We start from the raw sequence: 57,671 nt of genomic DNA, 5'->3' as shown, positions 1-57,671 counted from the left end.
GGCTCAGCGGGCGGGCGCGGGCTCAGCGGTCGGGCGCGGTGCTCGCGCGCACGACGAGCCGGGTCGGCACCGTCTCGAACCCGGCGGGGGTCGCCCCCTCGATGCCGTCCACCAGGGCCGCGACCGCCCAGGATCCGAGGGCGTCGAAGTCCTGGTGCACGGTGGTGAGGGGCGGACGATAGTCCGCAGCATCCGCCACATCATCGAATCCGACGACGCTCACGTCGCCCGGCACATCGCGACCCGCCTCCGCGAACGCGCGCAGAAGCCCGAGCGCCATCTGGTCGTTGGCGGCGAAGACGGCGGTCGTAGCGTCATCGAGCAGAGCGGATGCCGCGGCGAAGCCCGACGCGGATCCCCAGTCACCCCGCACCACCGGTGGCACCGGCGCCTGAGCGGCGGCGAGCGCCTCACGCCAACCCCGCTCGCGCTCGGCGGCAGCGAACGAGCCGAAGGGGCCGGCGAGGTGGTGCACGGACTTGTGCCCCAGCTCCAGGAGATGCGTCACCGCCAGTCGCGCACCGCCGGCGTGGTCGGTCTCGATGACTCCGAAGCGGTCGTCGCGCGGTGAGTCGACGACGATCAGGGTCAGTCCCGCCGCGCGGAGGTCGGCCTCGCGCACGCGTTCGGTCGCCTCGTTCAGCACGATCGCGCCGTCGACCCCCTGGTCGGACAGCCGCTCGAAGGCGGCCGACACGTCGCCGTCGGGGCCGAGCGTCACGACCGTGAGGGCGTAGCCGCGCGAGGAGGCGGCATCCGCTACCGCCTGCAGCATGCGCGAGTTGCCGACCGACGCGAGCGTCGAAACGACGAGGCCGATGGTCTGGGTGCGACCGGTGCGCAGGGCGCGGGCGGCGCGGTGCGGTCGATAACCGAGGTCGGCCATCGCCGCCTCGACCCGCGCGCGTGTCGCCGGGTCGACTCGGGGGCTGGCGTTGACGACGCGCGAGACGGTCTGCCCCGAGACACCGGCGCGCTCGGCGACGTCGGCCATCGACACGCGCCTCGCAGTCATCTCGGACCTCCCCCGCCCGAACGCCCCGCGGTTCTGCGGCGGCAGCTCGTCACAACCCCGCAGAACCGGAGCCATGTTGACGCTAACATAGCGGAGTTGCTACCGTGTTGACGTGAACACACCTGAGTTTCGGTCGGACGGCGCCGTCCGCGCCGCCGACATCACGGCCCAGACCCTCGGCGCCGGTGTCGTCAAACGCACCACTCGGCTCGCCGACGGGCGGGAGCTCATCTACTACGACGACCCCGGAACCGCGCTCGGCCCCGACCGCGCGGTCGATGCGCGGGAGCTCGGCCCCCGCCCCGAGACCGCCACCATGCGTCGCGACGTGCTCACCGGCGACTGGGTGTCGATCGCTGCGGCGCGGCAGAACCGTGCGTTCCTGCCGCCGGCCGAACTCGATCCGCTCGCGCCGCAGACGCCGACGAACCCGTCCGAGATCCCGTCGCGCTACGACGTGGCAGTGTTCGAGAACAAGTCGCCGTCGTTCGGTCCCGCGCTCGCCGTCGCGCACGGCGACGCGCCCGCAGGTATCGACGCCCCCCGCGATCTGGACGACCTCGTCGCGCCCGGCCTCGGCCGCACCCGCACGAGCGTCGGACGCTGCGAGGTCGTGTGCTTCAGCCCCGAGCACTCCGGATCGTTCGGCTCTCTCAGCCCCACTCGCGCGCGCACCGTCATCGAGGCATGGGCGGATCGCACCGCCGCACTGTCGGCGCTGCCCGGCATCGAGCAGGTCTTCCCGTTCGAGAACCGCGGCGAGTCGATCGGCGTCACCCTCCCCCACCCGCACGGGCAGATCTACGCGTACCCGTACATCACGCCGCGCACGACAAGCCTCCTCGCCTCCATCGACCGCGAGGGCCCCGACCTGTTCGAGCGCATCCTCGCCTCCGAGCGCGCCGGCGACCGCGTGATCCTCCAGGGCGAGCACTGGACCGCCTTCGTGCCGTTCGCGGCGCGCTGGCCGATCGAGATCCACCTGCTCCCGCACCGCCACGTCGCGGACTTCGCCGAGACGACCGAGCCTGAGCGCGACGAGCTCGCGCCGCTCTACCTCCGCCTGCTGCGCGGAGTCGACGCTCTCTACGACTCGCCGACGCCGTACATCGCGGCCTGGCACCAGGCGCCCGTGCACCGGGGACGCGATACGGCGCGGCTGCATCTGCAGCTCACGTCGCCGCGCCGTGCGGCCGACAAGCTCAAGTTCCTCGCCGGATCCGAGGCCGCCATGGGCGCCTGGATCGGCGACATCCCGCCCGAGACGGCCGCCGCAAGGCTGCGCGAGGCCGTCGAATCCATCCCCGAGGAGACCCCGTGACCACCGCCGACACCCGCACCCCTGCCGCGCACGACACCGCTGATGCCGCGCGCGCCCTCTTCGCCGACCGGTTCGGCGCCGAGCCGCTCGGCACCTGGTCCGCACCCGGCCGCGTGAACCTCATCGGCGAGCACACCGACTACAACGACGGCTTCGTGCTGCCGTTCGCGATCCAGCACCGCACGCACGTCGCCCTCGCGCCGCGCACCGACGGCCTCTTCCGCGTGCGCGTCGCGTCCACCTTCGATGACACGACCGCCGAGGCCGCGCTCGGCGACCTCGAGACGCTGTTCCCCGATCGGCGCGACGAAGTGCCGGAGTGGGCCCGCTACCCCCTGGGCGTCGCATGGGCGCTGCTCGCGGCATCCGGAACCGACCCAGCGTCCGTCACCGGCGCCGACCTCGCCTTCGCGTCCGACGTGCCCGTCGGCGCAGGGCTGTCGTCGTCGGCGGCGATCGAAGGCGCGACCGCCGTCGCCCTCGCCGACACGTGGGGAATCGACCTCGACCGCGTCGCGCTGGCGAAGGTCGGCCGCCGCGCCGAGAACGAGGCCGTCGGCGCCCCCACCGGCATCATGGACCAGATGGCGTCGCTCCTCGGCCGCGCCGACGCGGCGATCTTCCTCGATTGCCGCTCGCTCGAGGCGGAGGTCGTCGACCTCGGCTTCGCGGCGGCCGGCCTGGAGCTGCTCGTCATCGACACCGGCGTGAAGCACTCGCACGCGACCGGGGGCTACGGCGAGCGTCGAGCCGCCTGCGAGCGGGGGGCCGCCGCCCTCGGCGTGCCCGCGCTGCGCGACGTGACCCCCGACGACCTTCCGCGCCTGGCGGGGCTCGTCGACGACGTCACGTTCCGCCGCGTGCGCCACGTCGTGACCGAGAACCAGCGCGTGCTCGACACGGTCCGGACGCTCCGCGAGCAGGGCCCGACCGCGATCGGCGACCTCCTCGTCGCGTCCCACGCGTCCATGCGCGACGACTTCGAGATCTCGGTCCCCGAGCTCGACACGGCGGTCGAGGCCGCGCTGTCGGCCGGAGCCGTGGGCGCCCGCATGACCGGCGGCGGCTTCGGCGGGGCTGCGATCGCGCTGGTCTCGCACGACCGCGTGCAAGCGGTGACGGATGCTGCGACCGCCGCCTTCGCGTCGGCCGGCTTCGTCGCCCCGACGATCTTCACGGTGACCCCGTCCGCCGGCGCCGCCCGCGACTGAGCCTCTTCCGCCCGAGATCCTCGAAGGTCCGGGGGCGTTTCGTCTCGCTCGTTCCTCGCTCGCTCAACGACCGGGTCTCTCGCTCGCTCAACGACCGGGTCTTTCTCTCGCTCAACGACCGGATCTCTCGCTCGCTCAACGACCGGGTCTCCCGCTCGCTCCACGACAGCGCTCTCGCTCCGACGGCCGGGCTCGTGGCTCCAGCGACCGAGACGGAACGCCCCGAGGAAGCGTCGACGCTCCCCGACTGAACGCGGTGCGAACGCTCGCGACGCACGGCGGAAGAGACTGGCGATGACGGATGCCGCGGCCTAGCGTCGAACCTGGCGCGCGGGCATCCGATCCGTGCCCCGTAAGGAGCGAACGTGGCGTACATCACCGTCGGAACCGAGAACTCGGTCGACATCGACCTCTACTACACCGACCAGGGACCGGCCGAGGCGCAGCCGGTCGTGCTGATCCACGGGTTCCCGCTGAACGGCGAGTCGTGGGGCAAGCAGCAGGCCGCGCTGCTTGATGTCGGGTACCGCGTGATCGCGTACGACCGTCGCGGGTTCGGCGCGTCGACGAAGGCCGGCTCGGGTTACGACTACGACACGTTCGCCGCGGACCTGCACGCCCTGGTCGAGGACCTCGATCTGCGTGACGCGGTGCTCGTCGGCTTCTCGATGGGCACCGGCGAGATCGCCCGGTACCTCGCGCGCTACGGAAGCGGTCGCGTGGCCAAAGCCGCATTCCTCGGCTCGCTCGAGCCGTTCCTGCTCAAGACCGACGACAACCCGGGCGGCGCCGGCCCGCAGGAGTTCTTCGACGGCATCGCGCAGTCCGTGCGCGAGGACCGGTACGCATTCATCAGCGGATTCCTGAAGGACTTCTACAACCTCGACGACAACCTGGGCTCGCGCATCTCGCAGGAGGCCGTGGACGCCAGTGCGCAGGTCGCGAACCTCGCCGGCAACACGGCGATCGCCGCGGCGCCGCTCACCTGGCCGACGGATTTCCGCGCCGACATCCCCGCCATCGACGTGCCGACGCTCATCCTCCACGGCTCGGCCGACAACATCCTGCCGATCGACGCCACCGGCCGCGTGTTCAAGGACCTCGTGCCCGACGCGACCTACGTCGAACTCGAGGGCGCCCCGCACGGTCTGCTGTGGACCCACGCCGCAGAGGTCAACGAGGCGCTGCTCGCCTTCCTCAGCAGCTGAAGCCCGCCTGCGATTCAGACGACGGATGCCGCGGCGCCGCGCCCTGCGAGGGACTCTGCGCCGCGGCATCCGTCCACCTGCGTCAGGCCTGCTGCGGCACCACGCCGGCGTTCGCCATCGCGATGAGCCCGTCGATCATCTCCGGACTCACGCCCGCGCCGTCGCCGCCGAGCGCCGCCACCATGCCGATGCGCCCGATCGGGAACGACTCCATCATCTTCGACATGTCGACGCCCTCGGGCATGATCGACGCCGCACCCTGATCGAGACCACCCATCATCTGGGCCATCGCGGCCTGCACCACCGGGCCTGCGACGGGGTGGCGCAGCACCTCGCCCAGCGACGATGTGCGCGACAGCGGCAGCGTGAACGCGTCGCCCTCGACGGCCACCGACACGGAGGAGCGGATGTCGCGGCTCGACGCCCCGACCTCCACACGGTAGTCGCCGCCCTCGACGACCCAGCGGTCGGCGCGGATGTCCCAGTACGCGAGATCGGTGCGCCGCACGGTGAGGGTGACCACCTGGCTCTCGCCCGGTTCGAGGGCGACCGAGGCGAACGCCTTGAGCTCGCGCGGAGCGCGCTGCACCGAGGAGCCGGGCAGCGACGTGTAGACCTGCACGACCTCGCGACCGGCGCGGTCGCCCGTATTCGTCACTTCGACCGTCAGCTCGACGTCGCCGTTCGCGTCGACGGCGGCTGCGGCATCCGCGTACGAGAAGGTCGTGTACGACAGGCCATGGCCGAACGGGAACGCGACCTCGAGACGGCGCGCGTCATACCAGCGGTAGCCGACGAACAGCCCCTCGCCGTAGCGGACGTGCGAGAACTCACCCGGGAAGTCGAGGTACGCGGGGGTGTCCTCGAGCCGCACCGGGATGGTCTCGGTGAGCTTGGCCGACGGGTTGACCTCGCCGAACAGCACGTCGGCGGTCGCGCCGCCACCGGCCTGTCCGAGCAGCCAGCCCTCGAGGATCGCCGGCACGCGGTCGGCGAACGGCAGCGCGACGACGCCGCCGTTCGAGAGCACCACGACGGTGTTCGGGTTCGCCGCGAGCACCGCGTCCAGCAGCTCGAGCTGAGCCGCCGGCAGGTCGATGTCGTCGCGGTCGTAGCCCTCGGACTCGAGACGGGCCGGCAGTCCCAGGAACACGACGGCCACGTCGGCAGCGGATGCCGCAGCCACCGCCTCGTCGCGCAGCGCCTGCCTCTCGTCGTCTGCGACCACGAGCGCGTTGCTGAAGCCCTGTGCGTAGGAGACCTCGCCGCCGGCGAGCGCACGGATCTCGTCCAGCGCGGTGTCGAGGCGGGTCGGGTTGATCATCGACGAGCCGGCACCCTGGTAGCGCGGCTTCTCCGCGAACTCGCCGATGACCGCGAGCTTCGCGTCCTTGGCCAGCGGCAGCAGGGGTCCCTGAGCCCGATCCGGTCCCGGTCCCTGAGCCCGATCCGGTCCCGGTCCCTGAGCCCGATCCGGTCCCGGTCCCTGAGCCTGTCGAAGGGCGTTCTTCAGCAGCACGATCGAGCGACCGGCGGCCTCGCGCGCGAGCGCGTGGTGAGCGTCGACATCGAGCGGTCCCTCGACCGCACCCGCGCCCTCGGTCGCCTTGCGCACGAGGTCGAGCACCCGGCCGGCCGCAGCATCCACCACCGACTCTTCCAGCGAGCCGTCCTGCACCGCGGCGACGATCTGCGCGTCGGTCCTGCCGCCGGAGGACGGCATCTCCAGATCCATGCCGGCGGCGAGACCCGGCACCCGCTCGTTGACGGCGCCCCAGTCCGAGACCACGAGGCCCTCGAAGCCCCACTCGTCACGCAGCACCTGGGTGAGCAGCCACGCGTCCTCCGAGGCGTAGACCCCGTTGATCCGGTTGTACGAGCACATGACGGTCCACGGCTGGGCGTCTTCGACGACGCGCTGGAAGCCGCGCAGGTAGATCTCGCGGAGCGGTCGCGGGTCCACGTCGGACGACGCGCGCATGCGGTCGTTCTCCTGGTTGTTCGCCGCGAAGTGCTTGAGCGAAGTGCCCACGCCCTTCGACTGGATGCCCTTCGCGATCGCCGCGCCCAGCACGCCCGAGACGATCGGGTCCTCCGAGAGGTACTCGAAGTTGCGGCCGCACAGCGGCGAGCGCTTGATGTTGATGCCGGGGCCGAGCAGCACCGCGACGTTCTCGATCGAGGTCTCGGTGCCGAGGGCCTCGCCGACGCGGTGGATCAGCTCCACGTCCCAGGATGAGCCGAGGCCCACGGCCGGGGGGAAGCAGGTCGCCGGCACGCTGTCGCCGATGCCGAGGTGGTCACCGCCCTCGCGCTGCTTGCGCAGACCGTGCGGGCCGTCGGTGACCATGATCGCGGGCACGCCCACGCGCTCGATCGACTTGGTGTTCCAGAAGCTCGCGCCGCTGGTCAGCGACGCCTTCTCTTCGAGGGTGAGGTCCGAGACATCGGGGATGCTCATGGAGTTCCTTTCGTGTGGAGGTCGATGTTCGAGAGCGAGGTCAGCGAACGGCCTTGATCGGCCAGATCGCGAACGCTCCCAGGATGCCGAGAACGATCGCCACCGGGAACAGGCCCTGGTAGCCGAACGCCAGCACGATGACGCCGGCGACGCCGGGAGCGAGAGTCTGCGGGAGGGTCGCGGCGATGTTGACGACGCCGAGGTCCTTTGCGAACGACTTCGCCGAGGGCAGCACCTCGCTGATGAGCGCGGTGTCGACGGCCTGGAACATCCCGAAGCCGAAGCCGGCGATGAAGGTCATGATCATCCAGGCGTTGAGATCCTGCCAGATCCAGGGCAGCAGGAACGCCAGGCTCACGAAGGCCGCCGACGCGAACACGAAGGGCTTCCGCCGTCCGACCCTGTCGGACAGCGGGCCGGAGACCACGGTCGAGATGATGATGCCCACCAGACTCAGCAGCCCGAGGAGCGGGATCACCGTCTCGGGGTGCTCGACGCCGAAGTAGTACTGCAGCAGGTACAGCTGGTAGCCCGTGACGGCGAAGTAGCCGGTGTACAGCAGCAGGCGGCCGGTGAAGGCCCAGAAGAAGTCGGGGTGCTTGACCGGGTTGACCCAGAAGGTCTTGAGGAAGTCGACGAAGTCGAACCGCTCGGGCTGCAGCCGCGTGCTCGGGTAGTCGGGGTTGAAGACGACGAACAGCACCAGCACGGCCACCGACAGCACGGCGAAGGTGATGTACCCGGCGACGATGCTGTTGAAGAACAGCGAGCCGACGATCTGGCCGCCGATGGCACCGAGCATCAGCCCGATGCCGGTCAGCGCGGCGAAGGTGCCGCGCCGCTTCACCGGCACGCGGTCGGGCATGATCGCCGACAGGGGGCCCTGCGCGAAGTTGAAGCACACCTGTACCAGCACCCAGGCCACGATGAACCCGACGAGCGAGTCGGCGAGGGCGAGCCCGATGAGCGAGAGCGATCCCGCCAGTCCGCCGGTCACGATCCACGGCGCCCGGCGGCCGAAGCGCGACCGCGTGCGGTCGGAGATCTGCCCGGCGATCGGCTGGGCGAGCATGGCGGCGAACGCGCCGATCGTCGACACGATCGCGAGGTTGGCGACGTTGATCTGGTTCTCCTCGCCGAAGGCGAGGGTGATCTGCTGCGGCAGAAGGATGCCGGGCACGGCGCCCCACACCATGAAGATGGCGATGTTGGCCGGGACGATCGACCACATCAACCGCCGCAGTCCCTTGACGGGAGGCGGCGGATCGTCGATGCCCGAAGCGGTGGCGACGAAGGTGTTCGTGGTCGCGGGGGCCGGTGCGGGGGCGGGCGTGGCTTCAGACGGCACTGTCATGGGCGGGTCCTCGATCTCGGGTGGTGAGGCTCGACGGTGAGACACTCGAGAAAACCTTACGTCATTTGGTTTTGAAAAATCTAGCAGTATTCGGGTTTACTTCTTCTATGACTGACAGCGGCGGGACGCGGCGCGGCTCCTACGCCAAGGGCGTCGCCAAGCGGGAGGAGATCCTCACGCGGGCGCTCGACGTCATCGCCCGAGAGGGCTACCGCGGGGCGTCGATCAAGGAACTCGCGGATGCCGTAGGCCTCAGCCAGGCCGGACTCCTCCACTATTTCGACAGCAAGGAGGAGCTCTTCACAGAGATCCTCCGCAAGCGCGACGAGCTCGACTCGATCGATCAGGGTCTCGCCGGCAACCCGGAGCACGGACTCATAGCCCCGGAAGCCGAGCTCGCCGACATCCGCGCCGGCTACCTCAGCGTCATCCGCCACAACGCCGAGGTTCCCGGCCTCGTGCATCTGTTCGCCCGGCTGTCGGTCGACGCGGCCGACCCGAGCCATCCTGCCCACGAGTTCTTCCTCACGCGAGGCGAGAGCCTGCGCGGGTTCTTCGCCGCAGCCATCGCGACCCAGCAGGAGTCCGGCGCGATCACCGACCAGATCGACGCCGACACGCTGGCGCGGATCTTCCAGGCCGTCGCGGACGGCCTGCAGGTGCAGTGGATGCTGGAGCCCGAGGTCGACATGGCCGCCACCGTCGATGCCCTCTTCGACGTGCTCACCCCGGAGAAGTCATGACACCCACGCCCCCGCCCGCGGCCACCGGCACGTCGCATGCCATCACCGGGCCAGAAAGTCCCGACACGCCGCCGACGGCGCGCTACGTCGAAGCCGACACCGTCGCCGGGCGGGTGCGCGGTCTCTGGCGGGGAGAGCCCGGAGCCGGCGGTTCGGCGGCGTTCCTCGGCATCCCGTTCGCCGAGCCGCCCGTCGGCGCGCTGCGTTTCGCCGCACCCGTGCCCGTGGAACCGTGGGCGGGCGTGCGCGACGCGCTGGACTTCGGCGCGACGGCGCAGCGCGGCGATCCCGGGATCACGCTCATCCCCGAGCCGTCGGTGCCCGGCGACGCGACGCTCAACGTCAACGTGTTCACGCCGGTCGTCGGACCGACGGATGCCGCGCTGCCGGTGGTCGTCTGGATCCACGGCGGCGGCTACGTCTCCGGTTCACCGGCGAGCCCCTGGTACGACGGCCGCGCGTTCAACCGCGACGGTGTCGTGACCGTGACGATCTCGTACCGGCTCGGCTTCGACGGGTTCGGACACATCGACGGCGCCCCCTCCAACCGCGGTGCGCGGGACTGGCTCGCCGCTCTGCAGTGGGTGCAGGACAACATCGCGAACTTCGGGGGCGATCCGTCGCGCGTCACGATCGCGGGCCAGTCGGCCGGGGGCGGCGCCGTGCTCCGGCTGCTCGCGCTGCCCGCCGCGCAGCCGCTGTTCCACTCGGTATGGGCGCTCTCAGCCGCCCTCGCCGATGTCTCTCCCGAGCGCGCTCGCTCCGCGTCGATAAGGCTCGCTGGCCTCGCGGGCGTCGCGCCCACGCGCGAAGGCTTCGCCTCCGCGTCCGAGGAGACGCTGCATGCGCTGCAGTCGAAGGCGACCGAGCCGGAGTCGGGCGACCGCCTCGCCGGCGTGCGGGGACTGCTCGAGGACGGCCTCTCGTGGGGGCCGATGGTCGACGGCGACCTCGTCCCCGAACCGACGATCGCCGCCCTGCGCTCTGGCGTCGGGGCTGACAAGCCGCTCGTGCTCGGCGCGACAGACGACGAGTTCACGATGGTGCTCGACTCGGCAGCGGGGAAGCTCCGCTTCATCCCCGCGGCACTCGCCTTCGCGAAGCTCGACGTGCCGCGCGAGCGCCGGCGTGCCTACCTCGCCGACAACAAGGCGCAGCGTCGCAAGGGAACGGCGGCCGTCCTCGGCCGCTACGTCACCGACGTGGTCTTCCGCTCGACCGTGGTGAAGGTCGCCGACGCGCGAGGAGCCGCATCCACCTGGGTGTATCGCTTCTCCTGGCCCTCGCCGACGCGACGGTGGGCCCTCCACTGCCTGGACGTGCCCTTCTGGTTCGACTGCCTGGAGGATCCGCACGTGGCCGCGATCGCTGGCGACGCTCCCCCGCGACGACTGGCCGCCGCGATCCACGGTGCCGCGGTCGCGCTCGTCCGCGGCGATGACCCGGGCTGGCGCCCCTGGTCGGACGCCCCGGGGACCACGCGCGTGTTCGGCGGCGCGGCATCCGTTCCCGATGTCGTCGCCGACGGCTACCGCAGCGTCCGCGCCCTCCTCTGACCGCCTGACTAGTCGTTTGACGGCGACCTGCCCCCGCCACGGCGTGCGCGTGTGAACGTTCCGGGCAGAACTGGGCGCCGGCCGCACTAAGAGCCCGGCTCACCCCGGTTGTGCCCGGAAATTTCACGCTCGCCGTCGTCCGCCGATCTGGAGGAGCCCGGCGAGCGCCGTCTGAACCGCCTCGGGACTCCACATGATGTCTTCCGCGATCGGCCGGTAGGTCGCGTAGCCGCGCGCCGCGGCCTGCTGGTCCCGGCTGCGGTCGCGTCGCTGGTCATCCCAACTCGAGTGGAACGCCTTGCTGTCGCACTCCACGATCAACCAGCCATCGACGACGAAATCGACGCGACCGACCCCCGGAATGTCGACCTGGATGTCGAATGTCGCACCGAGTGTCCGCAGCATCAGTCGGACCAGCGTCTCGGGGCCGGACTCAGCGCGGCTGTCGATCAGCTTGCGGAGCACCCGGTGACGACGCGGCAGCACGCGGAACAGCTCGTCGAGGTCGTCATGCCGCAAGACAGCGAGGTGAAGCGCAGAGTCCAGCGTCGCCAGGGCGGCTCGCGCCGGCTGGCACCTGACCGCTTGCAGCACGGCGTCGAAAGCCTCCACCGAGATCGACCGGGGATGCGGCTCCCGGCGCAGCCGCGACCAGTGGCGACGGACAGAACGGCCCGCCACTTTCCTCTGCGCAGCATGCTCATGAACGTGGAGGTGGAGATCCACGTGCTCGAGCACGAACACTCCCAGCCGGGCGAGCTCCGACACGCACGCCAGACGCCCGCCGAGCCTGCAGGCGTCGACCACATCGGCCGGCGCATCCGGCCGAAGATACGCGCCGGCACGCGGTCTGAGCAGCCGACCCTCGACGACAGCTCGGGCAAGGTCTCTATCGGTCCAACCCCGGCGGCGCAGATCGCTTCGGCGGGAGAAGGACGCGGCCGAGAGTGCAGTCGGCATATCGGGCGTGGTCCGCAACGGCATGGTGTCGAGCGTGTCCGACGCCGCAACGCGGCCGTCGAACCTCGAGCCGGACTGTGGATACCTCCACCGAGGCCACGCGCTGGGGAGGAAAGGCGAGCTGCGCCGGAGCAGCATGTGTGAACAACCCGGGCAGAATCAGCAGGGCACCGCGTTTCCGGGCGCGAAACCGGCGATTCTGCCCGGGTTCTTCACGGCATCAGGACAGCGCGGGCACGACCTCGCGCTCGAACAGCTCGATGCCCGACAGGTCGTAGGCGGCCTCGGGGAAGTAGTGGATGGCGTAGCCCAGTCCGTGCCGCTCACGCTCGGCGAGACGCTCGACCACCTGGTCCACCGCGCCGAAGGCCGGCGAGCTCACGAAGTCGCGCTCGATCTGGTCGGCGCGTTCCTGACCGACGTGCGGCAGCAGGCGGTCCTTCACGACGGCGAGGCGCTCGTGCGCCTCAGCCTCGGTCGACCCGACGATGGTGTTGAAGTTCGAGCTGCGGGTGATGTCCGAGAAGTCACGGCCGAGAGCGTCGCAGTGGCCGCGCAGCACGTCGCTCTTGTGGTCGAACTCCTCCAGCGAGCCGGCGAAGTTCGTGTACGACGCGTACTTCGCCGCGACCTTCAGCGTCACCTTCTCTCCGCCGCCCGCGACCCAGAGCGGGATGCCGCCGTCCTGCAGCGGCAGCGGCTGCACGATGGCGCCGTCGACCTGGTAGTGCGTGCCGTCGAGGGTGGCACGGCCGGTGATCCAGGCCTGCTGCATGATGTCGACGCCTTCGCGCAGCATCCGCAGCCGTTCCGGAACCGGCGGGAAGCCGTAGCCGTACGCCTTCCACTCGTGCTCGTACCAGCCGCCGCCGATGCCCATCTCGGTGCGTCCGCCCGAGACGATGTCGACGGTCGCCGCGACCTTCGCGAGGTAGGCCGGGTTGCGGTAGCCCATGCACGTGCACATCTGGCCGAGCCGGATGCGGCTCGTCGTCGCGGCGAACGCCGCCATCAGCGTCCATGCCTCGTGCGTCGCCTCCTCGCTCGGCACAGGCGTCGTGTGGAAGTGGTCATAGACCCACAGCGACTCCCACGCTCCCGCGTCGGCCCGCTGTGCCAGCCCCTTCATCACCTCCCACTGCTCGGAGGGGTCGATGCCGACCAGATCGAATCGCCAGCCTTGGGGAATGAAGGTACCGAAGCGCATGCGCATCAGCCTATGGGGAGGACGGATGCCCCGACCCGACGCCGCGGCCCTCTCGTCGCCGGAGCCGCGAAAGGGTATATTGCGCCCTCCGCTCGCGCACGGCCCGGCCGCGACAGTGCCCTCTCGCAGCTCCCGGAGCTTCAGCCGACGGGGACCACGCGGGCATGCGGCATCCGCTCCCGCATCACGGCGATCGCCTCGGGGTTGTGGTCGACGAGGACGGCGTCGCGTCCGAGCGCGGAGGCCACCGCGCCCGTCGTGCCGCTGCCGGCGAAGAAGTCCAGCACCCGGTCGCCCGGGCGCGATGAGGCCTGCACGATCCGCCGCAGGACCCCCTCGGGCTTCTGCGTCGGGTAACCGGTCTTCTCGCGGCCGGTGGTCGGAACGATCGTGTGCCACCACACGTCGGTGGGCAGCTTGCCGCGCTCGGCCTTTTCGGGCGTGACCAGCCCCGGGGCCATGTAGGGCTCGCGGTCCACGGCATCCGAGTCGAACCAGTACGCCTTCGGATCCTTGACGTAGACGAGGATCGTGTCGTGCTTCGTCGGCCAGCGCTTGCGCGTCTTGGCGCCGTAGTCGTAGGCCCAGATGAGCTCGTTGAGGAACCGCTCGCGCCCGACGAGCGCGTCCATGAGCACCTTGGCGTAGTGCGCCTCGCGGTAGTCGAGGTGCAGGTAGAGCGTGCCGTCGTCGGCGAGCAGGCGCCACGCCTCGAGCAACCGCGGCTCGAGGAAGCCCCAGTAGTCGTCGAACCGGTCGTCGTAGGCGCGCAGGTCGCCGCGGATGCGCTCGTACTCGCGACCGTGGAAGCCCCGCCGCAACACCCCGACCCCGGCAGCGTCCGAGATGCCCCCGTCCTCGGCGACGGGTGCGGGGGACGGATGCCGCGACCGGGCGGTCTCGATGGCACGCTCCTGCGAGCGGCCGGTGTTGAACGGCGGGTCGAGGTAGATCAGGGTGAACGAGGCGTCGGGCAGTCGCCGGATCACCTCGAGGTTGTCGCCCTCGAGGATCTCGACCGAACCTCGGGCGGGCTGGGGGGACGGCGTGGGTTGCGTCACGGCACCCGACGCAGCCACGCGTCGGTCGCGAACTTGGACTCGACGAGCGCCTCGGCCTCCGCGTACTCGTCCTCGGTGATGTGGCCGGGGACGGCGCCGTAGAGGTGGGCGAAGGTCTCCTCGAGCTTGGCGATGATCGCCTCGCGTGGAAGGCCGGTCTGGCGGCGGAGCGGGTCCACGCGCTTGGCCGCCGACGTCGTGCCCTTGTCGCTGAGCTTCTCGCGGCCGATGCGCAGCACCTCGGTCATGACTTCGCCGTCCATGTCGTAGCTCAGGGTCGCGTGGTGCAGCACTCCCCCGTTGGCGAGCCGTTTCTGCGCCGCGCCGCCGATCTTGCCCTGCGGCGAGGCGATGTCGTTGAGCGGCTGGTAGGTGGCGTCGACGCCGAGGGCCCGCAGCGCCTGCAGCACCCAGTCGTCGAGGAACGCGTAGGAGTCCGCGAACGTCAGGCCGGCGACGAGGGATGCCGGCACGTAGAGCGAGTAGGTGACGATGGAGTTGGCGCCCATCATCATGGCGCCGCCGCCCGAGATCCGGCGGACCACGTCGAAGCCGTGCTTGGCGGCGCCGTCGGGGTCGACCTCGTTGCGCAGGGACTGGAACGAGCCGATCACGACGGCGTTCTCGTCCCACTCCCAGATCCGCAGTGTCGGCCGCCGTCGGCCGTCGCCGACGCGACCGGTCAGCACCTCGTCGAGTGCGAGGTTCATGCGCGGCGAGACGGGCTTGTCGTGCACGATCTCCCAGTCGAAGTCGCGCCAGCCCGGGGCGGTGACGAGCGCACGGCGCACGGCGGTGCCGACCGCTTCGGGGGTGAACCCCAGCAACTGCGCGCCGCTCGGAAGGGCCGACCGCACGGCGGCGGCGATGGCCGCGACGTCCGCCTCGATCGGCAGCCCGTTCACGGCTGCGTCGATGTCGTCGAGCGCGTCGTCGGGCTCGAGGAAGAAGTCGCCCGCGAGGCGGAAGTCCGCGATGCGGCCGTCGCGCTCCTCGAGGTCGACGACGACGAGCTTTCCGCCGGGCACCTTGTATTCGCCGTGCATGCGTTCAGCCTATTGCCGGGGCGCCGCGCCCCGGGTCCGGAGCCGATCGCAGCGCCGGGCCGCGTTTCGTCTCGCTCGTTCCTCGCTCGCTCAACGACCGAGAGGGTGTCCCGATCGTTGAGCGAGCGAGCGCTTGCGACCGAGGCGGGCCCCGGTCATCGAGCGAGGGAGCGGCAGCGACCGAGACGAGACGCCCCGGACCGGCGCCCGGCGGCCGGCGGGTCAGTTGATCCCGGGGATGACGAGCCAGCGGTTGACGAGCACGATCCACAAGGCGATGACGACGAGGGCCGCGATGGCGATGCCGATGCCCTGGCGGCCACGGAGGAGCAGCCCGACGACGATGACGATGAGCGTCGCGATCGCGAGCACGAGCGACCCGAACGGGATGCCGGGCAGGAACAGCGACAGGATGAACAGTGCGGCGACGACGATCTCGATGATGCCGACGATGGTGTTGCCCTTGCCGCGGACACGCAGGATGCCGTCGAAGAGGGCGAGTGCGCCGCCGATGAGCGCGATGAGCAGGAGCCAGCTGAGGGTGATCAAGGTGGGGGGAACCTTTCGCGAGGGATGCCGGGGCGTGTGCCGCGGCGCCGGTCAGCCTATCCACGCGCGTGCCCCCGACCGCGAAACGGCCGGGGTCTGGACGCGGCGCCCGCTCGACTGATAAGAGGCGGCGGCGACGGGGCGAGACATCCGTCACCGCCGCCCCTTCAGGAACAGGCGCGCCGCACTACAAGGTGCAGGCCTTTCCGTTGAGGCGGAATTGCCACGGCTCCTCGGCGGGGCCGGTGCCGGTCACCACGAAGGCGGTCGTCTTGCCGGGCCGCAGGACGGCATGCACGCGCGGACCGGTCACAACGACGTCGGCGCCGTCCTGGGTGAACGACCCTCCCACGACCCGCTTCACCTTCTGACCCTCGACCGACGTCCATTCCACCACCCATGGAGCGAGCGTGTCCGAGCCGTTGTTGCGAACAACGATCGACGCGAGGAATCCCTTGCCGACCTTTGCGCCCGCCACTTTCACGTGGCAGTCCAGCGGCGCGATGGGCGGGTTCGCGAGAGCGATGAGCTCGCGCGCCTGCTCGGCGAACCACTGGCCGGCCGCGGGATCCTCGATGCCGCGCTCCGGATCGAGCCGGCCGGCCGTGCCGCGGTAGCACTTGCCGTCGGACTCGCCGGGAACCTTGATCCACAGGTACGCGTCCACGAGGGGCGTACCCGTCGTGGTGTCGGGTCGGGCGCCCAGGCCGCGGTCCGGCGGGTTGCACCAGTCCTCATGCGTGTCGCCGTAGCGCCCTTCGTGGTCCCAGGGCCCGATGCCGTTGCGGCTGGTGTCGATGACGAAATGCGTGCGAGGCTCGACGCCGCCCAGGATCGCCGCGTAGCGCGAATCGACGCCGCTCGTGTTCAGCGCGGGGTCGGCGGCATCCGCAACCCATTCGCCGTACGGCGACATGCCCACGCCCTGCCAGTCGGTCGCCGGGCCGCCGTTCCAGTACTGGTTGCCGCAGGAGCCGAAGTCGCCCGGGTTCACCTCGGTGGCGTAGGCGAGGCACTGCGAGATCCAGGTGCCGAAGGCGGTGTTGTTCGCGGTGAACTGGTAGTTCGACGCGTTGAGGAAGAACCCGTCCGCGTGCTGCACGCCGGCCTTGATCAGACGGTCCGAGATCTCGCCGACGTTCAGCCACGCCGAGCTGGTGCCGTCGAGATAGACGGATGCCGCGGGCAGCGCGCCGATCGCATCCACCGCGTGGTTCAGCTGAGCGAAGCGATCGCTCGCGGCGGTCTCGGCGGGCACCTCTGCGGGCTGACACCATTCATGCTCGCCGCTGAGGGTGACGTAGTGGGGGATGATGCCGAGTCCGTCGGGCTCGAGGATCACGGTGGCCGCCCGGTCGCCGATGCCGGCCACGAACCCGTCGATCCAGGCCGTGTACGCCGTGGTGTCGGCCGCCCCTCCCGCGGAGTACTGTGCGCAGTCGCGGAACGGCAGATTGTACGCCACCAGCACCGGCATCCTTCCCTGTGCGGCCGCGGCCGTCACGACGTCGTCCACCGCGGCCTCGACCTCGGCCGGAGTGCCCGAGGTGAACCAGTCGGCGGAGGCGATCGATCCCAGCAGCTGTGCGTCGTCGCGCGCCTGGCCGGTGAGCGACTGCGCCGCCTCGAGCGTCGTGCTCCACGGGTCGACGTAGAGCTCGGAACCGGCGAGCCCTGGATCCGCGTCGGGTTCCTCCGCGCCGGCGGCGCTCGTGCTCAAGGGAACGGCCAGGCCGATCGCCAGGACCGCGGCGGTGCCGAGAGCCCAGGTGCGGCCCCGAGAGCGGGGGTGAAGGCGGGCGGGGAGATGAGTCATCGGATTCTCCTGGGTCGTCATCGACCGCCGGGCGTCGTCGCCCGGGGAGCGGCACGGCAGGAACGGCGGCCTCGGCGGCATCGGCGCCGCGTCCGACCGTGGGAGCGCTCCCACCGGTATCACTGCGGCCAGGATGACCCATCGCACCCCCGGCCGTCAACGGGAAGCGCGCCCACCGCTGCCCCGTCAGGCGCGGGCGGGCACGTGCCGGTCGAGCCAGGCGAGGAGGTCCGCGCGGACGTCCTGCTGCACGACCTCGTTGAAGATCTCGTGGCGTGCGCCCGGATAGACCAGCGTCGTCACGTCGGTGAACCCCGAGCGCGTGCGGTAGGCGTCGGCCAGCCGGTGCACGCTGCGCGGGCCGCCCACCGTGTCATCCCTGCCGACCATGAGGAGCGTCGGGATGTCGTGGCCGAGGTTCTTGCGCGGCAGCCCGTACATGCGAAGGGAGTCGAGGACGCCGATCAGCTTGATGGGGTCTTCACTGGTGGTGAGCGGATCGTCCAGGAAGGCCCGGCCCACCGAGAGATCGCTCGAGAGCCACTCGGTCCCCATCGCATCGGGACCGTCCCAGGGCTTGTTCAGCCCACCTGTGTGGATCGAACCCGGCATGCGCAGTGCCGAGCCGGTCAGAATGACTCCGTCGTAGGCCTCCGGATGCCGGTTCACCAGCATCTGAGCGAGGACGGAGCCGCCCGAGTGCCCGAGCAGGATGAGGGGGAGGTCGGCGTTCTCGGCGCGGATCTGCTCGGTGAACTGCCACATCGCGGCGAGCGCTCCCCGCAGGCCGCCGGGACCGAGGTGGCCGAGAAGGGCGACGTCGCCGCCGTGCTGCGTCATGCCGGTGCGACCGTGACCCCGGTGGTCGGCCGCCCACACCGTGTAACCGTGCGCGGTGAGCGCTTCGATCAGCAGGGCGTACCGCCCCGCGTGCTCGCCGACGCCGTGCAGCAGCTGCACGACCGCCCGCGGTTCGGTCTTCGCCGGATGGACGTCGAAGAAGATCGTGATGCCGTGCGCATCGATGAACTCGGGCATGCGCAGAAGTCTAGGTGCGGGATGCCCGTGCCCCGCGCACGACCGCATGCCGCGGCATCCGTCGACTTTCTTTAGCAAGGCTAATGAGCTAGGCTAAGTAATCGCATGAGCAGCAACGTGATCCCCATCCCAGAGACCGGCACCGACCCGGGCGAGCAGCCCGACCTCTCCTCCGCGGCTTCGCGGCTGCGGATCGCGACGTTCCGTCTCGCCCGCCGCATGCGCACGCAACGCGCTGTCGACTCGATGAGCGACGGGCAGTTCGCTGTTCTCGCGGCGCTCCGCATACACGGCGCCCACACGCTCGGCGATCTCGCCGAGCGTGAACGTGTTTCGGCACCGTCGATGAACCGCACCGTCAACTGCCTGCAGGAATCGGGCTACATCGTGCGCGCCTCCGACGAGACCGACGGTCGCAAAGTCGTCATCTCGCTCACGCCCGAGGGTGAAGCCGTGGTCGAGGAGACAGCGCGGCGTCGCGACGCGTGGGTCGAGGCGTCGCTTGCCGAGCTGACGCCGGCCGAGCGCGAGACCCTCGCCGCCGCCGCCGAGATCATGGCCCGGATGGTCGCCCGATGAGCGCGATGTTCCGGTCGTTCTCGGCCTTCAACTACCGCGTCTGGTTCATCGGCGCACTCGTGTCGAACATCGGCGCGTGGATGCAGTCGACGGCGATCAGCTGGGTCGTGCTGACGGAGCTCACCGACAACGACGCCGCCGCCATGGGCGTGACGATGGCGCTGCAGTTCGCCCCGCCGCTGCTCCTGGTGGGCGTCACCGGCATGGTCGCCGACCGCTTCGACCGGCGCAAGCTGCTCCTCATCACGCAGAGCCTTCTGCTGGTGCTCGGCGTCGCCATCGGCGTCCTCATCTTCGCGGGCGCGATGACGCTGCCGATCATGTACGCCTTCGCGCTCGCGCTCGGTGTCGTGGCGGCGTTCGACAACCCGGCGCGACAGGCCTTCGTCTCCGATCTCGTCGCCCGCGAGAACGCCTCCAACGCGGTCGCCCTCAACGCGGCGTCGTTCAACGGCGCCCGCATGATCGGCCCCGCCGTGGCCGGCATCGTCATCGTGGCCATCGGCACCGGATGGGTGTTCGTGGCGAACGCCGTGACCTTCCTCGCGATGCTCGCCGCGCTGGTGCTCATCCGCACGAACGAGCTCGTGCCGCGCGTCAAGGCGCCGCAGTCGTCGCGCCTCGCCGACGGCGTTCGCTACGTCGCGCGGCGCCCGGACTTCATCGTGACGTTCGCCATGGTCTTCCTCATCGGCGCGTTCGGCATGAACTTCCCGATCCTCGCCTCGACGATGGCGGTGGAGTTCGGCAGGGGGGCAGACGGCTTCGGCCTGCTCAGCTCGATCCTCGCGATCGGCTCGGTCGCGGGTGCGCTCCTCGCCGCTCGGCGCGATCGCGCCCGGCTGCGCGTGCTGATCGTGGGCACGGCGATGTTCGGCGTCGCCGCGCTGGTCTCGGCGTTCATGCCGACCTACTGGCTGTACGCGATCACGCTGATGTTCACGGGCTTCTCCGTCGTCACGATGATGACGACCGCGAACGGCTACGTGCAGACCACGACCGACCCCGTGCTGCGCGGCCGCGTGCTGGCGCTCTACATGGCGATCCTCATGGGCGGAACGCCGATCGGCGCGCCGATCGTCGGCTGGGTCGCCGCCGAGTTCGGTCCGCGGGCCGCGATCCTGGTCGGCGCCGTCGCCGCGTTCGTCGCCTTCGCGATCGGTGCGACGTGGCTGCTGGTCTCGGGCCGTCTGCATCGCCACGAGCAGAAGCGATTCCGCCTGACCCTCGACGAGACGCGGCCGCTGGCCATCGTGGTGCCCGAGGAGTTCAGCGATGAGGTTGCCGGCACGACGCCGATCCCCCTCCCCCGCGACGACGACGACGAGCTGCCCGCGCGCACCCGCGCCGCGAGCTGACCCCGCAAGGCGCCCACCCGGCGCTCGAGGATGCGCGAAAGGGGAGATCTCGCACGCTCCAGCGTGCGGAGATCTCCCTTTTCGCGGTTCCCGGCGGGCGGGGAACTCAGGGGGACGCGGGACGTGCGATCGTGAGGGACGCGACGGCGGGAGCGAGTCCGTCGGCGGTCACCGTGACGGTGGCCTCGCCCGGACCCGTGGGCCGGACGATCGCGAGGGCCCGACCGTTCCAGGTGGTCACCGACGGGCCGGCGAAGGACTCCTCGGTGCGGATGCGGCCGGTGCCGAGGCCGATCAGTTCGGCGTCGCCCTCGACCGTCACGGTGACCGCCCGATCGGCGTCGGAGGGCACGACGCCGTCGGGATCGGCGAGTGCGATGGCGACGAATCCGAGCCCGTCGGCGGTGATCTCGGACTTCTCGACGGATGCCGTGAGCCCCGGCTCCCCCGCGGTGCGCAAGGCCGTCCGGCCGATCTCCCGGCCACCGCTGCGAGCGATCGCGACGAGTTCGCCCGGGCGGTATTCGGTCTCGAACCGCGCACGGAACGCCTTCTCGGCCCCGACCGTCGCCACGCCCAGAGACACGCCGTCGCGGACCAGCTCGACCTCTTCGGCCGGTGCGTACACGTCGACCGTGACGGGGGCACCGGGCTCGGCATCCCACGTCCACGACGACACCGAGTCGTCCCACGACCACGGCGTCGTCGCGGTGGGGCGGCCGTGGTATCGCGGCGGGTGCACGGTCAGATACGGCTCGGAGCGCAGCCCGAAGACGGTCTCGCGGTAGTACGAGACCGGGCGGCGGTGCCCGGTGATGTCGATGTCGCCGCAGCCGGCGAGCAGGTACGGGTACGGGCCCGCCGTACCGGTCGGCTGGTAGCCCGGCTCGTCGGAGTAGTCGACCCGACCGATGCCCGCCTCGCCGAGATAGTCCCAGCCGGTCCACGTGAAGTCGCCGATGACGTGGTCGAGGCCCTCCACGAGCTCCCACATCTTCTCGATCCGCGACGGGAAGGTCTCGGAGCCCACGATGACCCGGTTCGGGAACAGCTCGCGGTCGAGCTCGTAGCGCGACTCCGCGTAGTTGAAGCCCACGACATCGAGCACCGACGCCGACTCCTCGGTCGAGCGCGTGACGAGCTCCGACGCGTTGGCCGCGGCCATCATGTCGCCCATCGCCGCCATCATCGTGTTCGGATCGGATGCCTCGGGCTCGCCGCCGTCGCCGGGCGCGGCATCCGTCTGCATGCCGTCCAGGTTCGCGATGATGCCGTTGATGCCGTTCGTCACCAGGCGGGTGTCGTCGCGCTCCCGGATGGCCTCGGCCAGGCGCCTGCTCCACGCCGAGCCGGCCGGCGTGGCGAGCTCGAGGATCTCATTCCCGATCGAGTACATGATGACGCTCGGGTGGTTGACGTCCTTCGCGACGAGAGCGTCGACGTCGTGACGCCAGCGCGCGGCGAACCCCGGAGCGGCGTCGAAGGCGACCTTCGAGCGCGTCCAGGTGTCGGTCAGCTCGTCCATCACGAACACGCCGTGCCGATCGCACGCGTCGAGCATCGCGCGGCTCATCGGGTTGTGGGCGCTCCGCAGCGCGTTGAATCCGGCCTCCTTGAGCAGCCGCACGCGGCGGTCCTCGGCGTCGGCGAACGTCGCGGCCCCGAGCGGACCGCTGTCGTGGTGCACGCAGGCCCCCCGCAGCTTCACGGTCTCGCCGTTGATCCGCAGTCCACGCGTCGCGTCGACCTGCAGGCGACGGATGCCGAAGGCCGCGGCATCCGTATCGATCACGTCGCCGTCGTCCGCGGCGAGCGTCGTGCGCACCCGGTAGAGCGAGGGGGCGGTGTCGCTCCAGAGCTTCGGGAGGTCGATCGCGAGGCGCACGCGCGCCACGGCGTCGGAGCCCGGGAGCACCGTCACCGGCGCCGTGCCCGACGCGGCCTCGGAGCCGTCCGGCGCCGACACCGTCCACGTGAGGCGCAGCGTGCGGGTGTGCCGCGAGCCGTTGCGCACCGTCGTCGCGACGCTCGCGATGGCGCGATCGGCGTCGATGTCGGGCGACGTCACGCGCGTGCCGTCGAGGGGGATGTGCAGCGGATCGCCGACCGCGAGGTGCACCGGCCGATAGATGCCCGCTCCGGAATACCACCGGCTGTCGCGGTGCGCGCGCGCCTCGACGGTGATCCGATTCGGCTGCCCGTAGCGCAGGTAAGGATCGAGCACCGCCTCGAACCCGTTGTAGCCGTTCGGCTCGTGCACGACCGCGTCGCCGTTGAGGAAGACGACGGCATCGCGGTAGACGCCCTCGAAGTCGAGCCTCACCGTCTTGTCGCGCCACGCGTCCGGGACGTCGAACGTCTTCGCGTACTCGAACACCCCGCCGGGGACGTAGCCGGTGTGCACGCCCTGGTCGCTGTCGGCCGAGCGGGGCAGGTCGCGGACCGCGTCATGCGGCAGGCGCACCGCTCGAGGCGCCGACTCCGGAGTCGGCGCCTCGAAGGCACCGAGCTTCGGGCCGACCGTCCAGCCGTCGAGAAAGGGTTCGCGGATCATGCGTCGTCCTCCGTGCGCGCTGCGGCCGTCGTGCCTGCGTCGAGGAAAGCCGCATCCGCCGAGCGGGCGTCGAGCACCTGCTCGAGCCCGGCGAGGTCGTAGCCGATGATCATGCTGCGGAACGCCTCGGCGAGCGCCTCCGCCATGTCGGTGGATCCGGGATCGAGCAGCCACTGCACCTGCAGACCGTCCATCAGGGCGATCGTCGCGACAGCGGCACGGCCCGGATCGACTCCCGGGCTGAGGCGACCCGCTTCGGCGACGCGACGGAAGGATGCGGAGACGCTCTCGCGCACGGACTCATACCGGTTCACGAAGTAGGCGTGGGCCGGATGCGCCGGGGATGTCGCCTCGGCGGACAGCGTGCAGTACAGCTCGACAACCCCCGGGATCGACGCGTTGTGCTCGGCGAGCTTGACGAGCCCGCGGAGGGCCTCGATGCCATCCGGCAGGTCGAAATCGACGAGCGCGCGGGCCAGTGCATCACGATGATCGAGCACGGCCATCAGCAGCGCGCTCTTGCTCCGGAAGTGATGCAGCAGCCCGGCCTCGCTCATGCCGACCCGCTCGGCCACCTCGCGCAGCGAGCCGGCGCGATAGCCGGACTCGGCGAACACCTCGAGAGCCGCGTCCAGGATCGCCGTGCGGGTCGCGGCGGATTTCGCGTACTCGCCGCGGGGCTTGCGCATCCTCGTGGGAGCGGTCCCCTCGCGCTTCGCCGCGGAGGTCGTCTCGGTCATCGTCTCACCGTAGCCCCGGGTCGTCTCGCGCACCTCCATCAGTGCCCGCCGGGGTCCTTCCCCTCCGTTGTATAACGAATTCCGAGTCATCGCTAGTTTTTTGATCCAAAAACCTAGCGCTCACTCGATATTGCTGTTAGCGTCTCCCGGCAGTAGGCGATCCGCAGGGGCATCGCCACAGATGAAGGGACCAAGGATGTTCCGTTGGAAGGCCACAGCAGCCACCATCGCGATCGCCGCGATCGCCCTCACCGGCTGTGCCGGTGGCGGGGGCGGTTCCGGGACGAGCGATTCGGGCCGAGCCGACCGGCTCACCCTCACCGCCATCATCGGCCCGACGAGCTACGACATCGGTCAGGGCGCCGAGTATGGCAACCGCAGCCCGTTCTTCCAGGCGGTGTTCGACACGCTGCTGCAGAAGAACGGCGAGGGCGAGATCGAGCCCTGGCTCGCCACCGACTGGGAGTACAACGAAGACAACACGGTGCTCACGCTGACGCTCCGCGACGACGTCGAGTTCACCGACGGCACCCCGCTCGATGCGGAGGCCGTGGTCGGCAGCCTCGAGCGCTTCCGCGACGGCACCGCCCCCCAGGCGGCGACCCTCGTCGGCAAGGAGTTCGCGGCCGTCGACGCCACCACCGTCACGATCACCCAGCCCGCACCCGACCCGTCGCTGGTCAACCTCCTCTCGATCGCACCGGGACTGATCCAGGCACCCTCGACGTTCGACGACCCCGACTCGGCGACCGAGCCGATCGGCTCCGGCCCCTACGTGCTGGACACGGCCGCCAGCGTCACCGGCACCACGTACGTCTACACGGCCAACCCGGACTACTGGAACCCCGATGTGGTCAAGTACGACAACCTGACGATCAACGTCATCGAAGACCCGACCGCCACCCTGAACGCCCTCAAGGCGGGCGAGGCCAACGGCGCGAAGATCGTGAACAACGACACGATCCCCGAGATCGAGGCGTCGGGCTGGACGATCGAGGCCAATGAGCTCGACTTCCAGGGTCTGCTGCTGTTCGACCGCGCCGGCACGATGGCGCCCGAGCTGGCCGACGTCAACGTCCGCAAGGCGATCAACATGGCGTTCGACCGCGAAGCGCTCCTCGAGGCGCTGCAGGCCGGCTACGGCACGGTGACCGAGCAGGTCTTCCCGACTACGTCGGTCGGCTACGACGAGGCGCTCGACAGCACCTACGAGTACGACCCCGAAGGGGCCAAGGAGCTTCTCGCCGACGCCGGGTACCCGGACGGGTTCACGCTGAACATGATGTCGACGCCCGCGTTCCAGACCACGTTCGACCTCGTCGCGCAGCAGCTCGCCGACATCGGGATCACGGTGAACTTCACCGACCCCGGCTCCGGCAATTTCATCACCGACATGCTCGCGCCGAAGTACCCGGCGACGTGGATGGCGCTGGAGCAGAACCCCGACTGGCAGCTGATCAACTTCATGATCGCGCCCGAGGCGACGTTCAACCCGTTCCACTCGCAGGACCCGCAGGTGGACGAGTACATCAGCACCATCCAGAACGGCACGCAGGAAGAAGCCGACCAGGCGACGAAGGACCTCAACGCCTGGATCGTCGACAACGCCTGGTTCGCCCCGTTCTTCCGGGTGCAGGGCACCTACGCGGTCGACGCCGACACGGACCTCGAGTTCTGGCCGTCGAACGCCTACCCGTCGATCTTCGGGTTCTCGCCGAAGAACTGAGTCCTCGCCCCGCCCGCGCGTCGCGCGCGGGCGGGGCGACACCACCCACGGGAAGCGACAGACATGCTTGCATTCATCCTCAGACGTCTGCTGTCCGGCGTCATCCTCATCGCGGTGATCTCCTTCCTCGCGTTCGTGCTCCTCTATGCGGCCGGAGGCGACATCCCCCGCCGCATCCTCGGGGAGAACGCGACAGCCGAGACCGTCGCCAAGAAGGCCGAAGAGCTGGGCCTCAACCGGTCGCTGCTCACCCAGTACTTCGACTGGCTGACCTCCGCCTTCACCGGCGATCTCGGTCGCAGCTGGTTCACGGGAGAGCTGGTCACGACGAGCGTCACCAATCGCGTCGTGGTGACCCTGTCGATCGTGATCGGCGCGACGGTCGTCTCGGCGATCATCTCTGTCGTCGTGGGTGTTCTCGCAGCCCGGCGCGGCGGGGCCATCGACGGCACCGTCCAGGTGTTCTCGCTCATCGGCTTCGCGATCCCCGGCTTCCTCATCGCCCTCTTCCTGGTCCTCGTCTTCGCGATCAATCTCGGCTGGTTCAAGGCGACCGGGTACGTCCCCATCGCGACATCCGTGTCGGGTTGGCTGTCATCGGTCACGCTGCCGATCATCGCCCTGTCGATCGGCGCGATCGCGACCGTCACCCAGCAGGTGCGCGGCTCCGTCATCGACGCCATGTCGCGCGACTACGTGCGGACGCTCCGCTCCCGCGGGCTGAGCACGAACTCGGTGGTCTACCGCCACGTGCTCCGCAACGCCGGCGGGCCGGCCCTCGCCGTGCTGGCCGTGCAGTTCATCGGCCTTCTCGGCGGCGCGGTGATCGTGGAGCAGGTCTTCGCCATCCCCGGCATGGGCCAGCTCACCGTCCGCGCGACGACGCTCGGCGACATCCCCGTCGTCATGGCCCTGGTGATCGTCTTCGCGATCATCGTCATCGTCGTGAACCTCCTCATCGACCTCGCCCAAGCGGCGCTGAACCCGAAGGTGCGACTGTCATGACCGCTGTCGACGTTCCCCTCGATGTCCCCGTCGCCCCGGTGCGCGTGGCGCTCTGGCGGCGACTCGTGCGGCGCCCCCTCGGGCTCGCCTCGCTCCTCTTCCTCGCGTTCGTCGCCGTCATCGCGATCATCGGACCGTGGATCGCCCCGCAGGACCCCAACTACGCCGACATCCGCAACGTGCTGTCGCCGCCCAGTGCCGAGCACCTCCTCGGCACGGACGGCAGCGGCCGCGACGTGCTGTCGCGGCTGCTGGTGGCGACGCAGATCAGCGTCTCCGCGGCCCTGCTCGCCCTCGTCGTCGCCGTCGTCCTCGGCGTGACCAGCGGTCTCATCGCGGGCTATTACCAGGGATGGTTCAACAGCGCGGCGACGTGGGTCACCGAGCTGAACATGGCGCTTCCCGGCATCGTCGTGCTGCTGGCGGCCCGGGCGGTGCTCGGACCGTCCGTGTGGATCTCGATGTTCATCTTCGGCATCCTGCTCGCCCCGGCGTTCTACCGCCTCGTGTACGCCTCGGTCACGGCGGTGCGCTCAGAGCTGTACGTCGACGCCGCACGCGTCTCCGGTCTCAGCGACACCCGCATCATCGGTCGACACGTGCTGTCGGTCGTCCGTGCGCCGATCATCATCCAGGGCGCGATCATCGCCGGCATCGCCATCGCGATCCAGTCCGGGCTGGAGTTCCTGGGCCTCGGCGACATCGGCGTCCCCACGTGGGGCCAGATGCTCAACGACGGGTTCAAGAACATCTACAAGGAGCCCATCCTGATGCTGTGGCCGTCGCTCGCGATCGGGCTCACGTGCGTCGCGCTGACGCTCCTGGCCAACGTGATGCGCGACGAGCTCGAGCGGACGGTGTCGGTCCGGCGCAAGCGCCGCCGCGCCGTCGCCACCGCGACCGGTTCGATCGCGGCCGTCACCACCTCCCTCTCGACCGGCGGCGGAGACGCCGTCGACCTCGACGAACCGCCGATCTTCGAGAGCTCGGGCGTCATCGTCCACCAGGACGACGTCCGCAGCAAGGCGACCGAGAAGGTGCTCGAGGTCCGCGATCTTCGCGTCGGCTACGACCAGCCGGACGGTTCGCACATCGAGGTCGTCCACGGAGTCTCACTCGACATCCGCAAGGGTGAGGTGCACGGCCTGATCGGCGAGTCGGGCTCGGGCAAGACGCAGACGGCGTTCGCTGTGCTGGGCCTGCTCCCCCGCGGCGGTCACGTCACCGCCGGCTCGATCCTGTACGAGGGCACCGAGCTCGCCGATGGCGACGAGCGCGCGTACGCCGGAGTCCGCGGCCAGCGCATCGGATACATCCCGCAGGAGCCGATGTCGAACCTCGACCCCGCGTTCACGATCGGCAGCCAGCTGGTCGAGCCGCTGCGCAAGAACCTCGGGCTCTCGAAGAAGGCTGCGACCGACCGCTCACTGGAGCTGCTGGCGCGTGTGGGCATCCCGAACCCGAAGCGCACGTTCGACGCATACCCGTTCGAGGTCTCGGGCGGCATGGCGCAGCGCGTGCTCATCGCCGGCGCGGTCTCGACCGACCCCGACCTGATCATCGCCGACGAGCCGACCACGGCCCTCGACGTGACCGTGCAGGCCGAGGTGCTCGAGCTGCTGCGCGACCTGCAGGCCGAGCGGCACATGGCCATGCTCCTCGTGACCCACAACTTCGGCGTCGTCGCCGACCTCTGCGACCGCGTCACCGTCATGCAGAGCGGCCTGTTCGTCGAACAGGGGCCTGTGCGCGCGATCTTCAACGACGCGCAGCACCCGTACACGCGGGCGCTGCTGGACGCGATCCTCGACGAGGGTCCCGCCCGCGGCCCGCTCGTCGCAGCGTCGGGCACAGCAACGTCCACAGAGAAGGGAGCACGGGCATGAGCACTCCGACGCCGCAGACGCCGCTGCTCGACATCAACGATCTCGTCGTCGAGTACCCGGGCAAGGGCTTCCGGGCGCAGCCGTTCCGGGCGCTCAAGGGCGTCTCGCTCGACATCCTGCCCGGCGAGACCGTGGGGCTGGTCGGCGAGTCGGGATCGGGCAAGACGACGCTGGGCCGGGCAGCGCTCGGCCTCGCACCCGTCACCGAAGGCTCGATCCGCTACGAGGGCAAGGAGATCGCGCACCTCAAGCGGCAGGAGCGCCGCGCGCTCAGCTCCGAGATCCAGGTGGTCTTCCAGGACCCCTACTCGTCCCTGAACCCGTCGATGACGATCGAGCAGATCCTCACCGAGCCGCTGACGGCGGCCGGCGTCGCCGGCAAGGAGGCGAAGACCCGCGTGCACGACCTGCTCGACCAGGTGGGCCTGCCCGCCGATGCCCGCGGACGCTTGCCGCGCGAGTTCTCCGGCGGCCAGCGCCAGCGCGTCGCGATCGCCCGGGCTCTCGCCCTGCGGCCGCGCCTCATTGTGTGCGACGAGCCGGTGTCGGCGCTGGACCTCTCGACCCAGGCGCGCGTGCTCGACCTGTTCGTCGACATCCAGGACCGCACCGGCGTCGCCTACCTGTTCGTGACGCACGACCTCGCGGTGGTGCGCCACGTCAGCCATCGGGTCGCCGTGATGTACCGCGGCGAGATCGTCGAGTCGGGCGACGGCGAGCGCGTCACTTCCCAGCCCGAGCACCCGTACACGCAGCGCCTGTTCATGGCCGCGCCGGTGCCCGATCCCGACAAGCAGGAGGAGCGCCGCATCGCCCGGCGCGCCCTGCTCGCGTCCGAGGCGGCCGCCGGCGCCGTCTGACGACTCGGATGCCGCAGCCCGGCCCGGCCCGTGGGTGGCGGGCTGCGGCATCCGTCCTCTTGATCCTTCTCTGAGAAAGAACCTTCCCCATGCCCGACATCGCCACGCACCCCGACACGGTGCGCCACCTCGTACCGCTGCTCGATCGCCTGACGCTCGAGCAGAAGGCGGCGCTCGTGCAGGGCGCCGACTTCTGGACCACCGTCCCGCTTCCCGAGATCGGGCTGCGCGCGATGACGCTGTCGGACGGCCCCGCGGGCGTCCGCGGACCGCGGTGGGACGAGCGCGAGCCGTCGCTCAACCTGCCGTCGGGGTCGGCGCTGGCCGCGTCGTGGGACATCGACCTGGCGTACCGGTACGGGGCGGCCGCGGCATCCGAAGCCCGACGCAAGGGCGTCGACGTGGTGCTGGGCCCGACGATCAACCTCCACCGCTCGCCGCTCGGCGGCCGCCACTTCGAGTGCTTCAGCGAAGATCCCGAGCTCAGCGCCGAACTCGCCGCCGCGTATGTGCGCGGCCTGCAGGACAACGGGGTCGCGGCCACGCCGAAGCACTACGTCGCCAACGACTCCGAGACCGACCGCTTCACCGTCGACGTCCGCGTGGACGAGCGGGCGCTGCGGGAGCTCTACCTCCTGCCGTTCGAGCGCGCCGTCGAGGCCGGCGCCTGGACCCTCATGAGCGCCTACAACGCGGTCGACGGCGTCACGATGACCGAGAACGACCTGCTCGAGACGCCGCTCAACTCGGAGTGGGGGTTCGACGGCGTCGTGATCAGCGACTGGACCGCCGTGCGATCGCTCGACGCGGTGCCCGCCGCTCAGGACCTCGCGATGCCCGGTCCCGCCCCCGCGTGGGCCGACCTGGTCACGGCGATCCGTGACGGGCGTCGGAGCGAGGCCGACCTCGATCGCAAGGTGCTGCGTCTGCTGCTGCTCGCCGAGCGGGTCGGCGCGCTCGGCGACGCCGCCCCCGTGGAGCCCGCGCCGCTCGATGGGCCGGCATTCGCGCGCGCCGCCGCCATCGAGGGCACCGTGCTGCTGCACAACGCGGGGGTTCTTCCGGTGGATGCCGCCTCGCTCGGTCGCCTCGCCGTCATCGGGCAGAACGCGCGCGAGGCGCGGACGCAGGGCGGCGGCAGCGCCACGGTGATCCCCGAGGCCGTCGTCTCGCCGCTCGACGCGATCCGCACCGCGGTGCCGGGCGCCGACGTGCGGTACGAGATCGGCGCCGTGGTGCAGGAGGGCGTCGCCGAGATCCCACTGGCACAGCTGCGCAACCCGGCAACGGGCGAGGCCGGCATGCGCGTCGCGTTCTTCGACGCCGAGGGCACCGAGCTCTTCGCCGAGAACCGCCGCTCGACCGCGCTCGTCTGGTTCGGCGGCGACGCGCCCATCGCGGCGAGCGCGACGGTGGTCTTCGAGACGCTGTACACCCCCGCCGAAACCGGCGAGATCGAGCTCGGCTTCGCGGGCGCCAACCCCGGCCGGCTGTTCGTCGACGAGGGCCTCGTGCTCGACGACGCGCCCGTCATCGAGGGGTCCGACCTCGGCGCGGCGTTCCTCAACCCGCCGTCGATCACCGCGACGGTCGCCGTCGAAGCCGGCCGTGAGACGGCGGTGCGCGTCGAGTTCACCCGCGCCGCCGCCGGCGCGCTGTCGGGCGCGCTCAGCGCGACGCTCGGCATCGCCCCCGAGCGCACCGACCCCGCGGAGCTCATCGCCCGCGCAGTGGCGGAGGCCGCGGCATCCGATGTCGCCATCGTGGTCGTCGGCACCAACGCGAAGGTCGAGTCGGAGGGCTACGACCGCACCAGCCTCGACCTGCCGGGTCACCAGGACGACCTGGTGCGCGCGGTGGCGGCGACCGGCACACCCACCGTGGTCGTGGTCAACGCGGGCTCGCCGGTCGTGCTGCCGTGGGCCGGGGAGGTCGCCGCGATCGTGCAGGGCTACTTCGGCGGGCAGGAGTTCGGACACGCGATCGCCGACGTGCTCACCGGCACCGCCGAGCCCGGCGGGCGGCTGCCCACCACGTGGCCGGCAGCGCTCGCCGATGTGCCGGTCACCGAGGTGGTGCCCACCGACGGTCGACTCGAGTACCGCGAGGGTCTGCACATCGGTTACCGCGCCTGGCTGAAGGCGGATGCCGAGCCGGCGTTCCCGTTCGGCCACGGCCTCGGCTACACGACCTGGACGTGGGATGCCGCGCAGCGCGTGGGCGACACCGTCGAGGTGACGCTCGTCAACACCGGAGAGCGCGCCGGCAAGCACGTCGTGCAGGTGTACGCCGAGCGCGCCGACTCGACCGTGGAGCGTCCGGCGCGCTGGCTCGTGGGATTCGCGACGGTGCAGGCGGCTCCCGGCGAAACCGTCACCGCCGCGATCCCGGTGCCGTCGCGACGCCTCGCGCACTGGGCCGGCGAGTGGGTCGTCGAGCCCGGCGAGTACACGCTGCGCGCCGGCGCCTCGGTCGCCGACCTGCCGCTTACCGTGAACTGGACGGCCGCGAAGTAGCGGCTGCACTTCGCCGACGAGAGGACCGCGATGAACGACGTCACCACCGAGAACCTGCAAGGACGCGCCGACGGGCGTCTCGACGAGATCGTCGCGCGCCTCGACGGCTTCCTCGCCGCCGACCCCGACCTGTCCTTCCAGGTCGCGGCGTTCCACCAGGGTGAGCCCGTCCTCGACGCGTGGGGCGGCCCGCACCTCGCCGAGGACTCCGTCATGGTGCCCTACTCGGTCACGAAGAACACGATCGGCCTGTCCATCGGCCTCCTGGTCGAGCGGGGCGAGCTGGATCTCGATGAGCGCGTCGCGCACTACTGGCCGGAGTTCGCCGCGAAGGGCAAGCACCGCGTCACCGTGCGGCAGCTGCTCTCGCACCAGGCGGGGCTTCCGCAGGCCGCACCGCCGCTGACCTGGGCCGAACTGCTCGACGACCACGCCGCCGCCGACCGGCTCGCCGAGACATGGGCGTTCTGGCAGCCGGGGAGCGCGTTCGGCTACCACGCGGTGACGATCGGCAACCTCGGCGCGGAGCTCGTCTACCGAGTGACCGGGCGCACGCTGCACCAGTTCTACGAGCAGGAGATCCGCGCGCCGCACGGCATCGACTTCTATCTGGGGCTTCCGCCCGGCCATGAGTCGCGCCGGGTTCCGGTGCTGCCGATGATCCGGCCGGCATCCGACACCACCCAGATGCAGCCGACCGCCCTCGGCCTTCACACCTGGGTCACGCCCGGCCCGCAGATCGATCTCGCCAACGAGGAGGCGAGCTGGCGCTACGGTCATCCCTCGGGTTCGGGCACCGGCACGGCGCGCGGTCTCGCGCGCCTCTTCGCCGCCGCGACGACAGGGGTCGAGGGGGCGGCTCCGTTCCTCTCGGCAGACACCGTGGCGCAGATCGGCCAGCAGCAGGTCCACGGCTTCGACGAGGTGCTGGGCCTCCCCGACCGCGCGCACGCGATCATCTTCCAGAAGTCCACCGCCACGATGCCCTTCGGCGGGCCGCGAGCCTTCGGTCACGACGGGGCGATGGGCGCGCTCGCGTGCGTCGACCCCGACACCGGCCTGGCCTTCGCGTGGACCATCGCGCGGGGCGCGTGGCCCGGGGGCGCGGACCCCCGTGCCGTCGCTCTCGCCCGCGAGCTCGGCATCCTGCTCTCCTCCTGACCGACCCTCGCCCTTTCGAACCCGGGAGCACTCCGTGACCTCGCTCTACAACCCCCTGATCAACGGCTTCCACCCGGACCCGAGCGTCGTCGCGATCGACGGCGTCTACTACCTCGCGACGTCTACGTTCGAATACCTGCCGGGGATCCCGATCCACCGCTCCACCGACTTCGAGTCGTGGGAGCTGATCGGGCACGTCGCCACGCGTCCGGGGCAGCTGGCAGTCGAGGAGGTGCCGACGGCGGGCGGCGCGTGGGCGCCGACGATCCGCCACCGCGACGGCGTGTTCCACCTGGTCATCACTGATGCGATGGGGCGCGGGATGCTGCATTTCACCGCGACGGATGCCGCCGGTCCGTGGAGCGACGGCGACCTCATCCGCAAGGCCGACGGGTCGGGCTCGGTCGACGGCATCGACCCCGACATCGCGTGGGATGCCGAGGGCACGGCGTACATCACCTTCTCCGGCCTCCTCCTCGGCGGCGAGCAGGCGGGGCAGCATCTCGGCATCCAGCAGGTCAAGGTCGATCTCGACAGCCACCTCGCGTTCGAGGAGCCCCGCTCGCTGTGGTCGGGCACCGGCGGCGGGTTCCCCGAGGCGCCGCACCTGTATGAGGTGGACGGGCGGTGGTACCTGATGATCGCGGAGGGCGGGACCGAGCGTGGCCACGGCATCTCGATCGCCCGCGGCGACTCGCCCGAAGGACCGTTCGAGACCGCCCCGCAGAATCCGCTGGTGACCGCGCGGGGCACCACTCGCCCGGTGCAGAACACCGGCCACGGCGACCTCGTCATCGGCCCCGACGGCGACTGGCTCTGCGTGCTGCTGGGCGTGCGCCCGCGCAGCATGACGCGCGCGTTCTCCGCTCTCGGGCGGGAGACGTTCGTGACGAGCGTGCGCTGGCAGGCCGACGGCTGGCCCGCGATCGACCCGGTGCTGCTCCACCCGCGGCCCGGCACCCGCGTCGACATCCGGTTCGCGCCGGATCGGGAGCTCGACGGCGAGTGGATCGCCGTGCGCGCGCTTCCCGCCGCGCACGCGGACCTTGCCGCACGCCCCGGTTGGATGACCCTCCGCGCCGACGGGTCGACGCTCGATGACCCGCGCCCGGTGTTCGTCGGCCGCCGCCAAGAGCACCTCACGAACGCCGTCACCGTGACCATCGACGTCGCCGCAGGCGTCGGCGGGCTCGCCGTGCGCTACGACGAGCGATTCCATGTCGAGGTCGAAGCGGGCGGCGGCGAGATTGTCGGCAGAACCAGCATCGGCGGGCTCGTGCAGGAGTGGCACGCGCCGTTCGACGGCGGCACGCTCGACCTCCACCTCGAGTCGCGCAAGCCCGAGGCGGCGCAGGGCTTCCCGCGCACGAGCGACGTCTTCCACCTCGCCGCGACCGTCGACGGCGAGCGCGTCGAGCTCGGCGAGGTCGACGGCCGGTTCCTGTCGTCGGAGACGGCCGAGTCCTTCACCGGCCGCGTGATCGGCGTCTACGCCGTCGCCGGCGAGATCGCCGTCGAGCGGTGGTTCGCCGAGGGCGACGACGACTGACGACGCCGCGCGTTTCGTGGTCACTCGGCGCGACGCCGGTGCTTGGCGGGTCGCAACACACGGCATCCCGTCTCGCGTAGCGGCGTGTCGCGACACTCCAAGCAGAGCCTCGACGGAAGGCTGGCGCGTCCCTAGGCGGCGGTGACGGTGAGGATCACGCGCTGGTACGCCTTGAGAGGGTGGCCGACGGCCTGATCGGATGCCTCGGCGATGACGTGGATCGTCTCGCCGGGGTTCGCGTCCGCGGGCATGAGCACTGACGTCTCGGGCCCGTCGACGGCTGCGAGCGCGGCATCCGCCTCGCACGTCCCGGCCTCCCGGTAGATCCACCAGCGCACCCGCACGGGGTCGCCATCCGGATCGTCGACGACCGCGCTCAGCGGCACCTCGGCCCCGGCGGGCACCGCGAGATCCGTGCCCTGCGCGATTGCCAGCAAGGGGTGATGGTTGGCGTCTTCGAAGCGTGACGAGACGGTCCACCGCAGCCGCGCGGCGAAGTCGCCCTGGGCGTCGGCGAACCAGCGCACGACAGACCCCTCGTCGCCGCCCGGACCGCCGGTCGACCAATCGGCGCTGGGATCGAAAGCCGCGTCGGTGAGGCCCCAGGTATCCGCGCCGTCGGCAGTCCGCTCGTACCTGCCGCCCCAGCCTCCATAGGACGGGTGCTCGTGCGCCCGCAGGCCCGGAACGAGCAGGTTCAGCATGTTCGTGGTGTCGCCCTCCGAGATCCACTCGCCTGCCGGCTGCGGGGGCATCCACACCTGGTAGCCCTGCGCACGCAGCTCGTCGGCCGAGTGCCCTGAGAGGTGGAAGTAGTCGGTCATGTCGCCCGGCACCATCTGGCGTCCATCGCCCCAGACGCGGTACAGCGCGCCGAGGGGGCCGACGCCGATCACGTTCTCGCGCATCCAGTCGGCGGCGAGCAGTCGCTGATCGTCCGGTCCGAGCGTCATCCGTGCCATGTACCCCCACGCCACCGTCGCGACCTCGATCACGCGGATGCCGGGCCAGACCTGTGCGATGTACTCGTCGTACGTGGCGTCCTGCGAGGCGAACTTACTGATCACGGCCTTCGCCGAGACCTCATCGCGCACGCTCTCCCACTGGTCCGACCCCCGGAAGCGTTCCTCGATCGACAGGAGGGCGCGGGCGACCGTGCTGGGGCCGGCCCACAGCTGCAGGAACAGCGGACCCGGGCGATCGTCGAGCAGCGCTTCGCCGATGAGTCTCGAGCCCGGCGACTCGTGTGAGATGTCGCCCTCGAAGTCCACGTTGCCCTCGCGGATCACCGACCGCAGCCGCTCCGCGCTCGGGTAGCGAGGATCATGCACGACCAGGTTCGGGTACACGTCGGCATACGCGTCGACCGCGTCGTCGATGAACCTCTCGCCCTGCGCCCACCGCCACGACGTCTGCGGATCGTCGTACTCGCGGTCGGGGAGGAAGAAGGTCGTGCCCGCCCCGTCGCCCCGCCAGTGGAACCGGCTCGAGGCGTAGATCAGGCCCTCGATCTCCAGCTCGTTGCTGTACAGCAGCAGCCGGATCATCGAGTTGAGGTCGTCGAGCTCGGGATCGGCGGTGATGATCGTCCGCGGCCGTGCCGGGGCGGTGCCCGGCGGCGTGGCGCCGCCTGTGGTGGTGGTCATGAGACGCCTCCCTGCCACCGCTCGAATTCGGCGAGCTTCAGGTACATGTCCTCGAACATCAGCCGCGTGTCGACCCACGTGTAGACCCGCATCGGGCGGGCGCCGGCGACCTCGCGGTAGGCGCCGCCCGCGTCCAGCGCGGGCGTCGGCCGCTGGACGTACCTGCTCGAGGAGGCGTCCGGCTCGAACACGGACTGCAGCGCCGTGAGCAGCACCAGCGGCGAGTCGCCGAGGGCGTACGTCTCGGATCCGCCACCCATGTGCGGCGCCACCATCGCGCACACGTGCGCAACCTCGTCGTACAGGTAGCGGCCGAGCGGACCGATCGCGGCCACACGGACGCGCAGTTCGGCATCCGACACGAGGCACTGCCGGTACACGTCCCGCGGCACCTGCCACAGCGGAATCGTCGAGTCGTTGAACACGACCTGTCCGGCGACCGGGTCGATGAGCAGGTTGTACTCGATCGCCATGGGGTTCGGCGGCGGCACGGCGAGGCCCTCGTGCTCCGCCCCGCCGATCCACACGAGCGTCAGGCGCTCGGCGATCCGCGGCTCGGTCAGATACGCCGACGCGAGGTCGGTCAGACCGCCGCCGGCGACGTAGAACAGCGGGCTCGAGACGTCGTCGCGCAGGGCCTCGGCGATGATGGCGTCGACCGCCGGCGCAGGCTGCGGGGTCGAGCGGTCCGGCAGCGGGTCGTCGGACCCTGCGACGATGACCTCGGTCGATGCGAGGCCCATGCGTGCGAAGACGTCACGGACGACGGCCTCCGCGTCCTGCGCGCTGCGGCCCGAGGGGTTGAAGGGGTCGTCAGCGCGCAGATGCGACGCCACGATGAGCGGGATATCGACGCTGGGCGACAGCAGATGATGCACGAGCTGGTAGAGGTCGTCGGGGTCGCCCGCGAAGTCGTTGTCGATGATGACGCGCACGCGTGGTCCGCCGACGGGCGGGATCTGCTGCCAGGGCGTCTCGCCGAGGCGCCAGCGGTGCACGGCGCGCGGGTGGGCGTTCCCGCTCGGAATCTGCGTCATCGTCGACTTCCCTTTCGCCGCGGCGTCACGAACGATCTCGCCGGTAACTGTAACACCGGTTGACCAATCGACCCGCACCGCGCGCGACTCGAGATCGGCGCGTCAGCGCGGCTCCCGTACCCCCACCCGCTCGAGATGGGCGTTCGTGAACCGGCCGTCAGGGTCGAGCCGCTCGAACACCGCCCGCGCGTCGGCGAGGCGCGGGTGGACGCGCTCCATGGCCGCCCGGTCGAAGCCGTGCAGCTTGCCCCAGTGCGGGCGGGCGTCGAACGGCTGGAGCGCCGCCTCGATGCGGCCCAGCGCGGCGGCGACCTCATCGGGGTGGTTCAACCACGTGAAGTGGATGATCACGACGTCGCGACGGTACGCGGGGCTCAGCCACAGCTCGTCGGCGGCGGCGGTGCGCAGCTCGGTCCAGATGAGGTGGGGACGGATGCTCTCACCCAGGGCCCGCACCGCGTTCAGCGCGGCGGGCGCATCGGCGCGGGCGACGAAGTACTCGCTCTGGATCTCGTCGCCGAACGAGGGCTGGGCGTCGAGGCGGAAGTGCGGCAGCCGCAGCATCCACGGACCGGGGACGCCCGCCAGCTCCGTGACGTTGTCCTCGACGCCGAGCGGAGAGTCGCCGGTGAGCGCGCGGACGCCGTCGAAGATCGTGTCAGGCACGACGTCGTCGTCGGCGTCCAGCCGTGTCTTGATCCACACGTAGCCGACGGACGGCTCCTCCCACCGCGAGAACACCGAGACGCTGTAGCCGGCGGAGGTGATCTCGTCGTAGTGCGCGAGCGCCGCGTCCCAGCTGACTCCGGTGTAGATGTCCTGGCGGACGCGGAACGACGGCTGGATGTCGAGCGTCAGCGACACGACGATGCCGTACGCGCCGAGACCGACGACGAGCGCGTCGAAGTCGGGGTCTCCCCGACGCACGTCGTGCACGTCGGCGTCGGCACCCACGTAGCGCAGCGCACGGACCGATGCCGACAGCACCGGGTTGGCGTCACCGGATCCGTGCGTGCCGGTCGCGGTCGCGCCCCCGACGTTGATGTGCGGGAGCGAGCCCATGTTCCGAAGCGCCCAGCCGCGATCGTCGAGCCACATCGCCAGCACCCCGTAACGGATGCCGGCCGGCACGGTGACCGTCTGCGCGGCCTCGTCGAGCTCGAACTCGGCGGCGAAGCCGGTCACGTCCACGAGCGTGCCGGTGGTGTCGGGCAGGTCGGTGAACGAATGGCGCGTGCCCAGCGCGCGGACGCGCCCCGGTTCGCGGAGCACCCGGCGCACATCGTCGACCGATGCGGCTTCGACGATCCGCGGTGCGGTGTACTCGTAGGTCCCAGCCCAGTTGCGCGCCACGGCGACTCCTCTACCTCTCGACCGCTTCGATGCTCGAACCGGCACTTCTGGATGCAGCGCTCAGGGCGCGGCTTCGGCGGCCAGGCGCTGCGATGCCGTCGCCATGTGCGTCGCCATGGCGGAGGCCGCGGCATCCTCGTCGCTCGCCTCGATCGCCCGGAAGACGGCCCCGTGCTCGTCGATCGCGATGCGCGCCTCGGCGTCGTCGTGCACGGCGCGATCCGCGTAGACCTGCAGCAGCGAGCGCACGACGTGGAGCAGATCGACGAGCGTGTCGTTGCCGGCGGCGGTGGCGAGCGCGTTGTGGAAGTCGAGATCGGCGCGGGCGAACGCCCTGAGGTCGCTGACGCCGGTACGCATGCGGGCGAGCGAGTTCGACAGGGACGACAGATCGGATGCCGCAGCCCGGCCGGCCGCGAGGCGGGCGACGTAGATCTCGAGGCCCGAGCGCAGCTCCAGCAGCTCGGCGGTGTTCTTGCTGCCGATCAGCAGGCCCCACCGCAGCGTCTGCGGCAGCAGCTCGCTGGCCGTGCCCCGCAGGTAGGTTCCCGAGCCCGGGCGGACGTCGACGATGCCCAGGATCTCGAGGGCGGCGAGCGCCTCGCGCACCGCCGAACGTCCGACGCCCAGGGTCGATGCCAGTTGGCGCTCGGGCGGCAGCCGGGTCCCTGCTTCGAGATCGCCGCTCGTGAAGAGGTCCATGAGCCGCCGGGCGACCTCCGACACCGGCGTGCCGCTGGGCAGCGCGCCGAGCGCGGCGGTGATCTCGGCCGAGCGGTCGTCGGGGTAGGCGGGCATGCGAACAACCTACGGCAGTCGCGGCATTCTCGGGATTGCTTTCGGTCAACCGGTTTGTCACACTGTGGTCAGGCGACGCGAGTCGCCTTTCTCACGGCGACGTGAGAAAGCGTTTCCTGATACTCGACGACGAGAGGCGATCACGATGAAGTTCCGGAGCAGGAAGCTCATGGCGGGCACGGCGGGGGTGGCTCTGGCGGCCCTCGTCGGACTGACGGGATGCGCCTCGAGCGCGCCGGTCAGTGCACAGCCGACGCTCGATCCCGACGAGGACGTGTCGATCACCTTCACGTTCTGGGGCAACGACGTGCGCGCCGAGCTGTACAACGAGGCCATCGCGGTCTTCGAGGAGCAGCACCCGAACATCGACGTCGACATCATCTTCCTGGCACCCGCCGACTACTGGGAGAAGCGTCAGATCGAGGCCGCGGGCAAGGGGCTGCCCGATGTCGTGACGATGGATCTGGCCTACCTGCGGCAGTACTCGCAGAGCGGATCGCTGCTCGACCTCGAGCCCTACCTCGGCACGATCATCCAGACCGATCCGATCGATCCGCAGGTGCTGTCGGCCGGGGTCGTCGACGACGTCACCACCGCCGTGCCCCTGTCGACCAACTCGTGGGGCATGTTCCTCAACACGACGCTGCTCGACGAACTGGGCGTCGAGCCCTTCACCGACGGCACGTGGGACGACTACTACGACTGGGTCGCCGAGGTCAGCGACGCCGCGAAGGCGGCGGGCGTCGACGCCTGGGGCGGCGTGGATCCGACCGGACGCATCGAGAACTTCGAGCTGCAGCTGCGCGCCGAAGGCGACAACCTGTTCGACGAGGACGGAACTCCGGGCTTCGACGAGGAGCGGCTCGCGGAGTTCTGGGACTCGGCCTCGGCGGAGCGCGATGCCGGCCAGTTCGTGCCGCAGCAGCGCATCGCCGAGGTGCAGCCGCTCACCGCATTCGACAGTGCGCTGAGCGCCAGCGACGCCACGTGGGACAACACCGGCGCCGGCTTCCTGGGGAACCTGGGCGAGGGCTACGACATCGAGCTGATCGCTCCCCCGCTCTCGGTCGAGGACGGCGAGGATCTCTACCTCAAGGCGTCGCAGATGTACTCCATCGCCGCGAATTCCGAGCACCCCGCGGCGGCGGCCACGCTGATCGACTTCCTCATCAACTCGCCGGAGTCGGGCGAGATCTTCGGCACCAACCGCGGACTGCCCGCGTCCGAGACGGCGCGCGAGTCGGCGAACCTCGACGAGCTCAGCCAGACCATCGCCGACTACGAGGCCTCCATCGCCGACCGCCTGGGCGAGGCGCCGCCGGTGCCGATCGTCGGCTACGGCTCGCTGCACGAGAAGTTCCGCGAGCTCAGCGAGGAGATCAACTTCGGCACGATGTCGGTCGACGATGCGGTGTCGCAGTTCTTCGCCGAGATGGACGTCGTGATCAGCAGTCAGTAGGGGGGCGCGGAGGCCGGCCGGTGCGGCCGGTCTCCGCATCCCCTCGTCAGCACGGTCCCCGTCCCACCCACCTCGAGGAGCTTCGCGTGCCAGCGCCCCACCCTCTCGTCCACGCCCCGGCGCCCCGGCCGTCACTCGGCATCCAAGGGCCGGTGATCGCCTTCCAGGACCCGTGGTCGGGCGAGGCATCGGACACGATCATGCGCACCGGAACCGGCATCCCGATCCCCTCCCAGGATGCCGCACCCACCCCCGCCGAGTTCGTGAAGGCGCTGCGCGAGCTCGGTGCTGACTTCTACGTGCACCACGTCGTGCCGACCGTGTCGGATCACGTCGCGCTGCTGCGCGACCTCGACGATGCCGGGATCGACGTCGTGCTGGGCAACGAATACGGCAACATCAACGGCCCGTATGTCGACGGCACCAACCGCTACGACGTGCCGACGGAGCTGGTTCGGGATGCCGCGGCCTCCGGCCGTCTCGCCGGCGTGCTCTACGACGAGCCCGAGCACCTCCAGATCCACGCCGACCAGTACCGCACGGACGCCCACCTGCCCCACTTCGGGCAGACCGACGGGCTCGGCGCCGAGGACGCGGTCGCCGTGATCGACGCCACGGTCCGGGGCATCGTGCAGGGTGTCGACGACGCCGTCGCCGATTCGGGGGCCGCCGCGGTACCCGTGCTCGCCGAGCAGGTCTTCCCGGTGATGTTCCACGCGCTCGCGCGGGCCGGGATGACTCCGGCGCCCAAGGTGATGAAGGAGTCCTTCCAGCCGCTGCAGTTGGGGACCGCACTCGGCGCGGCGCGGCAGTACGACCGCGAACTCTGGATCTGCGCCGACCTGTGGGGTCCGGACATCGGCCCGTGGCTGACGCGGGCCCCGGGCTTTCCCGGTCACTCCCCCGCCGAATTCGCCGCCGCCCTGCGGCTCGCCTACCTGTTCGCACCCACCCGGCTGTTCGTCGAGAACATCGACGCGCTGGTGCGCCATCGCGGCGGTGGCGCCTTCGAGCGCACCGCCCACGGCGAGGTGTGGCAGGAGTTCGTGCACGACTTCGTGCCGCGGCATCCGCTCCGGTGGAGCCACCGCGACGCCCGCGCCGACATCGCGCTCGTGCACGCCGACGACAGCGACTTCGGGCGGGGCCACCGGCCGTTCGGCAACCGCGGAGCGACGGCACCCGCCACGTCCCGCAGCGTCTTCGCCGCCTGGCACGCGCTCAGTCACGGCCAGCTCCCCGATCACGGCAGCTGCCTGCACATCCCGGGCTACGACTTCCCCCGCCATCAGCTGAACGCGGTCGAACGATCGCGCTTCCCGCTCGAGGCGGGAGCGACCGCGCAGACGCACCTGCACGGGCTCTTCCAGGCGACGCGCAGCGTTCTCGTGTTCGACGAGCACGTGCGCGCGGATCAGTTGACGGATGCCGGACTCATCGTCGTCGCCGGCAGCAGGCTGCCGCAGGCCACGATCGGCGCGCTGCGCGCCCGGGCGCACGCGGGCGCGACGGTGCTCATCGCCTCCTGGCTCTGCCCCGCGGACCACGGGGTGAGCGAATCCGTCGGACTCGGGAGCTGGGTGGTCTATGACGGCTTCGACGACGACGGTGCGCAGGAGGCGATCGCGGCCCACGCCGGCCCCCCGGACGTCTGGAGCCAGCGCTTCGGCGATCACGAAGTGCGGATCCGTGCGGCAGGCACGGGGGGCGAGACGCTCGACTTCGAGATCGCGGACGCCGCGCGCCGACGGATCGGCTGAGGCGCGGCATCCGACATTCCTTCTTGCAATTGGTCAACCGGTTTGCCACAATGGGTCCGGTAACCCACCTCGATCACCGTCGATGAGCAGGAGTCACCGTGGACCAGAATCAGACCGTCGCCGACGCGCCGCCCGTCGCGCGCTCCGCGATCCGCAAGGTGTCGACACGCCTCGTGCCGTTCGTGGCGCTGATGTTCTTCATCAACTACCTCGACCGCACCGCGATCGGCTTCGCCGCCCCCAACGGCATGAACGAGGACCTCGCGCTCAGCGCCGCCCAGTTCGGGTTCGCGTCCGGTGTCTTCTTCATCGGCTACATCCTGCTGGAGGTGCCCTCGAACCTGGCGCTGCACCGGTTCGGCGCCCGGCGCTGGCTCTCGCGCATCATGGTCAGCTGGGGCATCGTCGCGCTGCTGTTCACGTGGGTGCAGAACTTCGAGCAGCTCGTCGTGCTGCGCTTCCTGCTCGGCGTGGCCGAGGCAGGCTTCTTCCCCGGTGCGATCCTCTTCCTCAGCCTGTGGGTGCCCGCGCAGTACCGCGGCCGCATCCTCATGCTCTTCTACCTGGCGCAGCCGCTCACGACAGTCATCGGCGCCCCGCTCGCCGGCTGGCTCATCCAGCAGCACGGGGCCTTCGGGCTCGAGGGCTGGCGGTTCATGTTCCTCGGTGTGGCGATCCCCGCCATCGTGGTCGGCGTCATCGCCTGGTTCTACCTCAAGGACAAGCCGACTGACGCGAAATGGCTGACGCGCGACGAGCAGGTCTGGCTCACCGATGCCCTGCAGAAGGAGACGTCGGCGACCCGGAAGAAAGAGCACGGCCACGTCTCGGCCCGCTTCGCGTTCAAGAGCGGGCGTGTGTGGGTGCTCTCGTTCATCTACTTCGGCTTCATCTACGGCCTCTACGCGCTCGCGTTCTTCCTGCCGACGATCATCGAGGGCTTCCAGTCGCAGACGGGCCAGACCTTCGACACGCTGCAGAAGGGCCTCATCACCGCGATCCCGTACCTGCCGGCCGCGATCGTCATGTACTTCTGGTCGCGCGACGCATCCAAGCGGGGCCTCAAGACCTGGCACATCGCGGGTCCTGCGATCGCCGGTGCGATCAGCATCCCGCTCGCGCTGTTCGCCGGCTCGCCCGCGGCGACCATCGCCGTCATCACGATCACGGCGTGCGCGATCTTCGCCGCCCTGCCGAACTTCTGGACGCTGCCCACCCGCTTCCTCACGGGGGCGGCCGCGGCGGCCGGCGTCGCGCTCATCAACACGATCGGCAACCTGGCGGGCTTCTCCGCGCCGTTCGTCACCGGCGCCGTGCACGACTGGACGGGCGGCTACGAAGTGCCGATGTTCATCGTCGGCTTCGTCATGCTGGTGTCGGCGGTGCTCATGGTGCTGCTGGCCCGCAGCAACCGCATCAACCCGGTCACCGTCGAGGAGACGCAGAGCGCGACCGGCGCCGCAGGGACCGACGCGACGGCGACCGGCGCGGCCGCCGTCGACGCGGAGACCTTGCGTGCCGCCGCCGACCCGGAGGGCGACGCGCGATGACGCGACTGTGGAACGAGCCGGCCGACTTCGCCGACGAGATGATCGACGGCTTCGTCGCCGCGAACGGGCGCTACGTGCGCCGCGTCCCCGGTGGGGTCGTGCGGTCGACGACCTCGCCCGCGGGACAGGTCGCCGTCGTGATCGGCGGTGGCTCGGGCCACTACCCGGCCTTCGGCGGGCTGGTCGGACCGGGGCTCGCGCACGGCGCGGCGATGGGCAACCTCTTCGCATCGCCCTCGACGCAGCAGGTGCACGCGGTGGCGAAGGCCGCCGACAACGGCGGTGGCGTGTTCTTCACGTACGGCAACTACGCCGGCGACGTGCTCAACTTCGACGCGGCCGAGGAGCGCCTGCGCGCCGAAGGCGTCGCGTGCGAGACCGTCACCGTGACCGACGACATCTTCAGCGCGACGGCCGACGAGAAGCACAAGCGCCGCGGCATCGCCGGCGACCTCACGGTGTTCCGCATCGCCGGAGCGGCCGCGGCGGCAGGCGCCGATCTCGCCGAGGTGACGCGGCTCGCGCAGCACGCGAACGAGCGCACGCGGTCGTTCGGCGTCGCGTTCACCGGCTGCACGCTGCCCGGCGCCGATCATCCCCTGTTCACGGTTCCCGAGGGCCGGATGGCGATCGGCCTCGGCATCCACGGCGAGCCGGGCATCGACGAGACGGGCATCCCCACGGCCGACGGACTCGCGGAACTGCTCGTCGAGAAGCTCCTCGCGGAGGTGCCGGAGGGGGTCGACGCGGTCCGGGGGGCCCGCGTCGTCCCCCTCCTCAACGGCCTCGGCTCGCTGAAGTACGAGGAGATGTTCGTCGTCTACCGGCGCATCGCCCAGCTGCTGACGGATGCCGGGATCGAGATCGTCGACCCGCACGTCGGCGAGTACTGCACGAGTTTCGACATGGCCGGCACGTCGCTGACGCTCTTCTGGCTCGATGACGCGCTGGCGTCGCTGTGGGAGTCCCCCGTGGACACCCCGGCCTACCGGCGCGGATCGGTCGCCCCGCAGGAGCGGTCGGATACGGCCGCCGCGGCGGACGTCGCCGACGTCATCGAGCCCGGCGACGAGGCATCCCGTGCCGTCGCCGCGACCGTGCTGGCCGCGGTGCGCACGATCGCCGAGACCGTCGACGCCCACGTCGATGAGCTCGGCCGGCTCGACGCGATCGCCGGCGACGGCGACCACGGCATCGGCATGCAGCGCGGTTCGCACGCCGCACTGGCCGCCGCCGAGACGGTGGTGGCTGCCGGCGCCGGCGCTCGCACCACGCTCACACGGGCTGCCGACGCGTGGGCCGACAAGGCAGGCGGCACCTCGGGTGCGCTGTGGGGTGTGATCTTGCACGCGATCGCCGCGAAGCTGGGCGACGAGGGCCGGCCCGAGGCTTCGGCGGTCGCAGCCGGCGTCGCGGCCGGATCACGCGGCGTCACCGACTACGGCAAGGCCGAGGTCGGCGACAAGACGCTCGTGGACGCGCTGGTGCCCTTCACCTCGACGCTGACCCAGGCCGTCGACGCGGGCGCGAGTCTCACCGACGCGTGGCGGAGTGCTGCGGATGCCGCGACCCGGGCCGCCGCCGCGACCGCCGACCTCCTGCCCCGCATGGGCCGCGCACGCACCCACGGCCAGAACAGCGTGGGCACGCCCGATCCCGGCGCGGTCTCGCTGGCGCTGATCGTCACCGCCATCGGAGAAACACTCGCCACCGGCGCCGCCGACACTGCGGCGGCCGAGACCTCAACGAAGGAGAACGCTCATGGCACAGCCTGAGACCGTCCAGCCCCTGCGCATCGTGATCGGCGCCGACGACGCCGGCTTCGACTACAAGGAGATCCTCAAGAAGGACCTCGAGCAGAACGCCGGCGTCGCTTCCATCATCGATGTCGGCGTGGACGCCGACGGCCACACCCCGTACCCGCGCGTCGCCATCGAGGCGGCCCAGCAGGTCGCGGCCGGCACCGCCGACCGTGCGCTCCTGATCTGCGGCACCGGCCTCGGGGTCGCGATCGCGGCGAACAAGGTGCCCGGCATCCGCGCCGTCACCGCCCACGACGCGTACTCGGTCGAGCGCGGCGTCCTGTCGAACAACGCCCAGGTGCTCACGATGGGCCAGCGCGTCGTCGGCATCGAACTCGCCCGGCGGCTCGTGCGCGAGTGGCTGACCTACCGCTTCGACACGTCGTCGGCCTCGGCCGAGAAGGTGGCCGTCATCGACGAGTTCGAGACCACGGGCTCCTGCTGATGAGCGAGCACGAACTCCGCAGGAACGCGCCGATCTCGCAGGATTCCGCGCGGAGTCTGCCCGAATCGCGCGACTCTGCGGAGTTCGTGCACCCGCCGGTCACTGTCGGGGTGAGCCTGAAGACGTACTTCGGGCACGAGCGGGCGCGCGCCTGGTTCGCCGAGGTGGCGACGCGCGCGGCCGCGCACCCCGCCGTGGCCGCCGGCGACGTGCGGCTGTTCGTCATCCCGACCTACCTGCAGATCCCGGCCGCGCTCGACGCCTTCGCCGGCACCCGGGTGCTGGTCGGCGCGCAGGACGTCTCGGAGTTCCAGCCGGGCGCCTACACCGGCGAGGTCACCGCCGCCGAGCTGGCCGAGGTCGGCGTCGCGGTCGCCGAGATCGGGCACGCCGAACGCCGCCGCCTGTTCGACGAGACCGACGGGATCACCGCAGCCAAGGCCGCCGCGGCGCTCGCGCACGGCATCACGCCGGTGCTCTGCATCGGCGAGTCCGAGCGGCTGGGCAGCTCTGCCGCCGCGCTCGCGAACGTCGCGCAGCTCGCGGCCAACCTGGCGCACGTTCCCGCCGGCGCGATCATCGTCGCCTATGAGCCGGTGTGGGCCATCGGCGCGGCCGAGCCCGCTCCCGACGAGCACATCGCCGCCGTGACTCGCGCCCTCCGCGGTGCGGTCGACTCCGACCCGGACCGTGCCGGCAGCGTCGTCATCTATGGAGGCTCGGCCGGGCCGGGGCTGCTGACACGCCTGGCCGACAGCGCCGACGGACTGTTCCTCGGCCGCTTCGCCCACGACCCCGACGCCCTGGTCGCCGTGCTGGACGAGGCAGCGGCGTTGGCCGCCCTTCGTCTCGGTCGCTCGCGCTCCCTCGCTCAGGGACCGGATCAGGCATCCGCACCCGACTCCCGGTCGCTGAGCGAGCGCCAGCGAGACGAAGCGCGGTCGCTGAGCGAGCGCCAGCGAGACGAAGCGTCTCCCCCGAGCGGCGGGCGGACGACAGCATGATCGGCCTCGGCACCTACGCCTTCTTCTGGCAGCATTCCGACCGCGTGCCGGCTCGGCTCGGCGGGTCGCTGTCGCTCGTCGGGGCCTTCGAGGCGACCCGGGCACTCGGCGTGGACCTGTTCCAGATCTGCGATTACGCGCCGCTCGAGGCGATGAGCGACGCCGAGCTCACGGATGCCGCGGCCGCCGCCCGCGACCTCGGCATCGCCGTCGAGCTCGGCACGAAGGGGATCGAGCCCGACCGGCTCGCCCGCTTCCTCGATCTCGCCGGCGTCTTCGAGGCCCGGCTGGTGCGCAGCATGCTGTACTCGCCCGACACCCGGCCCACTCTCGCCCAGGCCGAGGAATGGCTGCGCGCGGCACTGCCGGCGTACGAGGCATCCGGAGTGGATCTCGCCCTCGAGACGTACGAGCAGGTCGCGACCGCCGATCTCGTCGGCCTCATCGAGCGCATCGACAGCCCGCGTCTCGGCATCTGCCTCGACCCGGCGAACGTCGTCGCCCGCCTCGAACTCCCGCGCGACTGCGTCGAGGCCACGGCGGCGCACGTGAAGAACGTGCACGTCAAGGACTTCGCCTTCGCCCGCCAGGCCGGCTGGGTCGGCTTCACCTACGGCGGCGCGCCGATGGGCGAAGGCCTGCACGACTACCCCCACCTGCTCGACACCGTCCGGCCCCGCGAGATCGGAGCCGGCGAACGCGAGGTCAACGAGATCGTCGAGCACTGGCTGTCCTGGCAGGCAGACCCCGAGACCACCGTCCGCACCGAGCGGGAATGGACCCGCCGAACCATCGAATATCTGAGGAGCACGACATGAGCACCACCTCCACTGAGACGTACAAGATCGCCGTCGTCGGCGCCGGCGGCAAGATGGGCATGCGCGTGTCCGACAACCTCGTCAGGACGGCCCACCAGGTCGCCTACGTCGAGAACTCTCCCGCGGGCCAGCAGCGCACGATCGACGCGGGCCGTGAGCTGACGGATGCCGCCACCGCCGTCGCCGATGCCGACATCGTCGTGCTCGCCGTGCCCGACCTCGCGCTCGGGCCGGTCACCGCCGATCTCGTGCCGCAGCTGAAGGCCGGCGCGATCGTGCTGACCCTCGACCCCGCGGCGGCCTATGCCGGACTGCTGACCACCCGCGAGGACGTCATCCAGGCCGTGGCGCACCCCTGCCACCCGTCGATCTTCCTGCAGCGCCAGACGCCCGAGGAGTGGGCCGACACCTTCGGCGGCATCGCGGCGCCGCAGGACGCGATCGCCGCGATCGAGTCCGACGACCCGGAGAAGCAGGCGATCGTCGAGGCGACCGTCCGCGCCATCTACGCGCCCGTGATCGACGTCCACTGGGTCACGATCAAGCAGCTCGCGCAGCTCGAGCCGACCCTCGTCGAGACCGTCGCGTGCATGATCGGCGCCCTGCTCAACGAGGCCCTGCAGGAGGCCGTGAACACCATGGGCGTTCCGGAAGCGGCGGCCCGCAGCATCCTGTACGGCCACACGCAGGTCGCCCTCGCCAACGGCCTGCGCGGCGACAACCCGTTCTCGGACGCCTGCCTCATCGCGATGGACTACGGCCGCGAGAGCATCATCAAGGAGGACTGGAAGAAGATCTTCCGCGACGACGAGCTCGACAAGAACCTCGCGCGGATGCTGCACCTGGACAGTATCGAACGCTGAGCGCTCTCGCGCTGAGCGAGTATCGAGCGCTGACCACGAGATCGAAGACCAAGGAGAATCCGTGTCACGACTTCAGGGAAAGACCGCGCTCGTCACCGGTTCGGGCACCGGCATCGGCCGCGCCGTCGCCGAACGGTTCGCGCGAGAGGGCGCCCGCGTCATCATCGCCGACCGGGACGCCGCGGCTGCGAGCGAGACCGCGGATGCCATCGGCCCGTCCGCCCGGGCGGCGGTGATGGACATCTCCGACGAGGCGTCCGTCGAAGCCGCCTTCGGGCTGCTCGGCGCCGAGGGCTGGGCGCCCGACGTCGTCGTCGCCAACGCCGGCGTGCAGCTGTTCGGCAGGGACGCGGCCGTCGCCGACCTCGACCTCGACGTGTGGAAGCGCACGATCGACGTCAATCTGACGGGCACGTTCCTCACGGCCAAGCACGCGGTGCGGTCCATGCTGGAGTCCGGCGGCGGCTCGATCATCCTCACGGGCAGCCCGACCGGCATCAACGGCGAGGGCCGGGACTTCACGGCGTACAGCGCGTCCAAGGCGGGGATCCACGGTCTCGGACGCACCGTCGCCGCGGCCTACGCCGATCGCGGCATCCGGGTCAACACCGTCGTCCCGGCGTATACCGAGACGTCGCTGGTCACCACCATCACGAGCGACCCGGAGGCGCGTGCGGCGATCATCGGCCGCATCCCGATGGGCCGCGCCGGAGCGCCGGCCGACGTCGAGGGCATCATGGTGTTCCTCGCGAGCGACGACTCGGCCTTCGCGACCGGTGCGCTGTTCGCCGTCGACGGCGGCATGACGATCTGACTCATGCCCCCTGCTGATCGCTCTCCCCTCCCGGTTCATCCGTTACATGTACGCCCGGGGGCGGATTCCTGTGCGTATGCGACGGACGAACCGGGTGGGAGGGGGCGAGGATGGAGAGCATGAGCGACGTGTGGAGCGGCGCGCCCGCGACGGTGTGGCGGAGCGGAGCGTGGTCGCTCGAGCTGCGCGACGACGAGCTCGCCGACATCGCCCACGACGGTCGCATGGTGCTGCGGTCGGTGCGCGCCGTGGTGCGCGACCGCAATTGGGACACCGCGGGCCTCGTGGTCGACCGCGTCGCCGAGTCCGGCCTCGCGCTGACCCTGCACGTGCACTCGACGGGCCTGGGCTCGGAGCTGCGCGGGATCGTCCGCGCGGAGGTGCGCGGCCCCGGGCGGCTGCGGGTGCTCACCGACCTCGAGTCGGCGTCGGAGTTCGCGACCAACCGCACCGGGCTCGTCGTGCTGCACCCGCCCCGCCTCGCCGGGTCGGCGCTCCGGGTGCGCCACCCCGACGGCTCGGTCGCGGCATCCCGCTTCCCCGTCGACATCAGCCCGCACCAGCCGGCGCTCGACATCGCGGGGCTGACGTGGACGCACGACGGCCTCGACGTCGACGTGCGCTTCACCGGCGACGTCTTCGAGATGGAGGACCAGCGCAACTGGACGGATGCCTCGTACAAGACGTACAGCCGCCCGCTCGCGCTGCCCTTCCCGTACACGCTCGCCGCCGGTGAGCGGGTCGTGCAGTCGATCGACATCGCCGTGTCGGGAACGCCGGCCTCTGTCCCCGCGGACCCCGTGGCCCGCATCCGGCTCGAGGAAGGCTCACCGCTCCCCGCGATCGCCGTGTCCGCGGCGACCGCGCCCGATCCCGCGCTGAGCACCGCGGTCGCCGAGGGTCCGTGGCCCGCCGCCGTCCTCGTCGAGCTCGACCTCGCCACGCGGAACTGGCGCGCCGCGCTGGCGCGGGCTGCGGCATCCGCTCGCCCTCTCGATGTGCGCTTCGTGCTGGCCGATGAGGACCCCGCCGCGATCGACCATGCCGTGCACGCCCTGCGCGGTCTCGCGATCGCGCGCGTCACGGCGTTCTGGCCGACCGGTGCGGCGAGGCACGTGTCCGATCTCGAGGCCATCGGCCTGCTGCGGCACGCGCTGACCGAGGCGGGCGTCGAAGCGGAAGTCGTCGGCGGCGTGCGCTCGCATTTCACCGAACTCAACCGCGAGCACCATCGCCTGCCGCGCGGGCTCGACGGCATCGTGTTCAGCAGCACGCCGCTGTTCCACAGTCTCAGCACGGCCCAGCTGGTCGAGTCGCTGCCGATGCAGCGCCTGGTCGCCACGCAGGCGACCAGGATCGCCGCCGGCCTTCCGGTGCACATCGGGCCGATCTCGCTGCGTCCGCACTTCAACGATGTGGCGACGACTCCCCCGCCGATGCCTGCGCACGACGACCTGCGCGACGGCTACGGCTCGGCGCTGCTCGACACGGTCGACGTCCGCATCGGCGCGCCCGAGCTCGCCGCCTGGACGGTCGCCAGTGCTGCCGCCCTCGCCGTGCCCGGCGTCGCCACGCTCGCGTACTTCGAGGAATGGGGGTCGCGCGGCGTGCGGAGTGCGGACGGATCGGCGCGTCCCGTGCTCGACGCCGTCACCTCGCTGGCCGGAATGGCCGGCGCGGTGGGCCTCCGCGGCGATTCACCCGACGGCCTCGTCTGGGCGCTCGGTGCCCGCACCCCCGGCGGCGACGCCGTCCTCGTGGCCAACCTCGACGTCCGTCCACGTCAGGTCGAGGTGACTCTCCCGGGTGGCGAGACCCGCACCGCCGACGTGCCGGCCGGGTCGTTCCTGCCGCTGTGACTCGCCGCCCTCACCCTGCGCCGCCGTTCATCCCCGCTCAGGTGCACTGAAGGTATGGAGACCTGCGCGATCGGCGGTCGTTCAGCGCACGTGAATCATGAGGAAGAGCTCAGCGCCACGCGACCTCGACGGCGCCGGCCTCGTAGGTCGCGACGGGATGCGCGAACGGCAGCGGAGAGAGCTGGTCGGCATGCACGAGACGGATGCCGGGAGCCGCGGCGAGCAGTCGCGCGATCGCCTCGCGGATCTCGAGCCGCGCCAGCTGCTGGCCGACGCAGCCATGCGGCCCGTGCCCGAAGCCGAGATGACCGAAGGCGTCGCGGGTGACGTCGAATCTGTCGGGATCGTCGTATTGCCGCTCGTCGTGATTCGCGGCGACGGGAGACACGGCGACGGTCGTGCCCGCGGCGATGGCGACGCCGCGCAGCTCGAGATCCTCCCGTGCCGTCCGAGGGAACAGGGTCACGAACATCGCGCCCACCCGCATGAACTCCTCGATCGCTCCCGGGATGGCCGCGGGATCGTCGTGGAGGACGGCGAGCTGGTCGGGGTGCGTGAGCAGCGCCACCATCGCCGTCGAGATGAGGTAGGCCACCGAATCGCGGCCGGAGGTCATCAGGACCAGCAGGATGCCCTCGACCTCGGCGCGCGTCCATTCGCCCTGCAGCAGGTGGGTGATCACGTCGTCACCGGGTACGCCTTCTCTCTCGGCGAGGAGGTCGCGGATGTAGTCGAACTTCTGCTGGGTCGTCGACGTCCCCGTCACGAAGAGCTCGCCGAACCGCGGTGCGAGCGCATCGGGCACGCCCAGGACGAGGCAGTGCGTGCGCATCGAGATGGGCGTCGCGTAGTGCGCGAACAGGTCTGCGGGCTGGTCGCGGGCGAGGAACTCGGCGAGCTGCGACGTCACGATGCCGGCGACCGCGTCCTCGCGCGCCCGCACCGCTCGCATCGAGAACTGCGAGATGATCGCCCTCCGCATGCGCAGGTGCTGCTCGCCGTCGAGCGCGAGCAGGTTCGAAGCGGCGAGCGCGACGCGCCCGGCCTCGTCGAGGTCGTCGAGATCCGTCGCCTCCTGCGGCTGAGGGAACCGGTGGACGGCGACGGTGAACCTCGGATCCGACAGCACGTCGCGTGCGAGCGTATGCCGGGTGACGATGAGCCCGTCAGGCCCATCGGGGTAGCGCAGCGGTGTCGCGGGCGCTTCGTCGCGCCAGGTCGCCAGCGCCGGCGAGGGCGCGAGAGGCGTGCCGTCGGTGGGCAGGCGACGCTCGTGGTACGGGCATCCGGTCATACGAGACTCCCTTCGGCGCGGAGGAGATCTGCCCGGGCCATACGGAACTCGCGCGCCATGTTCCACCCGACGAGCGCCTCCACGCGCCCCTCCCGCCGCGCGGCCAGGACGAAGCGGTCGCCGTCATCGTCGCCCGCGATCACCTGCAGCTCGGCGTCGGGATGCACGGTGCCGTGAACGAGGATGCGCGTGCCGAACAGCGTCGTCCAGAAGAACGGCTCGATGGGCGGGCATGCCGCACCGGTCGCCACGGCACGGGCCACGGCCTGTGCCTGCAGGATCGCCGTCTGCTGGTGCTCGACTCGTCGTGGGCGGCCGTCTGCCGGATCCGTCCACGCCGCGACGTCCCCGACCGCGTGGATCCCGTCAGCTGCGCGGCCGTTCGCGTCGCACACCACTCCGTCGGCGATCTCGAGGCCGGAGCCGCGCAGCCAGCCGACGGCAGGGGTGCAGCCGACGGCGCTCACAACGACCGACGCGTCGACGGTGGCGCCGTCGGCGAGGTGCACGCCTGAGGCATCCACCCCGACGACCCGCGCCCGGGTGCGCAGCTCGACGCCGTTCTCGCGCAGCAGGCCGGCGACGCGCGCTGAGAGCCGCAGGCCGAGAGTGCCCACCGACACTCCCTCGCCGCGGGCGATCAGCGTCACCGCGCATCCCGCGGCGCGCGCGGCAGAGGCCACCTCGCTGCCCAGCACGCCCGCGCCGATGATCGCGATCCGGTCGGCACGCGCGATTCGCCCGCGCAGGCGGTGCGCGTCCTCGATCGTCCGGAGGGTCTGCGACGCCGGGAACGGATGCCGCGCCACGGCGCCTGTGGCGATCACCAGCTCGTCGTAGGCGAGGCGTTCGTGACCGACCACCACTTCGCGTCGCCGCAGGTCGAGCCCGGTCGCCCGGCGCCCGAAGCGGAACGTCACGCCGAGCCCGGTGAGCTCGGCCCGGCCGCGGATGGGAGCGGCTTCCCACTCTCCGGACAGGACCTGCTTCGACAGGACCGGGCGACTGTATGGTGAGTGGCGTTCGGCGCCGAGGAGCGTGATGCGCCCGTCGAAACCCTGCGCACGCAAGCTCTCGGCGGTCGTCAGCCCCGCGAGCGAGGCGCCCACGATCAGAACGTGCGTCATCGGTCCCCCACGCGGATCGCCCGTGCGGGGCAGAGGGATGCCGCCCGCACAGCTGCGGCGATCTCGTCTTCGGCGGTCGGGTCTCGGTCGAGCACGACGACGATGCCGTCATCGTCCTGGTCGAAGAGCGTGCCCGCCACGAGCGCGCATTGGCCCGCGCCCACACAGGCGGTGGTGTCGGCGAAGATCGTCATGAGAGCAATATCCGCCGATTCCGCAGCAGATTCCACGTGTATGTTGACGTCATGTCGGACGATGTTGACGACCGTGCCTGACGCCCGCGTCCGGGGACGCCACGCCACCCTCGAGCAGCACGGCGTCGCGGCAGAGAGGTTCACGGACTTCGTGAGTCCCACGCTCGACCTCCACGGGGTGGACGTGGTGCTGCTCACCTTCGTGCTGCGGGGCACCGGACGCCACGTCCTCGACGAGACCGAGTACGCGATCACCGGCCCGTCGTTCGCGGTCACCCGCACCGGAGAGCGCCACGGGCTCGTCACCGACGGCGATGCGCTCGAGGTCGTGAACCTCTATCTCGACGTCGACGCGCATCCGATCCCGACGCTGGCGCAGCCGCTGGACCGCGCCCTCGCGGCCCTCCTGCCTATCGGCGATGCACCCCGCGTGCGGCTGCCCCAGGTCGCGATCGACGACGTGGCGGCGACGCGCGCACTGCTCGAGCTGCTGGAACGCGAGACCCTCCACCCCGGGCCGGGCACGGGCGACAGCGTCGCCGCCCTGCGACGGGCGCTGCTGGTCGAATGCGCGCGCGCGATCTCGGCGCACGGGTTCCTGCCGGCCCGCGGCACCCGGAGCCGCACCGACGTCGCCGTCGACGAGGTGCGCGCGCATCTGGATCGCTCCTTCACCGAGAATCAGAGCCTCGCCGACCTGGCGGCGCGGGTGCACCTGGAGCGCACCTACCTCTCCCGCGCCTTCGCGGCCTCGACCGGTGAGACGATCTCGGAATACGTCGCGCGTCTTCGGATCGGCTACGCGGCCACCCTCCTGCGCACGACCGATCGCAGCATCGCCGACATCGGCGTCATCGCGGGCTTCCGCGACCTCTCCCATTTCGGCCGGACGTTCAAGCGCCTGCTCGGCGTCGCCCCCCGCGAGTATCGCCGGGGGCCGTGACCTCCTCGCGAGCGTTCACACCGCGCGCGCGTTCGTCGCGGCGACCGACGATGCCTCTCGCCAGACCCGCACATCCCAGGACGCGAGCTCGACCTCTGTGCCCGCCCGGTGCACGGCGTCGTCGAGGACGGATGCCACGTCCCTGGCGAGCGACACGGTTCGGGGTTCCGGCGACCAGTTGTGCACCACCCAGCCCCGGCCCTGTGGGCCTGCGAGCGAGTGGGCGGTCACCGTCGCCACGCGCTCCGACAGCGGGCTCGCGAGCGACGCCGGGCCGGCGGCACCCGTCATCACGTCGGCCAGCGTCGCCCGGTCGAGCAGCGTGCCGACCGTCGTGATCGAGCCCGCACCCACGTCGTGGCGCGCCACGGCCGCCCATCGCCCGAACAGCGGATGCCGATACCGGAGCAGCACCTCCGCACCGTCGACCTCGAGCCCGTCGATCCAGCCCGCCGCCTGGCCGACGACGACGCCGTCGCGCACGACCTCGACCGGCTCGGCGAGCGCCGCGAACTCCCGGTAGCCGACGCCGGCCGCCGGCCCCACGATGGCCGGCGCCCGCACGGCCCGCATGCGGCCCTCGTCGTCGCCGTAGCCGGTGCGCGGACCGATCACGAGCCGCCCACCCCGACGGGCGTACTCGACGAGCTTCTCGAGCGTCGGATCGGATGCCGCGATGAGCCCCGGGACGACGAGCACCGGGTAGCGCCGCACGAGCTCGCCTGCGTCGGGCAGCTGCCGGTCGTTGACGAAGTCCACCTGCAGCCCGGCGTCGATCGCCGCACGGCCGAAGGCGCCCACGATCCGCGCATACGAGCCGCGATCGCCCACGCCGGCCGCGCCGGGAAGCGGCGGCTCGAACGACATCATCCACTCGCTGTCGTGCGCATACACGAGACCGACGTCGGCGTCGGGCTCGGCATCCGCGAGCCAGGGCGCCGCCGCCGCGAACTGCCGGCCGATCCCGGCGATCTCGGCATGGATGCGCCCCGGCTCGAGGTCGTGACCGAGGATGCCGCCCCAGTGGACCTCGGCGCCCGAGTGCAGCGTGTGCCAGTGCCAGTACGACACGAGCCGGGCTCCGCGAGCGACGAGCAGCCACGCCGCCTGGGCGAGCTGCCCGTCGTACGGCGGGCGCGTGAGCGACGCCGGCCCGATGGACGCGGCCCCGGTCTCCGTGACGAGGAACGGGCCCTGTCGGGTCGCCCTCATGCGGTCGGCCATGAGCACGAGCTGCGGCACGTCGTCGGCGTACCACCGCCCGCCCGCGCCCTCGCGTTCGAGGTCGAGCGCGTCCTGGGCGAGGTAATAGGCGTTGCCGCTGGCGATGTCCAGTCGCGCGCCGACGGCGACGTCGTCCATCGCGGGCCGCTGGTAGGCGATGCAGGTGGTGAGGAATGTGTCGTCGGCCACGAGCGGACGGACGAGGTCGGCCTGCCATCCGATGAAGTCGGCGGTCAGCTCGGCCTGGAACCGCCGCCACGCGAGGTCGTACGCGGGGGTCGTGTTGCCCGCCGGCGCCCAGAGCTCGTCCCACTCCGAGATGCGGTGCGACCAGTACGTCAGGCCCCACGCGCGGTTGAGCGTGTCGACATCGCCGTAGCGGTCGGCGACCCAGTCGCGGAATCGCGCCACGACGTGCTCGTTGTGGATGATGTGCAGTCCGGCCTCGTTGTCGAGCTGCACGCCGACGACCGCCGGATGCCGGCCATGCCGGCCGACGACGGCGCGGATGACCCGCTCGGCGTAGCCCCGGAACAGCTCGGACGTGTAGTCCACCTCCTGCCGGCCGCCCCACGGCACGCTGGTGCCGTCCTTGCGGACGACCGCGAGCTCGGGGTGCGCACGCGCGAGCCACGGCGGCACGGCGTAGGTGGGAGTGCCGAGGATCACGTCGATGCGGTGCGCATGCGCCGCATCGAGCACGGGCGTCAGCCACTCGAGGTCGAACTCGCCGTCGCGCGGCTCCCAGGTGGACCAGACCGATTCGCCGACGCGGATGCACGTGATCCCGGCATCCGTCATCAGTCGCAGGTCGGTCTCGAGTCGCGACGGATCGGGCAGGTACTCGTTGTAGTACGCCGTCCCCAGCCGCGGGCCGCCCCGCCAGGCTTTCAGGCGATCGGATGCCGCGGCCCGGCCCTCATCGGCCGCCCCTCGTTCGTGCCAGCCGGCCACAGGTCAGCCCGCCACGCGGGTGATGCGAAGCGCGAGCGCCTCGCCGGCGGGCAGCTCGATCGGCGCCGAGGCCCGATCGTAGGCGTCGTTGCGCTGGACGTCGTCGAGCGCGAAGCGCCGGCCGACGGGCGTGACCGTCATGTTCCACGTGTCGATGATGTCGACCTCGAATGTGTCGCCCGGCTGCGGCCGCTCGCCCGGAAACCCGATCGGCAGCCGGAAGTCCCACGTCGCCGGTGCCGACAGG

The 57,671-nt window shown here is 71.0% G+C and carries 46 protein-coding genes (1 of these 46 running past the window's edge); 25 read left to right on the top strand and 21 right to left on the bottom strand.

Annotated elements, in window-relative coordinates; genetic code table 11:
- Nucleotides 1–22: 22 nt before the first annotated feature.
- On the bottom strand, nt 23–1,015 hold the full coding sequence (locus tag NCG93_RS15990) for a LacI family DNA-binding transcriptional regulator (RefSeq protein ID WP_241741577.1): 993 nt from the start codon (nt 1,013–1,015) through the stop codon (nt 23–25).
- Nucleotides 1,016–1,175: 160 nt separating this feature from the next.
- On the opposite strand from NCG93_RS15990, the gene galT reads away from it, so the two are divergent.
- The 3 genes from galT to NCG93_RS15975 all read left to right on the top strand — a co-directional run bounded on the left by galT (nt 1,176) and on the right by NCG93_RS15975 (nt 4,755).
- The gene (galT, locus tag NCG93_RS15985) at nt 1,176–2,336 is read left to right on the top strand and encodes a galactose-1-phosphate uridylyltransferase (RefSeq protein ID WP_194413739.1); all 1,161 of its coding nucleotides are present in this window, start codon (nt 1,176–1,178) and stop codon (nt 2,334–2,336) included.
- The gene (gene galK / locus NCG93_RS15980; protein ID WP_194412753.1) at nt 2,333–3,547 is read left to right on the top strand and encodes a galactokinase; all 1,215 of its coding nucleotides are present in this window, start codon (nt 2,333–2,335) and stop codon (nt 3,545–3,547) included. Before galT ends, galK begins: the two co-directional genes overlap by 4 nt.
- A gap of 365 nt (nt 3,548–3,912) precedes the next feature.
- Entirely contained in the window at nt 3,913–4,755 is an 843-nt protein-coding gene (locus NCG93_RS15975) for an alpha/beta fold hydrolase (RefSeq protein ID WP_194412752.1), read from the top strand.
- A gap of 82 nt (nt 4,756–4,837) precedes the next feature.
- Here the strand turns inward: NCG93_RS15975 and NCG93_RS15970 are convergent, their stop codons facing one another.
- Together NCG93_RS15970 and NCG93_RS15965 are read right to left on the bottom strand one after the other, a co-directional pair.
- Nucleotides 4,838–7,216 carry a glycoside hydrolase family 3 C-terminal domain-containing protein gene (locus NCG93_RS15970; RefSeq protein ID WP_194412751.1) on the bottom strand — a complete coding sequence of 793 codons (2,379 nt, stop codon included), beginning with the start codon at nt 7,214–7,216 and terminating at the stop codon, nt 4,838–4,840.
- A gap of 40 nt (nt 7,217–7,256) precedes the next feature.
- On the bottom strand, nt 7,257–8,570 hold the full coding sequence (locus tag NCG93_RS15965) for an MFS transporter (RefSeq protein ID WP_194412750.1): 1,314 nt from the start codon (nt 8,568–8,570) through the stop codon (nt 7,257–7,259).
- 107 nt (nt 8,571–8,677) lie between these two features.
- On the opposite strand from NCG93_RS15965, the gene NCG93_RS15960 reads away from it, so the two are divergent.
- Both NCG93_RS15960 and NCG93_RS15955 read left to right on the top strand, forming a co-directional pair.
- Nucleotides 8,678–9,313, top strand: coding sequence for a TetR/AcrR family transcriptional regulator (locus tag NCG93_RS15960; RefSeq protein WP_194412749.1), 636 nt, complete (start codon nt 8,678–8,680; stop codon nt 9,311–9,313).
- Nucleotides 9,310–10,869, top strand: a complete 1,560-nt coding sequence (locus NCG93_RS15955) for a carboxylesterase/lipase family protein (protein WP_194412748.1) — start codon at nt 9,310–9,312, stop codon at nt 10,867–10,869. Before NCG93_RS15960 ends, NCG93_RS15955 begins: the two co-directional genes overlap by 4 nt.
- A gap of 123 nt (nt 10,870–10,992) precedes the next feature.
- Here NCG93_RS15955 and NCG93_RS15950 read toward each other — a convergent pair whose 3' ends face one another.
- The 7 genes from NCG93_RS15950 to NCG93_RS15920 all read right to left on the bottom strand — a co-directional run bounded on the left by NCG93_RS15950 (nt 10,993) and on the right by NCG93_RS15920 (nt 18,546).
- Entirely contained in the window at nt 10,993–11,613 is a 621-nt protein-coding gene (locus NCG93_RS15950; protein ID WP_252787579.1) for a hypothetical protein, read from the bottom strand.
- Between the two features lie 436 nt (nt 11,614–12,049).
- Nucleotides 12,050–13,036 carry an LLM class F420-dependent oxidoreductase gene (locus tag NCG93_RS15945; RefSeq protein ID WP_194412747.1) on the bottom strand — a complete coding sequence of 329 codons (987 nt, stop codon included), beginning with the start codon at nt 13,034–13,036 and terminating at the stop codon, nt 12,050–12,052.
- A 140-nt stretch (nt 13,037–13,176) separates the two neighbouring features.
- Entirely contained in the window at nt 13,177–14,097 is a 921-nt protein-coding gene (locus NCG93_RS15940; protein ID WP_194412746.1) for a DNA-methyltransferase, read from the bottom strand.
- A complete protein-coding gene (lplAB, locus tag NCG93_RS15935; protein ID WP_194412745.1) occupies nt 14,094–15,143 on the bottom strand; it encodes a lipoate-protein ligase LplAB in 1,050 nt (349 codons plus the stop codon). The genes NCG93_RS15940 and lplAB overlap by 4 nt, the downstream gene beginning before the upstream one ends.
- A 222-nt stretch (nt 15,144–15,365) precedes the next feature.
- A complete protein-coding gene (locus NCG93_RS15930; RefSeq protein WP_194412744.1) occupies nt 15,366–15,692 on the bottom strand; it encodes a hypothetical protein in 327 nt (108 codons plus the stop codon).
- 187 nt (nt 15,693–15,879) lie between these two features.
- The gene (locus tag NCG93_RS15925; RefSeq protein WP_194412743.1) at nt 15,880–17,508 is read right to left on the bottom strand and encodes a glycoside hydrolase family 6 protein; all 1,629 of its coding nucleotides are present in this window, start codon (nt 17,506–17,508) and stop codon (nt 15,880–15,882) included.
- A gap of 186 nt (nt 17,509–17,694) precedes the next feature.
- Nucleotides 17,695–18,546: an alpha/beta hydrolase gene (locus NCG93_RS15920; RefSeq protein ID WP_194412742.1), complete on the bottom strand. Its 852-nt coding sequence runs from the start codon at nt 18,544–18,546 to the stop codon at nt 17,695–17,697.
- Between the two features lie 105 nt (nt 18,547–18,651).
- Here NCG93_RS15920 and NCG93_RS15915 point away from each other — a divergent pair, with 105 nt between their 5' ends.
- Together NCG93_RS15915 and NCG93_RS15910 are read left to right on the top strand one after the other, a co-directional pair.
- Entirely contained in the window at nt 18,652–19,125 is a 474-nt protein-coding gene (locus NCG93_RS15915; RefSeq protein WP_194412741.1) for a MarR family winged helix-turn-helix transcriptional regulator, read from the top strand.
- Complete coding sequence (locus NCG93_RS15910) at nt 19,122–20,483, top strand: MFS transporter (protein WP_194412740.1); 1,362 nt, start codon at nt 19,122–19,124, stop codon at nt 20,481–20,483. The genes NCG93_RS15915 and NCG93_RS15910 overlap by 4 nt, the downstream gene beginning before the upstream one ends.
- Before the next feature lie 106 nt (nt 20,484–20,589).
- Here NCG93_RS15910 and NCG93_RS15905 read toward each other — a convergent pair whose 3' ends face one another.
- Complete coding sequence (locus tag NCG93_RS15905) at nt 20,590–23,037, bottom strand: glycoside hydrolase family 2 TIM barrel-domain containing protein (protein ID WP_194412739.1); 2,448 nt, start codon at nt 23,035–23,037, stop codon at nt 20,590–20,592.
- Nucleotides 23,034–23,777: a TetR family transcriptional regulator gene (locus NCG93_RS15900; protein WP_241741575.1), complete on the bottom strand. Its 744-nt coding sequence runs from the start codon at nt 23,775–23,777 to the stop codon at nt 23,034–23,036. The genes NCG93_RS15905 and NCG93_RS15900 overlap by 4 nt, the downstream gene beginning before the upstream one ends.
- A 196-nt stretch (nt 23,778–23,973) precedes the next feature.
- Between NCG93_RS15900 and NCG93_RS15895 the strand changes: the two genes are divergently transcribed.
- The 7 genes from NCG93_RS15895 (at nt 23,974) to NCG93_RS15865 (ending at nt 34,480) form a co-directional block, all read left to right on the top strand.
- A complete protein-coding gene (locus NCG93_RS15895) occupies nt 23,974–25,503 on the top strand; it encodes an ABC transporter substrate-binding protein (protein WP_194412738.1) in 1,530 nt (509 codons plus the stop codon).
- 63 nt (nt 25,504–25,566) lie between these two features.
- Entirely contained in the window at nt 25,567–26,508 is a 942-nt protein-coding gene (locus tag NCG93_RS15890; protein ID WP_194412737.1) for an ABC transporter permease, read from the top strand.
- Nucleotides 26,505–28,394 carry a dipeptide/oligopeptide/nickel ABC transporter permease/ATP-binding protein gene (locus NCG93_RS15885; protein ID WP_194412736.1) on the top strand — a complete coding sequence of 630 codons (1,890 nt, stop codon included), beginning with the start codon at nt 26,505–26,507 and terminating at the stop codon, nt 28,392–28,394. Before NCG93_RS15890 ends, NCG93_RS15885 begins: the two co-directional genes overlap by 4 nt.
- Nucleotides 28,391–29,254: an ATP-binding cassette domain-containing protein gene (locus NCG93_RS15880; RefSeq protein ID WP_194412735.1), complete on the top strand. Its 864-nt coding sequence runs from the start codon at nt 28,391–28,393 to the stop codon at nt 29,252–29,254. Before NCG93_RS15885 ends, NCG93_RS15880 begins: the two co-directional genes overlap by 4 nt.
- 89 nt (nt 29,255–29,343) lie before the next feature.
- Nucleotides 29,344–31,770: a beta-glucosidase gene (locus tag NCG93_RS15875; protein WP_194412734.1), complete on the top strand. Its 2,427-nt coding sequence runs from the start codon at nt 29,344–29,346 to the stop codon at nt 31,768–31,770.
- A gap of 30 nt (nt 31,771–31,800) precedes the next feature.
- Complete coding sequence (locus tag NCG93_RS15870) at nt 31,801–32,931, top strand: serine hydrolase domain-containing protein (protein WP_194412733.1); 1,131 nt, start codon at nt 31,801–31,803, stop codon at nt 32,929–32,931.
- A gap of 34 nt (nt 32,932–32,965) precedes the next feature.
- The gene (locus NCG93_RS15865) at nt 32,966–34,480 is read left to right on the top strand and encodes a glycoside hydrolase family 43 protein (RefSeq protein ID WP_194412732.1); all 1,515 of its coding nucleotides are present in this window, start codon (nt 32,966–32,968) and stop codon (nt 34,478–34,480) included.
- Between the two features lie 131 nt (nt 34,481–34,611).
- Here the strand turns inward: NCG93_RS15865 and NCG93_RS15860 are convergent, their stop codons facing one another.
- The 4 genes from NCG93_RS15860 to NCG93_RS15845 all read right to left on the bottom strand — a co-directional run bounded on the left by NCG93_RS15860 (nt 34,612) and on the right by NCG93_RS15845 (nt 39,314).
- Complete coding sequence (locus NCG93_RS15860; protein WP_194412731.1) at nt 34,612–36,126, bottom strand: DUF1593 domain-containing protein; 1,515 nt, start codon at nt 36,124–36,126, stop codon at nt 34,612–34,614.
- Complete coding sequence (locus NCG93_RS15855) at nt 36,123–37,163, bottom strand: nucleoside hydrolase (protein WP_194412730.1); 1,041 nt, start codon at nt 37,161–37,163, stop codon at nt 36,123–36,125. Before NCG93_RS15855 ends, NCG93_RS15860 begins: the two co-directional genes overlap by 4 nt.
- Before the next feature lie 102 nt (nt 37,164–37,265).
- Nucleotides 37,266–38,516: a D-arabinono-1,4-lactone oxidase gene (locus NCG93_RS15850; RefSeq protein ID WP_194412729.1), complete on the bottom strand. Its 1,251-nt coding sequence runs from the start codon at nt 38,514–38,516 to the stop codon at nt 37,266–37,268.
- Nucleotides 38,517–38,576: 60 nt separating this feature from the next.
- Nucleotides 38,577–39,314 carry a FadR/GntR family transcriptional regulator gene (locus NCG93_RS15845; RefSeq protein ID WP_194412728.1) on the bottom strand — a complete coding sequence of 246 codons (738 nt, stop codon included), beginning with the start codon at nt 39,312–39,314 and terminating at the stop codon, nt 38,577–38,579.
- Between the two features lie 145 nt (nt 39,315–39,459).
- Here NCG93_RS15845 and NCG93_RS15840 point away from each other — a divergent pair, with 145 nt between their 5' ends.
- The 10 genes from NCG93_RS15840 (at nt 39,460) to NCG93_RS15795 (ending at nt 51,688) form a co-directional block, all read left to right on the top strand.
- Complete coding sequence (locus tag NCG93_RS15840; protein ID WP_194412727.1) at nt 39,460–40,773, top strand: ABC transporter substrate-binding protein; 1,314 nt, start codon at nt 39,460–39,462, stop codon at nt 40,771–40,773.
- Between the two features lie 86 nt (nt 40,774–40,859).
- On the top strand, nt 40,860–42,533 hold the full coding sequence (locus NCG93_RS15835; RefSeq protein WP_206687289.1) for a hypothetical protein: 1,674 nt from the start codon (nt 40,860–40,862) through the stop codon (nt 42,531–42,533).
- Nucleotides 42,534–42,631: 98 nt separating this feature from the next.
- Entirely contained in the window at nt 42,632–44,083 is a 1,452-nt protein-coding gene (locus NCG93_RS15830) for an MFS transporter (RefSeq protein ID WP_252787578.1), read from the top strand.
- Nucleotides 44,080–45,858: a dihydroxyacetone kinase family protein gene (locus tag NCG93_RS15825; RefSeq protein WP_194412726.1), complete on the top strand. Its 1,779-nt coding sequence runs from the start codon at nt 44,080–44,082 to the stop codon at nt 45,856–45,858. Before NCG93_RS15830 ends, NCG93_RS15825 begins: the two co-directional genes overlap by 4 nt.
- A complete protein-coding gene (locus NCG93_RS15820; protein WP_194412725.1) occupies nt 45,845–46,330 on the top strand; it encodes a ribose-5-phosphate isomerase in 486 nt (161 codons plus the stop codon). Before NCG93_RS15825 ends, NCG93_RS15820 begins: the two co-directional genes overlap by 14 nt.
- Complete coding sequence (locus NCG93_RS15815; protein ID WP_194412724.1) at nt 46,330–47,334, top strand: triose-phosphate isomerase family protein; 1,005 nt, start codon at nt 46,330–46,332, stop codon at nt 47,332–47,334. The genes NCG93_RS15820 and NCG93_RS15815 overlap by 1 nt, the downstream gene beginning before the upstream one ends.
- A complete protein-coding gene (locus NCG93_RS15810; protein ID WP_194412723.1) occupies nt 47,331–48,152 on the top strand; it encodes a sugar phosphate isomerase/epimerase family protein in 822 nt (273 codons plus the stop codon). Before NCG93_RS15815 ends, NCG93_RS15810 begins: the two co-directional genes overlap by 4 nt.
- Nucleotides 48,149–49,015, top strand: a complete 867-nt coding sequence (locus NCG93_RS15805) for a phosphogluconate dehydrogenase C-terminal domain-containing protein (protein WP_194412722.1) — start codon at nt 48,149–48,151, stop codon at nt 49,013–49,015. The genes NCG93_RS15810 and NCG93_RS15805 overlap by 4 nt, the downstream gene beginning before the upstream one ends.
- Before the next feature lie 61 nt (nt 49,016–49,076).
- On the top strand, nt 49,077–49,829 hold the full coding sequence (locus tag NCG93_RS15800) for an SDR family NAD(P)-dependent oxidoreductase (RefSeq protein WP_194412721.1): 753 nt from the start codon (nt 49,077–49,079) through the stop codon (nt 49,827–49,829).
- A 119-nt stretch (nt 49,830–49,948) separates the two neighbouring features.
- A complete protein-coding gene (locus NCG93_RS15795) occupies nt 49,949–51,688 on the top strand; it encodes a D-apionate lactonase family protein (RefSeq protein ID WP_194412720.1) in 1,740 nt (579 codons plus the stop codon).
- A gap of 109 nt (nt 51,689–51,797) precedes the next feature.
- On the opposite strand, the gene NCG93_RS15790 is transcribed toward NCG93_RS15795, so the two are convergent.
- From NCG93_RS15790 to NCG93_RS15780, 3 genes are read right to left on the bottom strand one after another with little or no spacing between them, the layout of a single operon-like run.
- Nucleotides 51,798–52,982, bottom strand: coding sequence for a cytochrome P450 (locus NCG93_RS15790; protein WP_194412719.1), 1,185 nt, complete (start codon nt 52,980–52,982; stop codon nt 51,798–51,800).
- A complete protein-coding gene (locus tag NCG93_RS15785; RefSeq protein ID WP_194412718.1) occupies nt 52,979–54,109 on the bottom strand; it encodes an NAD(P)/FAD-dependent oxidoreductase in 1,131 nt (376 codons plus the stop codon). Before NCG93_RS15785 ends, NCG93_RS15790 begins: the two co-directional genes overlap by 4 nt.
- A complete protein-coding gene (locus NCG93_RS15780; RefSeq protein WP_194412717.1) occupies nt 54,106–54,303 on the bottom strand; it encodes a ferredoxin in 198 nt (65 codons plus the stop codon). The genes NCG93_RS15785 and NCG93_RS15780 overlap by 4 nt, the downstream gene beginning before the upstream one ends.
- Nucleotides 54,304–54,376: 73 nt before the next feature.
- Between NCG93_RS15780 and NCG93_RS15775 the strand changes: the two genes are divergently transcribed.
- On the top strand, nt 54,377–55,246 hold the full coding sequence (locus NCG93_RS15775) for a helix-turn-helix transcriptional regulator (RefSeq protein WP_194412716.1): 870 nt from the start codon (nt 54,377–54,379) through the stop codon (nt 55,244–55,246).
- A gap of 15 nt (nt 55,247–55,261) precedes the next feature.
- On the opposite strand, the gene NCG93_RS15770 is transcribed toward NCG93_RS15775, so the two are convergent.
- Both NCG93_RS15770 and NCG93_RS15765 read right to left on the bottom strand, forming a co-directional pair.
- Nucleotides 55,262–57,424, bottom strand: a complete 2,163-nt coding sequence (locus NCG93_RS15770) for a beta-galactosidase (RefSeq protein ID WP_194412715.1) — start codon at nt 57,422–57,424, stop codon at nt 55,262–55,264.
- A 3-nt stretch (nt 57,425–57,427) separates the two neighbouring features.
- Nucleotides 57,428–57,671, bottom strand: partial view of an apiosidase-like domain-containing protein gene (locus NCG93_RS15765; protein WP_194412714.1) — the 3' portion only. Its footprint extends 1,283 nt past the window's final position; the window shows 244 of its 1,527 coding nt (coding positions 1,284–1,527); the start codon falls outside the window, past its right edge — the gene reads right to left on this strand; its stop codon occupies nt 57,428–57,430.

The organism is Microbacterium yannicii, assembly GCF_024055635.1.
Lineage (GTDB): Bacteria > Actinomycetota > Actinomycetes > Actinomycetales > Microbacteriaceae > Microbacterium > Microbacterium yannicii.
The sequence above is the reverse complement of the archived record's forward strand: the minus strand, read 5'-3'. Positions and strand labels throughout refer to the sequence as shown.

Bases quoted from the DNA above. Each gene is read 5' to 3' on its own strand.
- NCG93_RS15845 (WP_194412728.1), bottom strand. From the start codon at position 39,314: ATGCCCGCCTACCCCGACGACCGCTCGGCCGAGATCACCGCCGCGCTC.
- NCG93_RS15960 (WP_194412749.1), top strand. From the start codon at position 8,678: ATGACTGACAGCGGCGGGACGCGGCGCGGCTCCTACGCCAAGGGCGTC.
- NCG93_RS15970 (WP_194412751.1), bottom strand. From the start codon at position 7,216: ATGAGCATCCCCGATGTCTCGGACCTCACCCTCGAAGAGAAGGCGTCG.
- NCG93_RS15895 (WP_194412738.1), top strand. From the start codon at position 23,974: ATGTTCCGTTGGAAGGCCACAGCAGCCACCATCGCGATCGCCGCGATC.
- NCG93_RS15900 (WP_241741575.1), bottom strand. From the start codon at position 23,777: ATGACCGAGACGACCTCCGCGGCGAAGCGCGAGGGGACCGCTCCCACG.
- NCG93_RS15920 (WP_194412742.1), bottom strand. From the start codon at position 18,546: ATGCCCGAGTTCATCGATGCGCACGGCATCACGATCTTCTTCGACGTC.
- NCG93_RS15910 (WP_194412740.1), top strand. From the start codon at position 19,122: ATGAGCGCGATGTTCCGGTCGTTCTCGGCCTTCAACTACCGCGTCTGG.
- NCG93_RS15965 (WP_194412750.1), bottom strand. From the start codon at position 8,570: ATGACAGTGCCGTCTGAAGCCACGCCCGCCCCCGCACCGGCCCCCGCG.
- NCG93_RS15915 (WP_194412741.1), top strand. From the start codon at position 18,652: ATGAGCAGCAACGTGATCCCCATCCCAGAGACCGGCACCGACCCGGGC.
- NCG93_RS15825 (WP_194412726.1), top strand. From the start codon at position 44,080: ATGACGCGACTGTGGAACGAGCCGGCCGACTTCGCCGACGAGATGATC.
- NCG93_RS15875 (WP_194412734.1), top strand. From the start codon at position 29,344: ATGCCCGACATCGCCACGCACCCCGACACGGTGCGCCACCTCGTACCG.
- NCG93_RS15885 (WP_194412736.1), top strand. From the start codon at position 26,505: ATGACCGCTGTCGACGTTCCCCTCGATGTCCCCGTCGCCCCGGTGCGC.
- lplAB (WP_194412745.1), bottom strand. From the start codon at position 15,143: ATGCACGGCGAATACAAGGTGCCCGGCGGAAAGCTCGTCGTCGTCGAC.
- NCG93_RS15880 (WP_194412735.1), top strand. From the start codon at position 28,391: ATGAGCACTCCGACGCCGCAGACGCCGCTGCTCGACATCAACGATCTC.
- NCG93_RS15790 (WP_194412719.1), bottom strand. From the start codon at position 52,982: ATGACCGGATGCCCGTACCACGAGCGTCGCCTGCCCACCGACGGCACG.
- NCG93_RS15855 (WP_194412730.1), bottom strand. From the start codon at position 37,163: ATGACGCAGATTCCGAGCGGGAACGCCCACCCGCGCGCCGTGCACCGC.
- NCG93_RS15795 (WP_194412720.1), top strand. From the start codon at position 49,949: ATGAGCGACGTGTGGAGCGGCGCGCCCGCGACGGTGTGGCGGAGCGGA.
- NCG93_RS15990 (WP_241741577.1), bottom strand. From the start codon at position 1,015: ATGACTGCGAGGCGCGTGTCGATGGCCGACGTCGCCGAGCGCGCCGGT.
- NCG93_RS15840 (WP_194412727.1), top strand. From the start codon at position 39,460: ATGAAGTTCCGGAGCAGGAAGCTCATGGCGGGCACGGCGGGGGTGGCT.
- NCG93_RS15905 (WP_194412739.1), bottom strand. From the start codon at position 23,037: ATGATCCGCGAACCCTTTCTCGACGGCTGGACGGTCGGCCCGAAGCTC.
- NCG93_RS15815 (WP_194412724.1), top strand. From the start codon at position 46,330: ATGAGCGAGCACGAACTCCGCAGGAACGCGCCGATCTCGCAGGATTCC.
- NCG93_RS15945 (WP_194412747.1), bottom strand. From the start codon at position 13,036: ATGCGCTTCGGTACCTTCATTCCCCAAGGCTGGCGATTCGATCTGGTC.
- NCG93_RS15925 (WP_194412743.1), bottom strand. From the start codon at position 17,508: ATGACTCATCTCCCCGCCCGCCTTCACCCCCGCTCTCGGGGCCGCACC.
- NCG93_RS15890 (WP_194412737.1), top strand. From the start codon at position 25,567: ATGCTTGCATTCATCCTCAGACGTCTGCTGTCCGGCGTCATCCTCATC.
- NCG93_RS15785 (WP_194412718.1), bottom strand. From the start codon at position 54,109: ATGACGCACGTTCTGATCGTGGGCGCCTCGCTCGCGGGGCTGACGACC.
- NCG93_RS15780 (WP_194412717.1), bottom strand. From the start codon at position 54,303: ATGACGATCTTCGCCGACACCACCGCCTGTGTGGGCGCGGGCCAATGC.
- NCG93_RS15820 (WP_194412725.1), top strand. From the start codon at position 45,845: ATGGCACAGCCTGAGACCGTCCAGCCCCTGCGCATCGTGATCGGCGCC.
- NCG93_RS15955 (WP_194412748.1), top strand. From the start codon at position 9,310: ATGACACCCACGCCCCCGCCCGCGGCCACCGGCACGTCGCATGCCATC.
- NCG93_RS15870 (WP_194412733.1), top strand. From the start codon at position 31,801: ATGAACGACGTCACCACCGAGAACCTGCAAGGACGCGCCGACGGGCGT.
- NCG93_RS15860 (WP_194412731.1), bottom strand. From the start codon at position 36,126: ATGACCACCACCACAGGCGGCGCCACGCCGCCGGGCACCGCCCCGGCA.
- NCG93_RS15805 (WP_194412722.1), top strand. From the start codon at position 48,149: ATGAGCACCACCTCCACTGAGACGTACAAGATCGCCGTCGTCGGCGCC.
- NCG93_RS15810 (WP_194412723.1), top strand. From the start codon at position 47,331: ATGATCGGCCTCGGCACCTACGCCTTCTTCTGGCAGCATTCCGACCGC.